Genomic DNA, 56,878 nt, shown 5'->3' with positions numbered 1-56,878 from the left:
GCCCCTGCGCCTGAAGGGCGGACGCCAGATTCGTCACCGCCTGATTAAACGCGCGGTAGGTAATGCGGCGATCGCCGTCAATTATCGCGACCGCATCGCTGTCCGCATGGTCCGTCAGGATGTGGGTCAGCGGCAGATCCTGCCAGTAGCCTTTTTCACGGTAGCGGCGGGCAAAATCCTCAGGCCAGCGGGTAAAAGGGATGGTCATGAGTATTCCTTAGTGCAAACCAAACACGTTGAGCATGGTGGAGAGCTTCACGCCCGTCTCGCGCCACTCGCCCACCGGGGAGGAAGCAGGCACAATGCCCGCGCCGGCAAACAGGCGAACGGTATTTTGATGCAGCCGCGCGCAGCGGATAGTTACCACCCACTCGCCGTTACCTTCGCTGTCGCACCAGCCAACGATGCCGCCGAACAGTTCGCGGTCGAAGGGCTCCAGCTCGGCAATGAGTTCTTTTGCCGCCTGATGCGGGAAACCGCTCAGGGCCGGGGTCGGGTGCAGCAGGCAGGCCAGCGTCAGGGCGTTCTCGTTTTCACGCGCGTCACCCTCAACCGGCGTGGCCAGATGCCACAGCGTTGGGGTGGTAATGAGCTGCGGGGAAGCCGGCATGCTCAGATGATGGCTGCGCGGTTCCAGAATGGTTTTCATCGCCTGGGTTACCAGGTCGTGCTCGTGACGGTCTTTTTCGGAGGCCAGCAGCTTAGTGCCCGCTTCGCGATCCAGCACATCGTCCGGCTGACGGCGCGCAGAGCCCGCCAGCGGCAGCGAACTAAAGTGCGCGCCCTCTTTACGCAGCAGCAGTTCCGGGCTGGCGCCCAGCAGCACGCCGCCGTCTTCCAGCGGTAGGTGGAAGTTAAAGCTCGCCGGGTTCTGGGCGATAAGACGCTCCATCAGCGCGCTGCTATCAATCTGTTTGTCGGTGGCAATATCAATCAGGCGCGACAGCACCACCTTATTCACCTGCGGCGTGGCGGTGAGCGACGCGGCGCGGGCCACCATCTCCTCGAAAATCGGCTGCGGCGGGATCTCGGTGCGTTGTTGCACGTTCAGCGTCTGCGCGCCGGAGGCGTAGCGTGCGGACTGCTGACGCGCCGGGCGGGAGAAGGTTTGCCAGCGTTGCGGAATAAACAGCGATGACGGTTTGCGGGTATCGAAGGGGATCGCCCCTACCATCACCGGATGGGCAATGCCGCTGTTTTTCGCATTCCGGAAAGCCTGAGCTAATTTCTGCTGAAAGGGACCCGCCGGATCGTCACCGCCGACGGCGGGTTCAGAAAAACGGGCAAAACAGCCGGACGTGGTAAAACTGCGGTAAGGCGACATAAAGAAAAAGCTATCTGCTTGCAGCGTAGTCGCGGTGTGCTGAACTTCCTCAGCCAGGGACGTGTCCATATCATCCTCCTTAAAATGATAAAAGAAGCAATAATGATTATCATTTATATTTTCGTCGGCTAACCTAATCCCACATCGCCCCGCTGTCAACCGTCGGGCAAATAACTTGTGCGACAAACGCTTGCATCCCTTCCCTACAGCCCTGAAAATGAGAAGCATTATCTTCAATAAAATCAGGATGCCGCTCTGTGAAAATCGCTGCCGTTTGCCGCAATGCCCTTCTTTTAACAGGACTTTTTGTTTTAGGACTAGCCTCAGCCGCCGCCGACGACTGGCCGCGCCAGGTCTCCGACAGCCGCGGCGTTCACACGCTTGAGAGCAAACCGACGCGCATTGTCTCCACCAGCGTGACCTTAACCGGCTCCCTGCTGGCCATTGACGCGCCGGTCATTGCCAGCGGAGCGACCACGCCGAACAACCGCGTGGCGGATGCGCAGGGCTTTTTACGTCAGTGGGGCGATATCGCGAAGCAGCGTAAGGTTGCCCGGCTGTACATCGGCGAGCCGAGCGCCGAAGCGGTCGCGGCCCAGATGCCGGACCTGATTTTGATCAGCGCCACCGGCGGGGATTCCGCGCTTGCGCTCTACGATCAGCTTTCCGCCATCGCGCCGACGCTTATCATCAATTACGACGACAAAAGCTGGCAGGAACTGCTGACCCAGCTGGGGACGATCACCGGGCAGGAGACACAGGCCGCAGAGCGCATCGCTGCCTTCGATAAACAGCTCGCCCAGGTGAAGCAGCAGATGAAGCTGCCGCCACAGCCGGTGAACGCCATCGTTTACACCGCCGCGGCACACACGGCGAACCTGTGGACGACAGACTCCGCGCAGGGCAAGCTGCTGCACCAGCTGGGCTTTACGCTGGCGGACCTGCCTGCCGGTTTGCAGACCTCAACAAGCCAGGGCAAGCGCCACGACATTATTCAGCTGGGTGGAGAAAATCTGGCGACGGGGCTGAACGGCGAAGGGCTGTTTGTGTTTGCCGGCGACCAGAAAGACGTGAATGCGATTTACGCCAATCCGCTGCTGGCGCATCTGCGGTCGGTCAAGAACAAGCGCGTCTGGGCGCTGGGAACGGAGACGTTCCGCCTGGATTATTACAGCGCGATGCTGGTGTTAGACAGATTGAATGCGTTGTTTAAGTAGGCATTTTCCCTCCCTCTCCCCGTGGGAGAGGGCCGGGGTGAGGGCATCAGGCCGCACCGTCTTTCAACGCGGCCTCCTGCCTGAACCGCCGCAATTCCACCAGCGTCACCAGTAAGATCGCGCCAACCATCGCTAACACAAACCCGCTGCTGCTCGCCGACGCCACCGGGGTCATTATCGCCCCCAGCCCGCCGAGGATCGCCGCGCCAATCGCATCGCCCGTCACGTTCTGCGCGGTCCACAGGCCGTTGATACGCCCCAGCATCCCTTCCGGCGTCTGGGTCTGGATCAGGGTGTACTGTAAAAGTGAGCTGACCGCGCTCAGCCAGCCGAAAATCACCAGACACATCACCCCCAGCGCCCACACCGGCATCAGGCTAAAGAAACCAATGGCGATAAACGAGGCCAGCGTCGCCACCAGCATGATCAACCCCGGTCTCGCGCTCTGCGCCAGGTTGCCGCTGGTCAGCGCCCCACACGCGGCGCCGAGCGGAATGGCGGCGTACAGCACGCCAATCTCTGAGGCGCTCATCTGCCACTCGCCCGCCAGCGCCGGGTACAGCACGCGCACGGCGCTCGCCATCGTCAGCAGGCCGCCGAGCAGCGCAATGCCGCCAATCAACGGGTTGCTGAACAGAAAACGAATCGCGGCCATCAGGGACTTCAGCGGATGCTCGCGCGGCTGCGGCGGCGGTGGCAGGAGCGGCAGACGCAGCAGCGTCAGGGTGGTGATAAAGGTTCCGGCTGCGGCAAGGCCGTAGTTCCACGCCACGTTGCCGGTCGCCAGCAGCAGGCCGCCGACCATCGGCGAAATCACCGAGCCGAGGCGCACGGTGAGCATGGTGATCGCCCCCGCCTGCATCAGGTTCTCGCGCCCGACCAGCGCGGGCGTGGCCGCCAGCAGTGCCGTCACGCCTAACGAAGCAAAAAAGCCGTCCCACAATCCCAGCACGTAAATGGCCACCAGCGACGGCTCCGGCAGCATGGCGTTCAGGCACAGCCCGACAAAGCCCACCCCGCAGGTGCCGCGCGCCAGCAGGATAAGCTTTTTACGCTCGTAGCGGTCCGCCAGCACGCCGCCCACCATCAGGCCGATAAACATCGCCCCGCCGGTTAAGGTGACGGATAGCCCTACCAGCCAGCTGGAGTGAGTCATGGTCTGGATTTGCACCGGCACGGCCACACCAAGCAAACCGAGGGACAAAATGGAGATAAAGCGAGCGATAAAAACGGCGCGATACGCCGGGTGTGTTTTGAGCAGGCTGAGGTTAAGCAGCCAGGATTTTTGATTCATGACAAAGCCTTGAGTCTATTTCTACCCATTCCATGGGCGCACATGCTAACATAGCCAAATAAGATAGATAACGATAATCACTATCATTATCAAATCATGGATGTTGCTATGTCGTTTTCCTCTTCTGCGGTGCGCGCCCTTGCCGTGCCCGTTTTATTGCTACTGCTAATCCTTGCGATTGCACTCAGCCTGCTGGTCGGCGCAAAACCGCTGCCCGCGTCCGTTATTGTCGATGCGCTATCCGGTACCTGTCAGAGCGCCGACTGCACCATCGTGCTCGACGCTCGCCTGCCCCGCACCCTTGCCGGCCTGCTGGCCGGTGGTGCGCTCGGGCTTGCCGGTGCCCTGATGCAAACCCTCACCCGCAACCCGCTGGCGGACCCTGGCATTCTCGGCGTGAACTCTGGTGCCAGTTTCGCCATTGTGCTCGGCGCGGCGCTGTTTGGTTTCACCTCTCCGTCTGAACAGCTGGTGATGGCCTTTTGCGGCGCGCTGACCGCCTCGCTGGTGGTGGCGTTTACCGGCAGCCAGGGCGGCGGCCAGCTCAGCCCGGTACGCTTAACGCTGGCGGGCGTAGCGCTCGCGGCGGTACTGGAAGGCTTGTCCAACGGCATCGCCCTGCTCAACCCGGACGTGTATGACCAGCTGCGCTTCTGGCAGGCGGGTTCGCTGGATATTCGTACCCTTGAAACCTTAAAAGTGGTGGTGATCCCGGCGAGCGTCGCTGCCGCCGTGGCGCTCTGTTTAAGCCGGGCGCTGAACAGCCTGAGCCTCGGCAGTGACACCGCGACCGCCCTCGGCAACCGCGTGGCGCGTACGCAGCTGACGGGCCTGCTTGCCATCACCGTGCTGTGCGGCAGCGCGACCGCCGTGGTCGGCCCGATTGCCTTTATCGGCCTGATGATGCCGCACATGGCGCGCTGGCTGGTGGGGGCGGATCACCGCTGGTCCCTCCCGGTAACGCTGCTGGCGACCCCTGCCCTGCTGCTGTTTGCCGACGTGCTGGGCCGCCTGCTGGTGCCGGGCGAACTGCGTGTCTCGGTGGTCAGCGCCTTTATCGGCGCGCCGGTGCTGATCTTCCTGGTACGACGCAGACGCGGGGGTGGCGCATGATGGCCCCGTCCCGTCGTTTACTCACCAGCGTCGCCCTGCTGGTCGTCGCCTGTCTGCTGCTGGCGGTCTGGAGCCTGCAAAGCGGTGCCGTAACGCTTGATTTCGCGCAGGTCTTTCACGCTCTCACCGGCAGCGCGCCGCGTAACATCACCATGGTGGTCACCGAATGGCGACTGCCGCGCGTGGCAATGGCGATCCTGGTTGGCGCAGCGCTTGGCGTCAGCGGCGCGATATTCCAGTCGCTGATGCGTAACCCCCTCGGCAGCCCGGACGTGATGGGCCTGAATACCGGCGCGTGGAGCGGCGTGCTGGTGGCGATGGTGCTGTTCGGGCAGCATCTCACGGCCATTACCTTTACGGCGATGGCGGGCGGCATTCTCACCTCCCTGCTTATCTGGGCCCTGGCCTGGCGCAACGGCATCGACACCTTCCGCCTGATCATCATCGGGATCGGCATCCGCGCGATGCTGATGGCGTTTAACACCTGGCTTCTGCTACAGGCGTCGCTGGAAACCGCACTCTCCGCCGGGCTGTGGTACGCCGGTTCCCTCAACGGTCTGACGTGGGTAAAAACCTGGCCCGCCGCGCCGCTGATTATCCTGATGTTTATCGGCGCGTTGCTGCTGGTCAGGCGCATGCGGCTGCTGGAGATGGGCGACGACAGCGCCTGCGCGCTGGGCGTGAGCGTAGAGCGCTCGCGCCTGATGCTGATGCTGGTGGCGGTCTTGCTGACCGCAGCGTCTACCGCCATCGCCGGGCCGATCTCGTTTATTGCCCTTGTCGCGCCGCATATCGCGCGGCGACTTAGCGGCACCGCGCGCTGGGGATTAACCCAGGCGGCGCTGTGCGGTGCAGTATTACTGCTGGCCGCCGATCTCTGCGCCCAGCGGCTGTTTACGCCTTATCAACTGCCGGTGGGCGTGGTGACCGTCAGCCTCGGCGGGATTTACCTCATCGTCTTGCTCGTTCAGGAGTCACGCAAGAAATGACAGATTTAACCACCCGCTTGCGCGGCGAAAACTTGACCCTCGGCTACGGCAATAAAATCATTGCCCGGGACTTATCCGTTGCCATTCCGGACGGCCACTTCACCGCCATTATCGGGCCAAACGGCTGCGGCAAATCAACATTGCTGCGCACGCTGAGCCGCCTGATGTCGCCGGTTGAGGGCTGCGTGTTCCTCGACGGGGAGCAGATCCAGCGCTTCGCCAGCAAAGAGGTGGCGCGCCGAATTGGTCTGCTGGCGCAAAACGCCACCACGCCGGGGGATATTACCGTGCAGGAGCTGGTCTCCCGCGGGCGCTATCCGCACCAGCCGCTGTTTACCCGCTGGCGCAAGGAGGACGACGAGGCCGTGAAGCGCGCGATGCAGGCGACGGGCATCACCGAGCTGGCCCAGCAAAGCGTCGATACCCTCTCCGGCGGACAGCGCCAGCGCGCGTGGATCGCAATGGTGCTGGTGCAGGAAACCTCGATCATGCTGCTGGACGAGCCGACGACCTGGCTGGATATCAGCCATCAGATTGACCTGCTGGAGCTGCTGAGCGAGCTGAACCGTACGCAGGGGTACACCCTGGCGGCGGTGTTGCACGACTTAAACCAGGCGTGCCGCTACGCGACGCATCTGATTGCGCTGCGCGACGGCGAGATTGTGGCGCAGGGCGCGCCGAAGGAGATTGTTACGCCAGAGCTGATCGCGCGGATCTACGGCATGCGCTGCATGATTATTGACGATCCGGTGGCGGGTACGCCGTTGGTGGTGCCGCTTGGAAAACGTGCGGTCTGATGCCCTCACCCCGGCCCTCTCCCACAGGGAGAGGGAGCAAACCATCCCCTCTCCCCGTGGGAGAGGGTTAGGGTGAGGGGCATTTGCACTATCCTAAAATTTCCTTCAGTACCGGCCCAATTTTCTCAAACGCCTGCGGTGAAATAATATCCACGTGAGCGCAGTCCTGGCTGTAGACCTCCAGCTCGCCCACCCACGGCGCCCACGCGGCCTGAGGATCCAGGGTTCGCGTTCGCTCGGCGACAAACAGCGTCGCTTTACCGTCAAAGCGCGCGCTGTGCGCGGTGGTGAGCAGCCGCACCGCGTCGGCGTAGTTGCCCTCAATGGCGTTAAACAGCTCGCTGGAGCCCTGCCCCTGCTGGGCGGCGATAAACGCCTGACGCTCGCGCTCGATCTCTGCCAGCACCGCCGGGTCGAGGCCGTTAGCCTCTTTCTCCGCCCAGTTCTGGGTTTCCGGCGGCCAGGTATCCAGCAGGCCGAGGAACGCCACTGCTTCACCCTGCTCGCGCAGGCGGGCCGCAATGCCTTGCGCCAGCGTGCCGCCGAGGGAATAGCCGAACAGGTAATACGGCCCCTGCGGCTGCTGCTTACGCAACGTATTCAGATGATGTTCGATCACCCCATCGAGATCCGCGCACTGCTGCATCGGGCCGTTTGGCCGCGGCGACTGAATGCCGACGATGGACCAGCGCGGGCTGAGGTAGCGCGCCAGGACGCTAAACTGCCAGGCAAAGCCGGACGCCGGATGGAAGCAGAACAGCGTCGGGCCGTTGCTTTCACGCAGCGGCAGAAGGGTTTCATACCCCAGACGCTGCGCCTGCTCGTCGCTCATCTGCGAGTCCAGCAGGGCGCTAAGCTTGCTTACCGTCGAGGCGACCATAATCTGCCCCGGCGTGACCTTACGGCTGAACGCACGGCTGAGCTGAGCCGCGAGGCGCATCGCCAGCAGCGAGTGGCCGCCGAGGGCAAAGAAATCGGCCTCGATATCGTTCACCGCGCAGCCCAGCAGGGAAGAAAACGCCTGCGCCACGGCCACTTCGGTTTGCGTCTCAGGTGCGCGACCGGAAGTTCTGCTGGTCAGCTCCGGCAGCGGCAGCGCCTTGCGATCCAGCTTGCCGTTGGCGCTCAGCGGCAGCGCGCTGATTTGCAGCAGCACCACCGGCACCATATGCGGTGGCAGCTGGGCTTTGAGTGATGCAAGCAGCGCGTCGCGATCCAGCGGTAAGCCGGATTCGGAAACCAAGTACCCCACCAGCTGTCGGGCATCGCCACCCGTGGCTGCCGCCTGGTTGAACACGCAGGCGTGCGCCACGGCCTGGGCCACATCCGGCAGCGCAAGCATGGCCCGGTCGATTTCACCCAGCTCGATGCGCTGGCCGCGAATTTTCAGCTGGTCGTCGCTGCGGCCCAGATATTCCACCGCGCCGTTATCCAGCCAGCGGGCAACGTCACCGGTGCGGTACATCCGCTCGCCCGGCGCGAACGGGTCGGCGATAAAGCGGCTGGCGGTAAGGTCGGGGCGTCCCAGATACCCCTGCGCCAGCTGGATGCCGGTGAGATACAGATCCCCCGCCACGCCGAACGGTACCGGGCGCATCATCGCATCCAGAATGCGCAGCCCCGTATTCCATACCGGGAAACCGATCGGCACGCTGTTGCCCTCCACCGCCGCCAGCCCGGGGCCGTACGCCGGATACCAGCTGACGTCCACCGCTGCTTCGGTCGGGCCATAGAGGTTGTGCAGCGGCGCATGGGTGAGCAGTTCCCACTCGCGACACAGCGCAGTCGGCAACGCCTCGCCGCTACAGAACACCTGCTTCAGCGTCCTGCAACAGTGGGCGTTTTCCGGCGTCAGCGAGGCGACGAACGCCGCCAGCATTGACGGCACGAAGTGGGTGGTGGTTACGCCATATTCTGCGAAGAAGCTCTGCATCGCCTGCGGATCGCGGTGCGCGTCCGGCTCGGCCATCACCAGCTTCGCCCCGGCGATAAACGGCCACCAGAACTCCCACACCGACACGTCAAAGCTGCACGGGGTTTTCTGCGCCACCACGTCATGCGCCGTCAGTGGATAATGATCCTGCATCCACTTCAGGCGGTTAACGATGGCGGTATGGCCGACCATCACCCCTTTTGGACGTCCCGTCGAACCGGAGGTAAAGATGATGTACGCGGTTTGCTCCGGCTTCGCCAGGCGCAGAGGTTCAGCATCGGTGGCCGGTAATAGTGTGTTGTAACTAAAGGTGGCGATCGGCAGATCGCTAAAGCGCGGAAGCTGCTCGTCGGTGGTAATGAGCAGGGACGGCTTCGCGTCCTCGAGCATCATCCGCAGGCGATCGTCCGGGTAGCCGGTGTCGAGCGGCAGCCACGCGGCGCCCGCCTCCACAATGCCGTGCAAGGCTAACGTCAGGAACACCGAGCGCGGCAGGGCCACCGCCACGCTGTCGCCCGGCTTCACGCCGCGCGCGCGCAGCAGGTTTGCCAGCGCGACCACCTGCTCGCGCATCTGGCGGTAGTTCAGTTCAGTATGGGCATCCGCCAGCGCGGGGGCGTCCGGCGTTTTGCTCGCCTGCTCCGCGACCAGATCCGCCAGCGTGGTGGACGGCAGCGCCAGCCCGGTATCGTTAATGCGCGCCAGCCGGGCATACTCCTGCTCTGATACGGTTTCCACGTCGCCACAGCGCAGGTCCGGGTTGGCGGCAAACTGCGTCAGCATTGCGTTCAGCCGCGCCGCGTGACCCTTTAGCGTCGCCTCGTCGTAACGCTGCCCGTTGGCGAGGATCTCAATGCTCAGTCCGCCCTGCTCGTCCGGGAACAGCGCAAGCTCCAGATCGTTCACCGGGCCGGTCGCCAGCGTGTGGGTAATGGCCTCCACGCCGTCGATATCCAGCTGATAATCGAACACCTTGACGTTCAGCACCGGACCAAACAGGGCTTCATCGCCTGCGGCACGTCCGCTGTCGCGCACGATCTGTTCGGCGTCGTAACGCTGATGGCGACGCATCTTTTTCAGCTGGTTCGCCAGGCGCAGCGCCAGTTCCGGCAGGCTCTCGTGCGGGCGAATATTCACCGCCAGCGGCAGGACGTTGAGCACCGGTCCGGTCGCGGTCAGCGCGGCGGAGCCCATGCGGCGCATAAAGATAAACCCGGCGGCGTAGTCCAGCCGTCCGGTCAGGCGGCCCAGCCACAGCACCACCAGCGCAAGCGCCAGATCGGTACGCTGCGCCTGGCCTGCCATCTGTGCAAGCTGGCTGAAAGCACGTCCGTCCATCGCCATTTTCAGGCGCAGGATGTCGGTGGTGGCGGCGTGTCCAGGCAGGGGCGCGGAAGAGAGCGAGACCGGAGAAGGAAGCTGTTGGCGCTGTTCGGCCCAGAAAGCACCGTCGCGCTGATACGCCTCACTGTCGCGATAGCGCTGATACTCCTCCACCACCTCGGCGAAAGGGGTAAACGGGGAGGCGGGCGCGGGTTTCCCTTTCTGCCACGCAGCGTAAATGGCGGCGATCTGACGCGTAATGGCCGGGAAACTGAAGCCATCTACCACCAGATGATGATACCGCTGATACCAGTACCAGTGGCTTTCTCCCACTTGAATCAGCTGGTGAAACGCCAGCGGCTGACCGCTGTCGACGCGCAGGTTCTGCTTGAGATCGGCCTCCATCAGCGCCACGGCGGCGTCGTGGGAGTCAACGCGCACGATGGACGGCTCCGGCAGGAGCATGGCCTCATCGATCCACTGCCACACCTCACCGTGATCTTCGGCAAAACGCATCCGCAGGGTGTCGGCCTGCATCATGCCTTCAGCGATGGCTTTTGCCAGCAATGGCGCATCGATAGCGCCTTTCAGCTCGGTATAGTGCGCGACGCTCCAGGCGTTTGGCAGGGAGGAAAGCTGCTCTGCCATCCAAATCCCCGGCTGGGCGGCGACAAGAGGGAGACGGTTCATGCGCGCTCCCCCGCAAAATAAAACGGCTCAAGCGTCTGCCACTGTTCCGCCAGCCACTGCTGGCACGCCTCCTGAGATTGCGGTTCGCAGACCACGCGCCAGCCCGCGGGCAACTCGCACTGCTGCGGCCACAGGCTGTACTGCCCCTGGTCATTTTGCAAAATGGCGAACTGTCCCTGCGGATTATCGAAAGGATTGCTGAATTCCATACAGACTCCGTTATTGAATAAGCGGCTGCCAGAGGGTCATCAGCCCCTGCGTCAGCCCACCGCGCCAGCAAAGCGCATCGTGTCCGCCGTCAACCTGACGCCAGAAAACCGGTTGCTGAGTGTGTAGTTCGGCGAGGATCGCCTGGTTTGCGCGCAAAATAAGCGGCTCGTTGCGCCCGGCCTCAAGGACGATGCGCAGCCCGCGAGCGGTTTTTTCACCCGCTTTGAGTTGTTCGATGAGCAGCCCGTCCTGCTGCGCGCCGCGGTGCGGCCACCAGTAGGATCCGGACTGGCTGAGGATGCAGCCAAAACGCTGCGGCCAGTTGAGGCCCGCATAGAGGGAAGAGAGTCCGCCGAAGCTCTGACCCGCCACCACGGTATGGTCGGCGCGGTCGCTGAACGGGGCCATGCTTTTCACTTGCGGGAGAAGTTCTTCCTGCACCGCCAGCCAGAAATCAGGGTTGCACGGCAGCTCGCGGCTGCGGTGTGCGGTGTCAATGACGTCAATTAAGACATAAACCGCAGGCGGCAGTTTGCCTTCATGGGTGAGCGACGCCAGAGCAGGCCAGACGGGCATGCTTTCGGCCCAGAACTGCCCGTCAAGCAGCACCGCCAGCGGGCGCTCGGGGCTTTCATCCCCGGTGGTAAAAATCCACACGCGACGACGGTTCTTCAGACGCGCGCTGTGCCAATCAATACAGACAGGCTTATTGTAAGGGGTATCGGGATGGTTCCAGCCGGGCTGTACGGGCGCCTCCGGCATCTCCAGCGCCGAGACGGCGTGCCCGCGCCCGCCGCGCCAGCTTTGCGGATTCAGCGGGTCGGACACCGCGTGCGGCAACAGTTTACGCCAGCCTTCGCGCAGCGCCATGCGGTCCGGCTGCTCGCCTTCAAACACTGCATCGGCAAAATCGTTTTCGTTATCGGAGGGGATAAAACAGTAGCTGCCGCGCCATTCGGGACTGAACTCGCCCTGCCACTGCCAGACGTCGGTATCCGGGATACGTTCAAGGGATTGCGGACGGGCATTTTGATGGTGATCGGTCACGCCGGTGACGTAGAGCCAGACGCGTTTCACCGTCGAGGTTTTCTGCGTTCCCGCCGGGTCCCGCCACCAGAATGTCACGCGATAGTTTTCCTGATGACGTTCCCGTTCCGGCCCGTTTTTCGCCTGCCACCACGCTTCACTTCCGGTTGTTAACACCGTCACCCTTATAACCCCATGTTTAACAGTCTTTTTTGTTTCAGAGCAAATTTTATTGATAATATTATTGATAACTATTTGCATTTGCAATAGCGTAATGCCCGCGCTGTGGGAAGCGCGCTCATTAAATAACCATAAAAGCGGGACGTACAATGAATAAGAAGATTCACTCTCTGGCCTTGCTGGTCAATTTAGGGATTTATGGTGTCGCGCTGCCCGCCATGGCAGACGACAATACCGCCTCCGCGCAGCACGAAGACACCATGGTGATCACCGCCGCCGAGCAGAATTTGCAGGCGCCGGGCGCGTCGACCATCACCGCCGATGAGATCCGCAAAAACCCGCCAGCGCGTGACGTGGCGGAAATCATCCGCACCATGCCGGGCGTTAACCTGACCGGCAACTCCACCAGCGGCCAGCGCGGGAACAACCGTCAGATTGACATTCGCGGCATGGGCCCGGAAAACACCCTGATCCTGATCGACGGCAAGCCGGTTACCAGCCGCAACTCCATCCGTCTGGGCTGGCGCGGCGAGCGTGATACCCGCGGCGATACCGGCTGGGTCCCGCCGGAGATGATCGAGCGCATCGAAGTGATCCGTGGCCCGGCTGCTGCCCGCTACGGTAATGGTGCGGCGGGCGGCGTGGTGAACATCATCACCAAAAAATTTGACGACCAGTGGCACGGCTCCTGGAACACCTACCTGAACGCGCCAGAGCATAAAGACGAAGGTTCCACCAAACGCACCAACTTCAGCCTGAGCGGCCCGCTGGGCGGGGATTTCAGCTTCCGCATGTACGGTAACCTGGATAAAACCCAGGCCGACGCGTGGGATATCAACCAGGGTCACCAGTCTGACCGCACGGGCGCTTACGCCAACACCCTGCCCGCAGGCCGTGAAGGTGTGGAAAATAAAGACATCAACGGCGTGGTGCGCTGGGACTTCGCGCCGATGCAGTCGCTGGAGTTTGAAGCGGGCTACAGCCGCCAGAACAACCTGTATGCGGGCGACACGCAGAACACCAACAACGACAACGCGCTGGTGAAGAAGAACTACGGTAAAGAGACTAACCGTATCTATCGTCAGAACTTCGCCGTGACCTGGAACGGCGGCTGGGATAACGGCATCACCACCAGCAACTGGGCGCAGTACGAGCACACCCGCAACTCTCGTCTGGGTGAAGGGCTGGCGGGCGGTCTGGAAGGCCTGTTCAACAGCAATAAATTCACCGATACCGATCTGGCCGACGTGATGCTGCACAGCGAAATCAACCTGCCGATTGATTTCATTGTGAACCAGAACCTGACGCTCGGCACCGAGTGGAACCAGCAGCGCATGAAGGACTCAACCTCATTTACACAAACCCAGCAGGGGGGCACCATCCCGGGCATGAGCGAAGATCGTAGCCCGTACACGTCAGCGGAGATCTTCTCCCTGTTTGCCGAAAACAACATGGAGCTGACCGACAGCACCATGCTGACCCCTGCCCTGCGCTTCGACCACCATACTATTGTGGGTAATAACTGGAGCCCGTCCCTGAACCTGTCGCAAGGTCTGGGGGATGACTTCACCCTGAAGATGGGCATCGCGCGCGCCTATAAAGCGCCAAGCCTGTATCAGACCAACCCGAACTACCTGCTGTACAGTAAAGGCCAGGGCTGCTACGCAAGCTCCGACGGCGTGGGCTGCTACATGATGGGTAACGACGATCTGAAAGCGGAAACCAGTATCAACAAAGAGATTGGCCTGGAGTGGAAACGCGACGGCTGGCTGGCGGGCGTGACCTGGTTCCGCAACGACTATCGCAACAAGATTGAAGCGGGCTACGCGCCGATTGGCCAGACGTCCACCGGCAAAGTCACCACCGATATCTACCAGTGGGAAAACGTACCGAAGGCGGTGGTGGAAGGTCTGGAAGGCTCCCTGAACGTGCCGGTCAGCGACACCATCAACTGGACCAACAACATCACCTACATGCTGCAAAGCAAGAACAAGGAGACCGGCGATCGTCTGTCGATCATCCCGGAGTATACGCTGAACTCTACCCTGAGCTGGCAGGTACGTCAGGATGTCTCATTGCAGTCGACCTTCACCTGGTACGGCAAGCAGCAGCCGAAGAAGTACAACTACAAAGGTCAGCCGGTGACCGGGTCTGAGAAAGACGAAGTCAGCCCCTACAGCATCGTTGGCCTGAGCGCGACCTGGGACGTGACCAAAAACGTCAGCCTGACCGGCGGCGTGGACAACGTCTTCGACAAGCGCCAGTGGCGCGCGGGTAACGCCCAGACCACGGGTAATACCACGACGGGTGCGTATATGTACGGCGCGGGTGCGTATACGTATAATGAACCGGGTCGCACCTGGTACATGAGCGTAAATACGAGGTTCTGATACAGGCAGTGACTTCCCCCTCTCCCTGTGGGAGAGGGCCGGGGTGAGGGCGAGGTAAAAGCAAAACGGCAACCCCGTTGCCGTTTTTAGTGTTTGCTCCCTCTCCCTTTGGGAGAGGGCCGGGGTGAGGGCATCAGGCCGCACAATACTGAAGGGAAAACCATGCACACCACCCACAGCACATTTTCTCTCGCTGGCCACACCCTCCACCGCATCACCTTCGACCCCACCACCTTTACGGACGCCGATCTCCTCTGGCTCCCCCACCACGCCCAGTTGGCTAACGCCGGACGCAAACGCAAGGCCGACCACCTCGCAGGCCGCATCGCCGCCGCGCACGCCTTACCTGACTACACCATGCCCGCCATCGGCCCCAGCGGGGAACCGCTCTGGCCGCAAGATATTTCCGGCAGCATCACCCACAGCGGCACGCAGGCGATAGCCGTCGTCACGCAATACCCGGTGCTTATCGGCATCGATTGTGAAACGATCCTCTCCGAAAACGAAGCCAGGGAAATCAAAGACGGCATCATTGATACACAGGAAGAACCTGTGCTTTCCCGCCTGGGATACCCGTTCGCCCTCGCCCTGACGCTGGTCTTCAGCGCCAAAGAGAGCCTGTTTAAGGCCCTCTTTCCGCAGGTACAGGCCTGGATGGGTTTTGACTGCGCCCGCGTTACCAAGCTCGACGACAAGACGCTCACGCTGGCGTTGACCCGTCAACTGGCAGGCTTTGAGGAAGGCACCGCCTTCCCCCTGCACTGGCAGCAGCACGGCGAACAGGTCATCACTCTGCTGTCACACGCTCCTGGCGACGAGCCTTCACGCTGGTCACCACAAACGTCACGATAAACACCATCGCGAACAGGACCACAATGGTCGGCGCAGGCGCGCTGTCGAGATAAAACGAGGCATAAACGCCGCTTACCGACACCAGCGCTGAAACGGCGACCGCCACCAGCAGCGCCATGTGAAAGCGTCGGGTAATCAGCACCGCCACCGCGCCGGGGGCAATCAGCAGGGAAATCGACAGAATGATCCCCACCGCTTTCAGCGTCGCGACGATGGTCAGCGAAACCATGCACAGTAAGCCGTAGTGCAGCCAGCGGGTGCGCAGGCCACTCGCCTGCGCCTGCTGATAGTCAAAGCAGAACAGCAGAAAATCGCGCCACTTCAGGCCAATCACCAGCGCAATCATCCCCGCGACGAGACCGCTTTGCAGAATGTCCATCCCGTTAATACCCAGCATATCGCCAAACAGAATGTGGTCGAGATGCACCTCAGGTTTGACAGCGATATAGAGGATCAGCCCGGCGCCGAACATGCCGGAAAAGACGATCCCCATGACCGTATCCTGTTTGATGCGGCTGTTATCCTTCAGGTATCCGGTGGCGACCGCGCAGAACAGACCGGCCACGAACGCGCCCAGCGCCAGCGGCAGGCCCATCATCCAGGCCAGCACGACGCCGGGAAACACCGCGTGGCTCATGGCGTCGCCCATCAACGCCCAGCCTTTCAGCACCAGAAAAACCGACAGCAGCGCGCAGGGCACGGCCACCAGGAGTGAAATCAGCAGCGCGTTGTTCATAAACGCAAACTGGAAGGGTTCGAGGAGCAGCGTCATCATGGGTGTGCCTCCCGCGCCCGACGACGGCTGGCAAGCAGTCCGTGCTTCGGCGCAAAGACGAACGCCAGCAGGAACAGCAGCGTCTGGGCGACCACGATAATGCCGCCGGTGGCGCCGTCCAGGTAATAGCTGGCCCACGCGCCGAGGAAGCTGGTGATGCTGCCAATGGCGACGGCAATCATCAGCAGGCGCGGGAAGCGGTCGGTCAGCAGCCACGCGGTCGCGCCGGGCGTGACTACCAGACAGATCACCAGAAACGCGCCGACGGTTTGCAGCGCCGCCACGGTAGAGACCGCCAGCAGCGTGAAGAAGAGAATTTTCAGGCGTTCAGGACGCAGGCCGATGGCGCGGGCATGATTCTCATCAAAAAAGGTCACCATCAGATCTTTCCATTTGAACAGCAGGATAACTATCGACACCACGCCGATAATCGCCAGCTGGACGATATCTTCCGGGGCGATAGCCAGAATATTGCCGAGGACGATGGTCTGAATGTTCACCGAGGTCGGGTTGAGCGAGACCATAAACAGCCCCAGCCCGAAAAACGAGGAGAAGATCAGCCCGATAATGGCGTCCTCCTTCAGGCGGCTGCGCTGGTTGAGAAACAGCATGCTGCCCGCCGCCAGCCCGCCCGATAAAAACGCCCCCAGCGAGAACGGCAGCCCGAGCATGTAAGCGCCCGCTACGCCCGGCACGATGGAGTGCGACAGCGCATCGCCGATCAGCGACCAGCCTTTAAGCATCAGATAGCAGGAGAGAAACGCGCACAGCCCGCCCACCATCGCCGAGACCCACATCGCGTTGAGCATGTACTCGTAGCCGAAGGGTTCGAGAAGCGCGTTCATTTGGCCTCCTGTCGGTGCGCCACGAAGGGGCGTTCGTCGTCGGTAATAATGCGATCTTCCGAGCCGCTGAGCACCACGTGGCGCAGCACGCCGCTGAAGGCGCGCTCAAGATTCTCGGCGGTAAAGGTGATATCCGTCGGGCCGCTCGCCAGCACGGTGCCTTTGACCATCACCGTGTAATCGCAGAATTCCGTGACCGAGCCCAGATTGTGGGTCGAGACCAGCATCGTTTTACCCTCGTCGCGCAGCTCCCGCAGCAGGCTGATGATCCTGGCTTCGGTTTTGACGTCCACGCCGGTAAACGGCTCGTCGAGCAGGATCACCTCGCCCTGCTGGGCAATCGCACGGGCCAGAAACACGCGCTTCTTATGCCCGCCGGACAGTTCGCCAATCTGCCGATGGCGCAGCTCGAGCATATCCACACGCCCCAGGGCGTCGGTGACGATCTGCTTATCGCATTCTTTGGGACGACGCAGAAACCCCATATGCCCGTAGCGGCCCATCATCACCACGTCCTCGACGAGCACCGGAAACGACCAGTCGACCTCTTCCGACTGCGGCACGTAGGCGACCAGGTTCTGACGCAGCGCCCGGTGAGGCGGCAGCCCCAGAATGGAGATAGTGCCGCTCGCCGCCCGCACAAACCCCATCACCGCCTTAAACAGCGTGGACTTGCCGGAACCGTTCACCCCCACCAGGGCAGCAATCGATCCGCCCGGCACGCTGAACGACGCGTCGCGCAGCGCCGTGTGGCCATTGCGGTAGGTCACGGTCACGTCGGTTACAACAATACCTTTCTGCATGATTACTCCTTCATCCCGTCGCGGATGCCCTGCACCAGCGTGCGGGTGGTGACGTTCAGCAGATCGATATAGGTTGGCACCGGGCCGTTTTCCGCGCTCAGAGAGTCGACGTACAGCACGCCGCCATAGTGGGCGCCGGTTTCACGCGCCACCTGACGGGCGGGCTTATCCGAGACCGTGCTTTCGCTGAACACCGACGGAATGTGATGTTTTTTCACCAGATCGATAACCTTGCGCACCTGCTGGGGCGTGCCCTGCTGATCGGCGTTGATCGGCCACAGGTAAAGCTCCTTCAGGCCCAAATCCCGCGCCAGATAGGAAAAAGCCCCTTCGCTGGTCACCATCCAGCGTTTGTCTTCCGGTATCTCCGCGACCTGCTTGCGCAGCGGTTCGAGAGTGGCGGTGATCTTCTGCTTGTAAGCATCAGCGTTGCGCTGATACGTCTGTGCGTTGGCCGGATCGTACTTCACCAGCGCGTCGCGGATGTTATCGACGTAAACCAGGGCGTTGTCCGGCGACATCCACGCGTGCGGATTGGGCTTGCCGTTATAGGGCCCTTCGCTGATGCCCATCGGGGTGATGCCTTTGGTGACAATCACCTCCGGCACACCGTTCAGATGCTGATAAAAGCGCTGGAACCACAGCTCCAGATTCATGCCGTTCGCCAGGATCAGCTGTGCCTTCTGCGCGCGTTTGATATCGCCCGGGGTGGGCTGGTATTCGTGAATTTCCGCGCCCGGTTTGGTGATGGAGGTGACCTCTGCGGCATCCCCCGCCACGTTTTTCGCCATATCAGCGATAACGGTAAAAGTGGTGATGACCTGGAACTTTTCAGCCGCCAGCGCGCCCGTGGTGGTCGCGGTCATGAGCAGCGCGCCGAGTAACAGACGCTTCAATCCTTGCCGTGGATGCATCGCAGAAGTCTCCTGAGGTGATTAAAATCAAAGCAAAATTAGCCTATGCTATAAGGTATAGCACAGGCTATATTTAAATGAAAATAATTATCATTAAAGTTGAGTCAACGGAGGGAGAGCCTGATGGCGCTTCGCTTATCAGGCCTACGGTAAAGCAGTTTTGGAGTTTTGTAGGCCGGGTAAGCGCAGCGCCACCCGGCATAAGGGCGACTCACTGCCCGGCAAGTGCCTTATAAAATGCAGGATTCTCCCGAATCACATTAAGTACCTTCGCCGCCAGCCCGGTTGGGTTGCGACGTTTAGACTCCCAGCTCTTTATCGTATCGACGCTCGTGCCAAGCGCCTTCGCCATTTCGCTTTGCGTGATATTGAGCTGCTCTCTGATGGCGCGCACATCAGCAACTTCATAGCGGGTTACCCGGGAAGCGGCTTTTCTTCCGTTATGGATCTCAACGGCCTCTTCAAGCGAAGATTTTAATTCATTGAAAATACTCATTATCAGCCTCCACCTGCCTGATTAGGGTACATAGTACACCTCAAATTTACGGCACTGGAAGCAGTATTTTTCAGAATGGAAGTCAGCTTTTTAAGTTCTGCTTTCTCTGTCTCTGTCAGGCTGTCCTTTATGCATTTTGGATAGGCCATAATGAAATAGATCACCTCCTCTGTGGCAAGAAAGTAAATCACTCTGATCCCCCCTCTCTTTCCCTTTGAGCCTGCCGCCATCCTTATTTTACGTAACCCCCCCGTCTGCTGGATCAGGTCACCTTTATCAGGCCAGGCAATAAGTTCCTTTTGCAGATCCTTTAATTCATCATCCGTAGCAATGCTTTTAATCTGTCGGGTAAAGAGTGATGTTTCGATAAACTCTATCGCATGACTCATCCATAGTTCCTTCCCTAAACGCAGCAAAAGCCCGAATGCTTCAGCATCAGGCTCTTGCTACATGGTTACTCTTCCTTGAGTAATGCTGCGCCAAATAACTGTATTTATATACAGTTTGAAGGTATTTTAAGAATCCGTTTAGACATCCGGGAACATCACGCTATTCCCCGGTGCTTCCCTGTGCAGATGGATAAAGTTCAGGTGCCGTTCATACTGGTCCAGAATGTCCGTAATCACCTGCTCCTTGCTGTAATCCATCAGATCATTCCCCTGGCTGCCTTCCAGCAGGAACGTCTCCAGGCGGTAGTAGGTCGACTTCCCGCTGCGCGCGCGGTAGGTGAACCCGGGCACCGAATACTGCTGCGGCCAGATCTGATAGACAAAGTTCTGCTCGTCGCCCATGTGCACCAGCAGATCCAGGTGCCCCAGATTTTCGCCCTCTTCCGGGGGCAGGTTTTTCAGCTCCACGTAGGCGCCACGCAGCTTCAGCTCCTGGGCCACCTCTTCCATCGCCGGGAAACAGACCGTCTCCATCATCTGTTTGGTGTAGCGCGTACCGGGGTAATTCATCAGGCGCGAGAGGCGTTTTTTCCAGCTCAGCCTGTCCTGCGCGCCCAGCGGACGCGGGGCGGTGTCGCGGCTGGCGCTGACGCGGCGGTAGTCTTCCACCTTAAGCGATTTATACAGCCCGGCCATCACGAAGAAGATCACGAAGCTGAACGGCAGGCCCATGATCACCGTCGTGTTCTGCAACGCAGAGATACCGTTGGTCATCAGCATGCCGAGCGTCAGCAGGCCGATGGCGACGGACCAGAAGATGCGCAGCCAGTTCGGCGCGTCGCTGTTAATGTCCTTGAGCTTCGAGGTGAAGTTCCCCAGCACCAGCGCGCCAGAGTCCGCCGAGGTGACATAGAACAGCAGGCCGGTGATGGTCGCTACGGACGCGCTAAAGGTGAACGCCGGGTACTGCGCCAGCAGGCTGTAGAAGCCGCGCTCCGGGTGCGCCATCGCTTCCTGGGCAAAAGTCGCATTGCCGTGGATGATCTCGTGCAGCGCGCTGTTGCCGAAAATCGACAGCCACAGCAGGGTAAAGGTGAACGGGATAATCAGCGTGCCCATCACGAACTGACGGATGGTCCGCCCACGCGAAATACGCGCCAGGAACAGGCCGACAAACGGCGACCACGCCACCCACCACGCCCAGAAGAACAGCGTCCAGTTGTTCATCCACTCTGTCGGACGGTCAAAGGCGAAGCTGTTCAGCGTCATGCCCATAAAGCGGTTCACGTAATCACCCACGTTCAGTACTAAGGCATTGAGCAGGAACGAGGTGTCGCCCATAAACAGCACGAACAGGATCAGCCCCAGCGCCAGCGCGACGTTCAGTTCGGAGAGCACGCGAATCCCTTTATCCACGCCGGAGGTCACCGAGATGGTGGCGATAATCACCGACAGCGCAATCAGCGCCGCCTTCGCCGCCATCGAATCCGGGATGTCAAACAGCACGCTCAGCCCGTAGTTGAGCTGCACCACGCCAATTCCGAGCGTGGTGGCGATGCCGAAGATGGTGCCGATCACCGCCGCAATGTCGACGCTGTGGCCAATCGGACCGTTGATCTTTTTGCCGAAAATCGGGTACAGCGCGGAGCGGATGGTAAGGGGCAAATTATAACGATAGCTAAAGTATCCGAGCGCCATGCCCATCAGGGCGTACATCGACCAGCCCGTCAGGCCGTAGTGGAACAGCGTCCAGACCATCGCCTGGCGCGCGGCCTCCATCGTCTGCCCTGCCCCTTCCGGCGGCTGCATATATTGCGTGACCGGTTCCGCCACGGAGAAGAACATCAGGTCGATGCCGATGCCTGCGGCAAACAGCATTGCGGCCCAGCTCAGCAGGCTGAACTCGGGCTTAGACTGCTCTGGCCCGAGCTTTACCGAACCGAAGCGCGAGCAGGCAATGCAGACCACGAACACGATGTAAAGCGTCGCGGCCAGCAGATAGTACCAGCCGAAGGTCTTTGACACCCAGTCCAGAGTGCGCCCAATCCACTCGGCAGAAAAATCACGAAAGAAGATGGTCGTCAGGGAAAACAACAAAATCAGCCCGGCGGACGTATAAAAAACGACCGGGTTGATTTTGTCTTTTTCTCTGTCTTGTGAAAGGTCTGTCATCCAGTATCCCCACTGTTTTTGTAACTATTGAAATCCAAAATCGCAACAATTAAGACACATTTTATATTGAACGTCCAATCAAAAACCGCTTTAATAGATTACCAACGCTGATGAATGGAGTGGCAAAAATGCCCAAAGTGGGGATGCAGCCGATCCGGCGCAGGCAGCTAATCGATGCCACGCTGGAAGCAATTAATGAAGTGGGAATGCATGACGCAACCATCGCGCAGATCGCCCGTCGGGCGGGCGTATCCACGGGGATCATCAGCCACTATTTCAAAGATAAAAACGGTCTGCTGGAAGCGACCATGCGCGACATCACCGGTCAGCTGCGCGACGCGGTATTAAGCCGTTTACGCGCCCTGCCGGACGGCAGTGCAGAGCAGCGCTTGCAGGCGATTGTCGGCGGCAATTTTGATGAAACTCAGGTTAGCGGCGCGGCGATGAAGGCCTGGCTGGCCTTCTGGGCCAGCAGCATGCATCAGCCGATGCTCTACCGTTTGCAGCAGGTCAGCAGCCGTCGGTTGCTCTCAAACCTGGTGTACGAGTTCCGCCGCGAGCTGCCGCGTGAACAGGCTGAAGAGGCGGGCTACGGGCTCGCCGCACTGATTGACGGGCTGTGGCTGCGCGCTGCGCTCAGCGGCAAACCGCTGGATAAAACCCTGGCCCAGTCGCTTACCAGCCACTTTATCAGCCAGCATTTACCGACCGACTAACCGAGGAGAATTTATGTCCCGAATGGCAGAACAGCAGCTTTATATCAATGGTGGTTATACATCCGCCACCAGCGGTCGCACCTTCGAGACCATCAACCCGGCGAACGGTGAAGTTCTGGCGACCGTGCAGGCCGCCGGGCGCGAAGACGTGGACCGCGCCGTCGAAAGCGCAAAGCGCGGGCAAAAAATCTGGGCGGCGATGACCGCCATGGAGCGCTCGCGCATCCTGCGTCGCGCCGTCGATATCCTGCGCGAGCGTAACGACGAGCTGGCAACGCTGGAAACCCTCGACACCGGTAAAGCGTATTCCGAAACCTCGACCGTCGACATCGTCACCGGCGCGGACGTGCTGGAGTACTACGCGGGGCTGATCCCGGCGCTGGAGGGCAGCCAGATCCCGCTGCGCGACACCTCGTTCGTCTACACCCGCCGCGAGCCGCTGGGCGTGGTGGCGGGCATCGGCGCGTGGAACTACCCGATCCAGATCGCCCTGTGGAAATCCGCGCCGGCGCTGGCGGCGGGCAACGCAATGATCTTCAAGCCGAGCGAAGTGACACCGCTTACCGCCCTGAAGCTTGCTGAAATCTACACCGAAGCGGGCCTGCCGGACGGCGTGTTTAACGTCCTGCCGGGCGTAGGCGCGGAGACCGGCCAGTACCTGACCGAGCATCCGGGCATCGCGAAAGTCTCCTTTACCGGCGGCGTCGCCAGCGGCAAAAAGGTGATGGCCAACTCGGCGGCCTCGTCCCTGAAAGAGGTGACGATGGAGCTGGGCGGTAAATCCCCGCTGATAGTGTTTGACGATGCGGATCTGGATCTCGCGGCAGATATCGCCATGATGGCCAACTTCTTCAGCTCCGGCCAGGTGTGCACCAATGGCACCCGCGTGTTCGTGCCCGCGAAGTTCAAAGCCGCGTTTGAGCAAAAAATCGTTGAGCGCGTGGGCCGCATCCGCGCGGGCGATCTGTTCGATGAAGCTACCAACTTTGGTCCGATGGTCAGCTTCCCGCACCGGGACAGCGTGATGCGCTACATCGCCAAAGGCAAAGAGGAAGGCGCGCGCGTGCTGTGCGGCGGCGACGTGCTGAAGGGCGAAGGCTTCGATAACGGCGCGTGGGTGGCCCCAACCGTGTTCACCGACTGCACCGACGAGATGACCATCGTGCGCGAAGAGATCTTCGGCCCGGTGATGTCCATCCTCACCTATGAGTCCATTGAGGAAGCGATTCGCCGCGCCAACGACACCGACTACGGGCTGGCGGCAGGCATCGTCACGACCGACCTGAACCGCGCCCACGGCGCCATTCATCAGCTCGAAGCGGGCATCTGCTGGATCAACACCTGGGGCGAATCCGCCGCAGAGATGCCGGTGGGCGGCTACAAACACTCCGGCATTGGCCGTGAGAACGGCGTCATGACGCTTCAGAGTTACACCCAGGTGAAGTCCATCCAGGTTGAGATGGGTAAATTCCAGTCCATATTTTAACCGGGAGGTTTATTTGCAATTTGACTACATCATTATCGGGGCCGGCTCTGCCGGCAACGTACTGGCAACACGACTGACTGAAGATCCAAACACCACCGTCCTGCTGCTTGAGGCGGGCGGGCCGGACTACCGCTTTGACTTCCGCACCCAGATGCCTGCCGCGCTGGCCTTCCCGTTGCAGGGCAAACGCTACAACTGGGCGTATGAAACCGAGCCAGAGCCTTACATGAACAACCGCCGCATGGAGTGCGGACGGGGTAAAGGGCTGGGCGGCTCGTCGCTGATCAACGGCATGTGCTACGTGCGCGGCAATGCAATGGATCTGGACAACTGGGCGAAAGAACCGGGTCTGGAGCACTGGAGCTATCTCAACTGCCTGCCCTACTACCGCAAGGCAGAGACCCGCGACGTGGGGCCGAACGACTACCACGGCGGCGACGGTCCGGTGAGCGTCACCACCTCTAAGCCGGGTGTGAACCCGCTGTTTGAAGCGATGGTGGAGGCAGGCGTGCAGGCGGGCTACCCGCGCACCGACGATCTCAACGGCTATCAGCAGGAAGGCTTTGGCCCGATGGATCGCACGGTCACGCCGCAGGGCCGACGCGCCAGCACCGCGCGCGGCTATCTGGATCAGGCCAAACCGCGCCCGAATCTGACCATCCGCACCCACGCCATGACCGATCACATTATCTTTGACGGCAAGCGCGCGGTGGGCGTCGAGTGGCTGGAAGGCGAAAGCACCATTCCGTCAAAAGCGACAGCGAAGAAAGAGGTACTGCTGTGCGCGGGCGCCATCGCGTCTCCGCAGATCCTCCAGCGCTCCGGCGTGGGCAACGCTGAACTGCTGAAGCAGTTTGATATCCCGCTGGTACATGATTTACCCGGAGTGGGTGAAAACTTGCAGGATCACCTGGAGATGTATCTTCAGTATGAATGTAAGGAGCCGGTCTCCCTCTACCCTGCCCTGCAATGGTGGAACCAGCCGAAGATTGGCGCGGAGTGGCTGTTTGGCGGCACGGGCGTGGGCGCGAGCAACCACTTCGAAGCAGGCGGGTTTATCCGCAGCCGCGAGGAGTTCGCGTGGCCGAACATTCAGTATCACTTCCTGCCGGTGGCGATTAACTACAACGGCTCGAACGCGGTGAAAGAGCATGGTTTTCAGTGCCACGTTGGCTCCATGCGCTCCCCGAGCCGCGGCCACGTGCGCATCAAGTCGCGCGATCCGCACCAGCATCCGGCGATCCTGTTCAACTACATGTCCCACGAGCAGGACTGGCAGGAGTTCCGCGACGCGATCCGCATCACCCGCGAGATCATGCATCAGCCGGCGCTGGACAAGTATCGCGGTCGTGAAATCAGCCCGGGCGTCGAATGCCAGACCGACGAACAGCTGGACGAGTTCGTGCGCAACCACGCCGAAACCGCCTTCCACCCGTGCGGTACCTGCAAGATGGGCTACGACGAAATGGCGGTGGTCGACGGCGAAGGCCGCGTTCACGGGCTGGAAGGGTTACGCGTAGTGGATGCGTCGATTATGCCGCAGATTATCACCGGCAACCTGAACGCCACCACCATCATGATTGGCGAAAAGATTGCCGACGCCATTCGCGGGCGCGAGCCGCTGGCGAAGAGCACGGCGGCTTATTATGTGGCGAACGGGGCGCCGGTTCGCCGCTGAGTGCGAACTTCTCCCCTCACCCTAACCCTCTCCCCAAAGGGGAGAGGGAACTTGAACACCCTCTCCCCTTTGGGGAGAGGGTTGGGGTGAGGGGTAAGGCTTTTACGTCCGAAATTCCTCTAACCGCCTGACCTGCCGCCCTTCCCCGTCAAAATTCTCCGCTGCCAGCCAGGCCCGCAGAGCCGCATCCTTTTCCGGCCATTCGCCGTCAATAATCGAAAGCATATCGCTGTCGCGGTTGCGTCCTTTGCGTACCAGCTTCTGGCGCAGCCGCCCTTCCCAGACAAACCCCAGACGCTCCGCCGCGTTGCGTGAGGCGATGTTCATCGAATCGCACTTCCACTCCAGCCGGCGATATTGATGCTCAAAGGCATTTTTCAGCAGCAGCCACACCGCTTCGGTACCCACGCGGGTGCCCTTCATTCTGCGCGACCAGGTGACGTGGCCGATCTCAACCGAGCCCTGGAAGCGTTCTATCGCCATATAGCTGACCAGCCCTACCGCCTTTTCGGTGCGCAGATCGATAACGGCAAAGGGCACCAGGTCGTCATCCAGCACCTTTCCCAGCACCCAGTGCGCAGTGGCCTCAACGCTCACAGGCTGGGTGCTGGCAAGCCACGTCCAGTCGCTGTCGTCACCCAGCGCATAGGCTTCAAACAAATCAGCCGAATGGCGGTCAGCATCCAGCGGCTCCAGGCGGCAATACTGGCCGGTGAGCAGAGTACGGGTTAACGCGCGGGCGCATTTCCAGTCTGGGACAATATCGTTAACGGTTTGACCATGTTGATTGATTTCGGGCACGGCGGTGACTCCCTGAAAGGTAAGGAGTTTGTTATAGCAGGTTAAAAAGCGAACGAAAAGAGAGGTGACTCATAACCAGACCGAATGCGTTATTCCCGGATGGCATAAGCAAAGCAGAATTTCGACTTTGAGGAAATCCTCAGCCAGCCTACCGTAACGGTGCATAAAACAATCACAATATATTTTCTTCAGGGATCGCTATGACTAAAAAACTGCTGCCGTTACTGGTGCTGGCTGCGCTCTCAAGCGCTGCTCACGCCGCTACCCCGCCCAACACGCTGGTTGTCGCCCAGGGTCTGGATGATATCGTGAGCCTTGACCCGGCCGAAGCCAACGAGCTTTCCAGCATCCAGACCGTGCCAAGCCTGTACCAGCGTCTGGTACAGCCGGACCGCGATAATCCGGAAAAAATCACGCCGGTTCTGGCAGAAAGCTGGGACGCGGACGCGGCAGCAAAAACCCTGACCATCAAGCTTAAACCCGATGCGAAATTCTCCTCCGGCAACCCGCTGCGCCCGGAAGACGTGATCTTCTCTTATACCCGCGCCGTGACGCTGAACAAATCCCCGGCGTTTATCCTCAACGTACTGGGCTGGGACGCCAGCAACATCGCCAGCCAGCTAAAGAAAGTGGACGACCATACCCTCACGCTTCACTGGACGGCCGACGTTAGCCCGTCGGTGGCGCTGAATATTCTCTCCACGCCGATTGCCTCCATCGTCGATGAAAAACAGGTTGCGGCGAACGTGAAGGATAACGACTTCGGCAACGCGTGGTTAAAAATGCACTCTGCGGGCAGCGGCGCGTTCAAAATGCGCGTTTACCAGCCGCATCAGGCCATCGTGCTGGAAGCCAACGAATCCGCGCCCGGCGGCGCGCCGAAGCTTAAAAGCATCATCATTAAAAACGTCCCCGATCCCGCTTCCCGCCGCCTGCTGATCCAGCAGGGTGATGCGGACGTGGCGCGCGATCTGGGTGCAGACCAGATAAGCGCCCTCAGCGGCAAGCCGGGCGTGAAGGTGCTTAGCATCCCTTCTGCTGAGCAAAACTATCTGGTGTTTAACACCGGCAACAGCGCTAACCCGCTGCTGAATAATCCAGCGTTCTGGGAAGCCTCGCGCTGGCTGGTGGATTATGAAGGCATCACCAAAGACCTGCTGAAAGGCCAGTATTTTGTTCATCAGAGCTTCCTGCCGGTCGGCCTGCCGGGCGCGCTGGAGGACAATCCGTTCACGTTTGACCCGGCAAAAGCAAAAGCGATCCTCGCCAAGGCGGGCATCAAAGACGCGCATTTCACGCTGGACGTGGAGAATAAACCACCGTTCATCACCATCGCGCAATCCATGCAGGCGAGCTTTGCTCAGGGTGGCGTGAAGGTGGATCTGCTGCCCGCTGCGGGTAGCCAGGTGTACGCCCGCGTGCGCGCTAAGCAGCATCAGGCGGCGATTCGTCTGTGGATCCCGGATTACTTCGATGCGCACTCCAACGCCAGCGCCTTCGCGTGGAACGACGGGAAGTCCAGCACCGTGGCCGGTCTGAACGGCTGGAAAATCCCGGAGCTGAACAAGGCCACGCTGGCGGCGGTTGCCGAGCCGGATCCGGCGAAACGTCTGGATCTGTATAAGAAGATGCAGGAACAGTTACAGCATAACTCGCCGTACGTGTTCGTTGACCAGGGCAAAACTCAGATCGTGGTGCGCGATAACGTGAAGGGGTATCAGCAGGGGCTGAACGCGGATATGGTCTGGTACGATCGCGTTATGAAGTAGCTTTTCCCCCCTCTCCCTCTCCCGTGGGAGAGGGGGTCGTTCGTGCATATTTTCAGGATAACGATTTTCCCATGCCACATCTTTCCACCCGCGTGCTTCAGGGTCTGCTGACTCTCCTGCTCACGCTGTTCGGGCTACTGCTGGTCACGTTTGCGCTCTCTGCCTTTTCCCCGGTCGATCGCGTATTGCAGATCGTCGGCGATCACGCCAGCCAGTCCACTTACGATCAGGTTCGCCAGCAGCTTGGGCTGGATCGGCCCCTGCCGGTGCAGTTCTGGCACTACCTGCAAAACCTCGCTCACGGGGATTTAGGCACCGCCAGCGCTACCGGTCAGCCGGTATTGCAGGACCTGCTGCACGCCTTTCCCGCCACGCTGGAACTGGCAACGCTGGCGCTAATTATCGGCACAGTACTCGGCGTAATTGCGGGTGTGCTGTGCGCCCGCTACGCCGGTTCGCCACTGGACTTAGCGATCAGAACGCTCACCCTGCTCGGCAATTCGGTGCCGATATTCTGGCTCGGCCTGCTGATGCTGGCTCTGTTCTACGCGAAACTACAGTGGAGCGCTGGCCCCGGCAGGCTGGACGACATCTGGCAATTCACCGTCGAGCCACGAACCGGATTTGCGCTGGTAGATACCTGGCTTTCCGGCGACCGCGAGGCGTTCCGCAACGCCATCAGCCACCTGGTGCTGCCGGTGCTGCTGCTGGCCTACTACTCGCTGGCAAGTATCACCCGCCTGACGCGCTCCGCCTGTCTGAGCGAGATGAACAAAGAGTACATATTGCTCGCCCGCGCCAAGGGCGCCGGAGAGATGACCATCCTGCTGCGTCACGTGCTGCCGAACATTCGCAGCACCCTGCTGACGGTGATTGCGCTGGCCTACACCAGCATGCTGGAGGGCGCGGTATTAACCGAAACCGTCTTCTCGTGGCCGGGCATCGGGCGCTACCTCACCACGGCCCTGTTCGCCGGTGACACCACCGCCGTGATGGGCGGCACGCTGCTGATTGGCGTCTGCTTTGTTCTGATCAATAACCTTACCGACCTGCTTGTGCGGGCGACCGATCCCAGGGTGCGCTAATGCCGTTTTATCTCTTCTTACGCCGCCTGCGCCGCTCCCCTGCCGCGTTTTTCGGGCTGATCGCCATCGCGCTGCTGGTGCTTATTGCTCTGTTCGCGCCGTGGCTTGCGCCGCAGGATCCCAACTGGCAGGACGCCGCCGCGCGTCTGCAACCGCCCAACGCGCAGCACTGGCTGGGTACTGACAGCTATGGGCGGGATCTGCTCTCCCGATTAATCTACGGCACCCGTCCGGCACTGGGGCTGGTGGCCTTAGTCACCGTTATTACCCTCCCCGCCGGTCTGCTGGTGGGGATTTTGTCAGGCTACTACGGCGGCTGGATGGAGCGCATCCTGATGCGCTTTTCCGACGTGGTGATGTCGATGCCGCGCCTGATCCTCGCCTTCGCGTTTGTGGCGATGCTCGGCCCGGGGCTGGTCAACGGCGCGCTGGCGCTGGCCTTAACGACCTGGCCTGCCTATGCGCGCCAGGCGCGCAGTGAAATCCAGCGTCTGCGCCACAGCGATTATCTGGCCGCCGCGGAGATGATGGGCATTCGCGGCCCGCGCCTGCTGGTCGGCCATATTCTGCCCCTGTGCCTGCCCTCCGCGATTGTGCGACTGGCGCTGGATCTGGCCGGGATTATTCTGGCCGCTGCCGGGCTGGGCTTCCTTGGTCTGGGCGCGCGTCCACCGATGGCGGAATGGGGCGCGATGATTGCCGACGGCATGCAGGTCATTTTTGACCAGTGGTGGATTGCCGCCATTCCAGGCGGGGCGATTCTGTTTGCCAGCCTGGCCTTTAACCTGCTGGGCGATGGCCTGCGCGACGTACTGGAGCCACAGCATGACTGAACACCGCGTCATCGTCGATGCGCTGAATATCGACTACCCCGCCGCGCGCGTGGTCAACAACCTGAGCTTTACGTTGGGCAAAGAGCGGCTGGCGCTGGTAGGAGAATCCGGCTCCGGCAAGTCCATGTCTGCCCGCGCCCTGATGGGGCTGGTGCGCAAGCCCGGCATCGTGAGCGCTAAGCGGCTTAACGTGCTTGGCAACGACCTGCTGACCCTGAACAGCCGCCGCTGGCAGGCGCTGCGCGGCAACGGCATAGCGATGGTTCTACAGGACCCGCGCTACGCGCTAAACCCGGTGAAAACCGTCTCCGCCCAGCTTGATGAGGCGCTGACCCTCCATCAGCGCCTGCCCCGCGCCGAACGACTGGCGCGCATTCACGATATCATCCGCGCCGTGGGGCTGAACGAGCACGTGCTCCAGCGCTATCCCGGCGAACTTTCCGGCGGCATGGGCCAGCGCGTGATGATCGCCATTGCGCTCGTCAACAACCCGCAGGTGCTGATCGCCGACGAACCGACTTCCGCGCTGGACGCACGCCTGCGCAACCAGATCCTGGAGCTGCTGGTACAGCAGTGCGAGGCGCGGCAGATGGCGATGCTGTTAATCAGCCACGACTTGCCGCTCGTCGCGGAACACTGCGACCGCGTGCTGGTGATGTATCAGGGTGAGAACGTTGATGAAATGGCGGCGAGCCAGTTGCCGCAGGCAACCCATCCCTACACGCGCACGCTCTGGACCTGCCGCCCGAACGCCGGGACGTTTGGCAAGATGCTGCCGACGCTCGACCGTTCGCAACCGTGGAAGGAGGACGACAATGGCACTCGTTGAGGTTAACCAGCTCCGGGTGAGTTTTGGTGAAAAAACGGCGGTTTCCGCCGCCAGTTTTGCCATCGAAAAAGGTGAAACCTTCAGCCTGATCGGTGAATCCGGCTGCGGCAAATCGACTCTTCTGCGCGTGCTGGCGGGGCTGCTGCCCGAGTGGAATGGCCACATTTCCGTCCTCGGGGAAAATTTACGGCCAGGACGACGTTTTGAAGGCGCGCTTCGCCGCAACGTGCAGATGGTGTTCCAGGATCCGTGGGCGTCTTTGCACCCGAACCACACCATTGCCCGCACCCTGTCGGAGCCGTTAAACATCCACGGCGAAAGCCAGGTTGCCGAAAAAGTGACGGATGCGCTGCAACAGGTGGGGCTGGCTGCCGACGCGGGCAGGCGTTACCCGCATCAGCTTTCCGGCGGACAGCGTCAGCGCGTGGCCATTGCCCGCGCGCTGCTGCTGCGCCCGCAGCTTCTGCTGCTGGATGAACCGACCTCGGCGCTGGATATGTCGGTACAGGCGGAGATTCTGAACCTGCTCAACCGCCTGAAGGCGCAGCACGGCATGACCTACCTGCTGGTGAGCCACGATGCGGACGTGATTGCGCATATGTCCGACCGGGCGGCATTTATGGCGCACGGGGAGATCCAGCGGGTATTTGACCGTGAAGCAATGTTGCGGGGCGAGCACAGGATGGGGTAAACCGTGCGGCGGCGAGTGCCGCACGCATTTTGTAGGCCGGGTAAGGCGTAACCGCCACCCGGCAAAACGTTACTTCAGCAGCTTCACCGTGGCATCGATGTCGATCTCATCTTCAGTGAAGATCAGCGTCGTGTTCTGGAAGGTAGTGATCGCCAGCTTCTTCACCGTGCGCATTTCGCCCGGCTTTTTCTCGGTTTTTGGTTTGATGCTGTTCATCAGCAGCCCCACCGACAGCACCGCGTTCTCTTTGTCGATTTTAGTATCAACGGGCTCTTCTTCGCTGAACACCACGAAGGATTTAATTGAGGTAAGCTTCACGCGCTCGCCTGCAATATAGAGGTGCTTACTTTCGGGGATCACCTTCACCGCAAACGCGGAAAGGCCTTTGCTGTTGGTGGTTGGCTCGAAGGTCACCGCCGCATCTTTCTTAATCAGATCAGGGTTGGCGACCTTAATCACATGAAAGTAGCGGTTGTCGCCGTTTTCATCTTTGATAAATCCAAAGCCTTTATCTTTAAACCACGTTGTGATTGTACCGTTCATCGCTGTTACCGCCTGTCAGATCTCAAGACTAAAGTTTTGCAGCGCGCAGTGTAATGCACAATGGCTGACGAGACAAAAAAAAGCCCCTGCACGGGAGCAGGGGAAAGTTCATGTCAGAGCTTTTTAGTATTGTGTATTTAGTTGAACACCATCCCACCATCAATCAGCAGCGACTGACCAGTCATGTAGTCGGAATCCGGCCCGGCGAGGTAAGAGACGCAGGCGGCCACGTCTTCCGGCTCGGACAAACGGCCAAGCGTGATGCGTTTGGCAAAGGTTTCCGTCCCGTAGCCAAGCGGTTTACCCGCCGCCTCGGAGACCTGACGGTCGATTTCCGCCCACATCGGCGTTTTGACGATGCCCGGGCAATAGGCGTTAACGGTGATCCCCAGCGGCGCGAGATCCCGCGCGGCGGTCTGGGTTAAGCCACGCACCGCGAACTTGCTGGAGCTATAGACCGCCAGTTCCGGGTTGCCGGTATGGCCCGCCTGGGAGCAGGCGTTGATGATTTTGCCGCCGTGCCCCTCTTTGCGGAAGGCGTCAATTGCGGCCTGAATGCCCCAGATCACCCCTTTCACGTTGATGTTGTAGACCTTGTCGACAATCTCCGGCGTGATGGATTCGATGGGCGTGGACGGCGCCACCCCAGCGTTATTGACGATGACGTTAAAACCGCCCAGCGCGGTGCGGGCTTTTTCCACCGCCGCGAACACCTGCTCGCGGTCAGAGACGTCCACCTTCACGGCGACGGCCTTCCCGCCGTTGCGGGTGATCTCATCCTCGACCGCTTTCGCCGTCTCTTCGTTATAATCCGCAATAGCAACGGCAAAACCATCCTTCACCAGGCGAAGCGCGATCGCTTTGCCAATCCCCTGGCCGGAGCCGGTTACGAGAGCCACTTTTTGCATTTCTCTGTCCTTATATTGATTCACAAAATCTGGCTGAGATGGAGCTGGCCCATCAGCAGCGGGTTATCGCTGTAGTCGACGGGAATGGCCACCACGGCCGGGCCATCGACATCCATTGCGGCACGCAGCGTCGGTTCGAGCGCGTCGGCACTCTCGACGGCAAAACCTTTTGCGCCGAACGCGTCGGCATAGGCTTTGAAATCGACCGGGCCGAACTCCACGCCGGAGAGACGCTGATATTTTTTCTCCTCCTGGATGGCCACCATGTTGTAGGCGTTATCCACCCAGATGATGTGCAGAATATTGGCGTTGAGGCGTACGGCGGTTTCCAGCTCCATGCTCGACTGCAAAAAGCCGCCGTCCCCGGAGACCGACACCACCTTGCGCCCCGGGTTGACCAGCCACGCGCCAATCGCCCACGGCAGCGCCACGCCCATGGTCTGCTGACCGTTGGAGATCATCACCTGACGCGCGCGGAAGCTGTAGAGGTAGCGGGCGATCCAGATGTGGAAGCTGCCCATGTCGACGGTGAGCGTCACGTCGTTGTTCACGATGTCCTGCATGGCGCGCACGATGCGCAGCGGATGCAGGGCAAACTGGTTAAGCGATGCGCCGCGACGGTCGAGGAGGTCCCGCTGATGCTGGCGATCGACAAGAATTTCCGAGGCGCGCTGGCTGAGTTCAAGCTTGTGCTCGATTCGGCTGGCAAGCAGATTCAGCGTGGCGGCAATATCCCCAACCAGTTCCAGATCGGGAACATACTTGCGCTCCTCATAGGCGGGCAGCACGTCAATGTGCACCAGGGTGGCGTCACCGCTGTTCCACATGGACGGCTCGTATTCCACCGGGCTGTAACCGATACAGATGATCAGATCCGCCAGATGCAGGAGCCGATCGCCCGCCTGGTTGTTAAACAGACCGACGCGTCCGGCGAAGCGGGTGAAGTGTTCCTGATTCACCGCCCCGGCGGCCTGATAGGTGCTGGTGACCGGAATACGGCTTCTCTCCAGCAGCTTATGCAGCGCGGCGCTGTTGGCGGGCTGGCTGGCCATCAGGCCGAGTAAGATGACCGGGTTTTTGGCCTTCGCGATAAGCTTCGCCACCTCGTTGATGGCTGACTCCGGCGCCGGGCCCATCAGCGCCGCGGTGCTGGCGGGTAAAATCGCCCCCGTGGTGGGCTGGTCGACAATATCCTGCGGCAGGCTGACAAACGCCCCGCCCGGCCTGCCCTGCTCGGCAGCGCGAAACGCGTTCGACACCACCTCGGCAATCGCGTCAGGCGAATTGACCTCCACGGCGTATTTGGTCACCGGGCTGAACATGGCGACGGTATCCATGCTCTGGTGCACCAGCTTCGCTTTATCTGCCCGCTTCACCGCCCCGCCCAGCGCGACCACCGGGTCACCTTCGCTGTTGGCGGTGGCGATGCCGGTGATCAGGTTGGAGCAGCCCGGCCCGGAGGTGACCAGCGCGACCCCGGCCTTGCCGGTTAGCCGCCCTACCGCTGCCGCCATAAACGCCGCGTTCGCCTCGTGACGCACCGGGATAATCTCGATGGAGGAGTCCAGCAGGGAGTCAAAGACCTTGTCGATTTTTGCGCCCGGTATGCCGAACACCTGCTTCACACCCTGCGCTTCCAGCTGGCCGACAACCATATCGGCACCGTGCGCCCACTGACGTGACTGTTTCTCACTGTTCACGGTAGTTCTCCTGTTAGTTTTCGACGGCGCGGATAGCCGCATCAAGGTTGCTGGGGTGCAGATTGGCCTGTAAAAACGCGCTGTCGGCGGGCAGGTCAATCATCAGCTTGTGGATTTCGCCGAAGGTGAGCACGCCGTTCTCCAGCTGATAGTCGAGCAGGTGGCCCCCGCCCTGACGGTCGTCGGTGATAAAGTGTTCGTGATAGCCCGCCACGTTAATGCCCTGCATATGCTGCGGGGTGCGGAACCCGACCAGCACGCCCTCGCGCTGGTTAAAGCGGAACACCGGCTGGTCATCCAGCACGTCGGTCATCGCCCGGTACGGTGGCGTCTGGCGCGGTACGGTGCGGGTGTGCGCGTGGCGGAAATTGCCGTCGATGCGCAGCGCGCAGAACAGGTTATCGGAGGGGATTTGCTGGTCGATCACGTCGTGGATCTGCTGACGGCTGACCGGCCCGTCGAAGGTTTTGCGGTACTGCGGCTGGAACCAGGTCATCACCGCGAACGGCGTTTTTTGCTCCGGCTTCGCGGCGCGGGCGCTGCCGTCGGCGCGCAGCTGGTACACCTGGCTGCTGAAGGCAATCATTTCACCGTCCAGCTCGTTAAAGGTACCGAGCCCAAAATCGCCGTGCGCCAGCAGGTCGGCGATGGTGGTCTCCCCTTCGTAGACGCCGCTTAGCAGGGCGCTCATTAGCGATGTCTGATAGATCACGCTGTCAGGATGCTGAGCCGAGAACCCGCGCAGGGTCTCGCATAAACTCGCCTCACAGTCGCATGCAGATGAATGCATCATCATGCCCGTCCTCTTCAACTTTATTTATAAAGGTTAAATAAATGTTGACCCGATTCAGCAGAGAGTTCCAATATAGAATCCATGCTGGTTTGAGACGTTTTTGATATGGAACTTCGTTATCTGCGCTATTTTGTCGCGGTAGCACGCGAGCGACACTTCACCAGGGCGGCCAAAGCGCTGGGTATTTCACAGCCTCCTCTGAGTCAGCAGATCAAACGGCTCGAAGAGGAAGTGGGCACGCCGCTGTTCAGGCGCCTGACGCGGGGCGTGGAGCTGACCGAGGCGGGAGAAGCCTTCTATGAGGACGCCTGTAAGATCCTGGCGCTGAGCGACGCCGCGCTGGAGAAAGCCCGGGGCATCGCGCGCGGGCTGAACGGCAGCCTGTCGATTGGCATCACCAGTTCAGATGCTTTTCATCCCAAAATCTTCGCCCTGATACGCCAGTTTCAGGTACAGAACATGGCGGTGCAGGTTCACCAGGTGGAAGCCAATATGTCGTCGCTGACGACGATGCTGGCGGAGGGTGAGCTGGATATCGCCTTTGTGCGCCTGCCGTGCGAGAGCAGTAAGGTGTTCGAGCTAAAAATCCTCGACCGGGAGCCGATGGTGGTGGCGCTGCATCGCGATCATCCCCTGGCAGCGTGTGGCGATCTGGCGCTGGAGGAGCTGCGGGATACGCCGGTGGTGCTGTTTCCCCAGGAGGTCGCGCCGGGGCTGTATGACCGCGTTTACGGCAGCTGCGAGCGGGCCGGGATCGATATGCAACACACGCTGCAATCTTCACAACTTTCCTCTTCCCTGAGCATGGTCTCCGCGGGCGGCGGGTTCGCGCTGGTGCCGAAATCCATGGCCGCTATTTCGCCGCCGAATGTCACCTACCATGCGCTGCGCTCGCCAGAGCTTTATACCGATATCGCACTCTGCTGGCGGCGATTTGAGCGTTCGCGGACGGTGAAGCGGTTTCTGGCGATGATGAGCGAGGGGTAGCTACGGTGTGGCTGTGCCCGGCGGCGCTGCGCTTGCGCGGGCCTACGGTTCGTGTCGCGGGTTGGTTGGCTTGTTGGCGGTTTTGTAGGCCGGGTAAGGCGCAGCCGCCACCCGGCAATGCCCTTTGGAAGCCGCCTCGCAAACTTTTAAGCAACCTTATGTAATTCAGGGGCATCCCTTTTCATCCCTTCTCCGCGGTCGTAAAGTGCCTGCGTTGCGGCACATCCGTAACCGGGCGTAGGAACCCGTTAGCATGACATGACATTTTTTTTGGACAACGAGGATGCTAAATGGCGACTACCCCTGGATTTTCATACGTACACGCTGAAGAAAGCGCTGTTCATCACCTTCTTCACCTGCAACTTCCCGATTCTGCGGATCTCTTTGAACTGGCTGGCACCTGTGCGGCGTACGTGAGCGTACTGGTGGAAATGGACGATGCGGTGACATTTTCTACGCTCTGTAAGCAACTGCTGGGTTGTTAGCGGAGTTTGTGAAGGAGCCTTATATAACGGCTCACTGAGTCGGCCTTACACAAAGGACAACGTTGTTTGATGAATGACGGTTAAGAGCGTTCAGCAGGCTTCGATGCCAGATCGACTTTCAGCCATCTCATGACTAAAAATTACTGTTCGTGCCGGGTGGGGCATGCAATTGTTAGAGGAATGCACAGGAAGGCGGTCACGCCACAGAGGGCGTGACATAAAATCAGGCCTGGTCGTCTTCTTTACCGTAGTAAAGCTTACCGATCTGAATGAGAGGACGGCCCTGGGATTTGCGGTGCAGGTTGCTGTCACGCAGTGAATAAACGCAGCCGCAGTATTCCTGCTGGTAGAACTGCTCGCGCTTGCTGATTTCAATCATGCGCGACGAACCGCCCAGTTTCCGCCAGTTATAGTCCCAATAGACCATACCCGGATAGTGGGCGGCGGCTCGCTGACCGCAGTCGTTGATTTGCTGCATATTTTTCCAGCGAGAGATGCCCAATGAGCTGCTAATCACGTTGAAGCCATTTTCAGCGGCGTAAAGCGCAGTCCGCTCAAAGCGCATGTCAAAACACATGGTGCAGCGAATGCCGCGCTCGGGTTCCCATTCCATGCCTTTGGCGCGCTCAAACCAGTTATCTGTATCGTAATCCGCATCGATAAACGGTACGCCGTGCTGTTCGGCAAAGCGAATATTCTCATCCTTACGAATCAGATACTCTTTCTGCGGATGAATGTTCGGATTGTAGAAGAAGATGGTGTAGTCGATCCCTGAGGCCTGGATCGCCTCCATTACCTCACCAGAACACGGAGCGCAACAGGAGTGCAGCAGCAGTTTATCAGCCCCGTTTGGGAGTTCTAGTTTAGGGCGTTTGAAATCAGCGGTAGTCATAATTTATTTGATGAGGTAATGAGGACTGAAAACAGTGTAGCATCAGAGCTGTGCTATCGGGAATGGCGGCCAGTCTCATACATATCCCGCAATGCCTGTTATTGACACATAGCGGACGCATCTTTCACACGTTTCTCTATAACCTGGTTAGCAAAACTATCTCCGCTGCACTTCTTCTCAGCAAGCAATTCCTGAATACGCTACGCAACTTAAACAAATATTTCAGACCAAGATAGATCAGGCACGTTAACGCTGGATCATATGCGCGCTGGCGAAGCGTTTTGGTTTGCCGGTGAGTGCGTTTGTAGGGAACTGATGCGAGGTTTTCACCCAGACCAATTCCCCAGACGTTAATACCACTATCTCTCTCACCCCGGCCCCTCGCTCCCCGCCGCCAGCAGCGGCACCACCACATCGCTGACGGGCACCGCAATCCCGTGCCTGCGGCCATAGCGCTGGATCACGCCGTTGCGTATGTCCCACTCCATCAGGCGATCCGCCTGACGGTCGGACAGGATCGACAGCATTAAAGATCTGCACTGGGACATTCGCCCCAGCCCGCACATTAGCACCATGCAGGTGCGGTCGACGGATAAGCCGCTGACGCTCAACAACGCGATTAATATCGCCTGGCTGATCCAGGCCACGTCACACTGGCTGCTGACCACGCGGCCTTATAAGCATCAGGAACGGGATTTTCTGCGGTACCTCTTTACCGTTTTCAGGTGTGTCGCTACGGATAGGTGGATATTCAGACGAGCCGTTATGCGTTTTGAAACAATTAATAAAGAGTCAAATAGACAGAATACCCAATAAACATTCAAGTATTTATTACATCTTCAATTAATATTCACTTAATTATTATTTAAGCAAAACCACCGTATTAATCATTAACAATTTATCCAGATCCAAACCATAAGCCCCCATACTTTCTTAATTTGCATCAACGAAACCGCAGATCGTTTTATATCCACCCTGTACAAAATTGACGGCCAATTTTGTACGCGCTAGCGTTGCACTAGTTACGTAACTAGCTAAACCATAAGGTCTTTTCAGGATTTCCTTAAATGGAGTTTTAAACAAATGGCTATTCCCGCTTATTTATGGCTTAAAGATGACGGCGGCGCTGATATAAAAGGCTCTGTCGATATATATGGACGTGAAGGTAGCATCGAGATTATCGCCTTAAATCACGGCATAATGCAGCCCACGGACAAGCATAACGGCAAGGCGACAAGTCTTCGCATCCATTCCCCCTATTCTTTCGATAAAGAGATCGACGCTTCCAGCCCCTATTTGTACAAGGCTGTTAGCACGGGCCAGAAGCTAAAATCCGCAGAGATAAAGTTTTACCGTAGCAACGATGCTGGTCAGGAAGTGGAATATTTTTCCACCCTTCTGGAAGGCGTGAAGATCGCCAGCGTCTGTCCAATGATGCTTGATATCAAAGATCCTGACTATGAGAAGCATAACCATCTTGAGCTGGTAGAGCTGCTCTATGAAAAAATTACCTGGCGCTACGTGGACGGTAACATCATGCATTCAGATAGCTGGAATGACCGTAAGACGGCATAAGGAGAACGTTATGGGATGGAAGTATGAGCAATCAACTGGCAAGATGTATAAAGACGGCAAATTAATTGAGACAGGATATTCCGGTGCCCTTACCAATAAAAATAATCCGGACCGTCAGCATGTGAAGGGTCTGGGTCCATTGCCGCGCGGAACATATAAAATTGCGGGACATTCGAATTCTAAAGGACCCATTACCATTATCCTTGAGCAAACTTCGGGAGAGAGTTTTGGTCGTTCAGAGTTCCGCATTCATGGTGACCATAAGTACGGTCCAGCCGGATTTGCTTCGGAGGGGTGCATTATTCTCTCACTGTCAACGCGACGTAAAATCCTTCGTGACGGCGGTGAGCTTGAGGTAGTGCGATGAAATATCCAATCGTCCTGGTGCTTTGTGCGCTCACTGTCCCAGCCATTGCAGCCAGCACTGACTGGCCATCAGCACTTCATGGAATCGCCTCAGGTGACACACACTGGATTGAGCAAGCCCCAACGCTGGCTGCCACGGCTGACGCCAGGCAGGCGCAACTGCTGGAGGATGCTTTGGCCGCAGCGCTCACAACAAACACCAGCGCCACACTGAAAGCGCTCCAGACCATTGACGCGGGAAAGTGGCCTCACATGGTTGGCAGCGATATCGTCTGCACGCCGCCTCTAGAGAAATCCCCCGCCGAAGTCGACGCGTTCTATCAGCGCACCCGCCGGGCGCTGCTGGATACGGTTGAGGGTGCTCAGTGCCTCTGGATCCTGGAAGCAACAATGGAAGAGCTAAACGCTGAGAAAGCCCGTCAGGGTAAGTAAGAGAGTTACCCGGCGCACAACGGCCGGGTCTTCCTTCTCGCCAGACCCTGGCTCACCCCGGCCCCTCACTCCCCGCCGCCAGCAGCGGCACCACCACGTCGCTGACGGGCACCGCAATCCCGTGCCTGCGGCCATAGCGCTGGATCACGCCGTTGCGGATGTCCCACTCCATCGGGCGATCCGCCTGGCGGTCAGCGAGAATCGACGTACCTAAATCCACGGGCGCGCGTTGGAAGTTCGCCAGGATCTCCTCCGCCACCGCATCGTCCAGCTTCGCCCCTTCGGCGCGGGAGACGGTAAGCCCCTCGCGCAGGTAGGCCAGCGCCAGCTCGCTGATATCCTCGCGCCTGAACATCCCGGCGCGGCGATTGGCCAGCACCATCAGCCCGGCGACCGCGTTTTGCAGCAGCTTGCGCCAGGCGACGGTGGGGAAATCTTCCGAGAGCTCAACCGCGCAGCGCGTATCACGAAGCGCTTCGACCACCCGCTGCGCCTGCGGCACGTCCGGCAGCGTCAGGCGCGGTTTGGCGCGCAGCCAGACGGAGGCATCCGGCTCGCGCTGGGCAGGGAACCAGACCACCGAGGGCAGTACCGTTGCGCCATTAACCAAAGGCGCAAGCTGGGCTTTCTGCTCCACGCCGTTTTGCAGCGCGCAGACCACGGTGTTTTCATCGCACAGGGCACGCAGCCACCCGGCGCTGTCGGCATTTTGTGTCGTTTTGACCGCCAAAAAAACGAGGTCAACGGGGCGCGTAATGACGCTGGGATCGGTGAGTACCGGACCGGGCACCACAGTTTCACCCTCATCATGACGCAGGCGCAGTTCCGGATGCGCGGTGCGACCACACAGCAGCGGCGTGCGGCCCGCTTCATGCAGCACCGCGGCGATGGTGGTCCCAATCGCACCGGGTCCTGTCAGCGCAATGGTTGGATAGTCAGACATGGGTCACTCCCCTTTTGCTAAGCCTGCTATCAGTTATACCACCCTGAAAAGAGCGCGCCACGCCCATTGTCTATACTCAACTCATAACAGACAACGGAGTGCGCCATGCCCTTACCCGACTTCAAATCCTCTGAACCTTATACCCTCGGCATTGAGCTCGAACTCCAGGTGGTTAACCCGCCGGGTTACGATCTGAGCCAGGACTCCTCTGCCCTCATCGCCGCCGTCAAAGACGACATCAAAGGGGGCGAAGTCAAACACGATATCACCGAAAGCATGCTCGAAATCGCCACCGGCGTGTGCCAGACCATCGACCAGGCAGCGGCGCAGTTCTCGGTGATGCAGCAGAGCATCCTGCGCGCGGCGGCGGAGCATCACATCCAGATCTGCGGCGGCGGAACGCACCCGTTCCAGAAGTGGCAGCGTCAGGAGGTGTGTGACGACGAGCGCTATAACGTCACGCTGGAGCGCTTTGGCTATCTGATTTTGCAGGCGACGGTGTTCGGCCAGCACGTACACGTCGGCTGTCGGACCGGGGACGACGCAATTTATCTACTGCACGGCCTGTCGCGCTTTGTGCCGCACTTTATCGCCCTGGCCGCCGCATCACCGTATATGCAGGGCACGGACACGAAGTTCGCCTCATCGCGTCTCAACATCTTCTCGGGCTTCCCGGATAACGGACAGATGCCGTGGGTCAACAGCTGGCAGGAGTTCGAGGGGCTGTTCCGCCGCCTGAGCTCCACCAGCATGATCGACAGCATTAAGGATCTGCACTGGGACATCCGCCCCAGCCCGCATTTTGGCACCGTTGAGGTACGGGTGATGGATACCCCGCTGACGCTCGGCCACGCGATTAACATCGCCGGGCTTATTCAGGCGACGTCGCACTGGCTGCTGACCGCGCGGCCGTATAAGCATCAGGAACGGGATTTTCTGCTGTATCGCTTTAACCGTTTTCAGGCCTGTCGCTACGGGCTGGAAGGCATTCTGACAGACGTGCATACCGGCGAGCACAAAACCGTGGCGGAAGATATCGCCTGGCTGCTCGAGCAGGTTGCGCCGTCCGCCGAGAAGCTCGGCGCGACAAGCGCCATCAAGGAAATTGCCCTGCTGTTAAAGCAGGGCAAGAGCGAGGCGCAGCGCATGCGGGACTTTATCGCCGATGGCGGCTCGCTGATTTCTCTGGTGCAGAAGCACTGTGAGCTGTGGGCGACGAGTCCGTAATGCCGTGGCCCCACTCGCGCAGGCGGTGGAACAGCACGAACAGCGCCGGGATGAACACTATCCCCACCACGGTCGCCACCAGCATGCCGCTGAAGACCGTAGTGCCGATGATGCGGCGGCTCTGGGCACCCGCCCCGGTCGCCAGCATCATCGGCAGGACGCCGATAATGAACGACACGGCGGTCATCATTACCGCGCGGAAGCGGCGCGATGCTCCCTCCCGTGCGGCATCGACAATCGCCATTCCGTCCATGCGCCGGGCGCGGGCAAACTCCACGATAAGAATTGCGTTCTTGGCGGCGAGGGCTATCAGTAGCACCAGACCAATCTGCACGTACACGTCGTTGGCATAGCCCGCCAGCCACAGCCAGACCAGCGCCCCGCCGATGGCGAACAGCACCGAGAGCATCACGCTCGCCGGCAGCGTCCAGCTCTCATACTGGGCGACGAGGAACAGCCACGCCATCACCACCGCCGCCAGCACAATCCATATCGCCTGATTGCCGGTCTGCTGCTCCTGATACGACATGCCGCTCCAGGCGTAGTCGTACCCGGCTGGCAGGTTTTCCGCCAGAATCTCGCCCATCGCCGCCATTGCGGTGCTGCTGCTCACCCCTTCCGCTGCCGAGCCGCTCACCGATACCGACGGGAACTGGTTGTACTGCTGAATAAATGGCGCGCCGACGGTCGGCGTGATGGTGACGAGGTTGCTCAGACGCACCCGCTCGCCGCTGTTGCTGCGCACGAACAGCTCGCTGATTTGCTCCGCGCGCTCGCGCCACTGCATTTCGTTCTGCATCACTACGTGGTAGACGCGGTTGTTGACGCTGAAATCCCCGGCGCGCGTGCCGCCAAAGGCGGTTTGCAGGCTGCTGAAGATGCGTGACACCGGCACGTCGAGGCGGGCCGCGCGCTCGCGGTCAACGGTGAGCGTCATCTGCGGCACGTTGCTGCTCCAGGTGGTGAACACGCGGCTCAGCTGCGGGTGCTGGTTGGCTTTCGCCAGCACCTCACGCGTCACGCGCTCCAGCTCCGCCGGGCTTTGCCCCGCCTGCGCCTGAATGCGCAGGTCGAAGCCGGAGGCGTTGCCCAGCCCCGGCAGCGTCGGCGGCGCAAAGGTCATGATGGTGGCTTCCGGCAGGGCCAGCAGCTGTCGCTGAAGGGTGCCCATCACCTCAACCAGCGGCGGACGCTCGCTCCAGTCTTTGAGCATGATGGAGATAAACCCGCCGTTCGATGCGCTGGTGCCGTTGAGGATGTTAAACCCGGAGACCTGAATCACGTCTTCTACCGCCGGGTTTTTAGCGATCAGCTCGCGCGCGGTGGTCATCACCGCTTCGGTGCGCTCCAGCGAGGCTGCCTCCGGCAGTTGGACGCTGGCGAAGAAGTAGCCCTGATCCTCCTGGGGCAGGAAGCCCTTTGGCATCGACATAAAGCTGAATACCACCACCGCCGCCGCGCCTGCGGTGGCCAGCAGCGCCAGCCACGGACGGAGGTTGAACACGCTCACGATCCGGGTGTAAAGCGTGCGCGTGGCGTCCAGCCCGCGGTTGAACCCACGGAAAACGGCGGCGGGCTGTGCCGGTCGCGGGCGCAGCAGCAGCGCGCAGAGCGCGGGCGTCAGGGTCAGCGCCACCAGGCTTGAGAGCGTGACGGCGGTCGAGAGCGTCACCGCGAACTGGCGGTACAGCTCGCCCACGATCCCTGGCAGGAGCGCCACCGGTACAAACACCGCCAGCAGCACCAGCGTGGTGGCAATCACTGGCCCGGCAATCTGGCGCAGCGCCAGCGCGGTCGCCGCCGTGCGGCTCTGCCCTTCCGCCATCAGCGTTTCGACGCTCTCCACCACCACGATGGCGTCATCCACCACCATGGTCAGCGCCAGAATGATGGCGAACAGGCTCAGCGTATTGGCGGAGTAGCCGAGCGTATAGAGCACCGCGAAGGTGCCCACCAGCGACACCGGAATGGCAAGGGCGACAATCAGCGTCGCGCGCCAGCTTTGCAGGAACAGGGACACCACGACCACCACCGCCAGCATCGTCAGCGCCAGCGAGACGCCAATCTCTTTGATGGTGGCGGCCACAAACGAGGTGGTGTCGAATTTGACTTCATAGACCAGATCGTCCGGGAAGCGCGTGGATAACCGTTCCAGCTCCGCGCGCACCGCATCGGCCACGCGCAGGGCGTTAGCGGACGGCGTCGGGTAGATGCCGAGGTAGGCGGAGTCGTGCCCGTTCAGCTGCGCGCCAGAGCTGTAGCTGCGCGAGCCAAGCTCGATGGTGGCGACGTCCTTCAGGCGCACCAGCTGCCCCATCTCCCCGGCGCGGATAATGATATTGGCAAAGTCGTCGGCCTGGTTTAAGCGCCCCAGCCCGTTAATGGTCAGCGTCTGCTGCTGACCGTTAAACACCGGCGGCGTGCCGACCTGGCCCGCCGCCCCCTGCACGTTCTGCTCGCGCAGCGCCTGCGCCACGTCATCGCTGGTCACGTTCAGGGCGTTCATGCGGTCCGGCCTCAGCCAGATGCGCATGCTGTAGTCCCGTGCGCCAAACATCTGTACCTGCCCGACGCCCGGCAGACGCGACAGCGCCTCGCGCACCTGGGTGCTGGCGTAGTTGCTGACGAACAGCGGCGTGTGGGTGTTGTTCGGTGAGTAAAGGCTTACCCCCATCATCAGGTTGGTGGCCCGCTTGCGCACCTGCACGCCGTTTTGCTGCGCCTCGGTCGGCAGCTGCGCCACGGCCTGCGCCACGCGGTTCTGCACGTCGATGGCGGCGAGATCCGGATCGGTGCCCGCCGCAAAGGTGATGTTCAGGCTGTAAGAGCCCTCATCCGAACTGGTGGACTCCATATAGAGCATATGATCCACCCCGTTCAGCTGCGTCTCCAGCGGCGTGGCGATGGCCTCCGCCACGTCAGCCGAGCTGGCGCCCGGCCATGACGCTGACACATTCACGACCGGCGGGGTGATCTGCGGGTACTGCTCCACCGGAATAATCCTCAGCGCGATGACCCCCAGCAGGGTGATGACAAGCGCAATCACCATCGCAAAGCGCGGGCGTTTGATGAAAAACGTCAGCATGATGGCTCCTTAATTCAATATCTGGACGGTTGCGCCTGGCTGCAAGCGCTGCGCACCGTCAGTAATCGCTCGCTCACCGGGCTTCACGCCGGAGGCAATCTGGAACTGCTGGCCGATCTGCCCGGCGACCTTCAGCGGACGCATTTCGGCTTTATCCTCGGCGTTAATCACCCAGGCGAAGAACCCGTCGCCATTCTGCTGTACGGCAGCGGCGGGCAGAGTCAGCACCGGTAGCTCGCTTGCCGGACGCAGGTAAACGTTCACATTGCCGCCGGGCAGCAGCTGATGGCGCGGGTTGGTGAACTCGGCACGCAGCATCACGCTGGCGGTACGCGGGTCGATGCGGTTGTCCACGGAGGTGAGTTCCCCGCTGATGCGCTGGCCGTTGCTGTCAATCAGCGCCTGCCAGGCCTGCTTCATGGCGCTGATATCCGCATGCTGTCCGGCTTTGGTGGCAAACGCGCCCTCTTCCAGCGCAAAGGCGATGCGGATCGGATCGAGCTGCACCACCTCCACCAGCACACCGCTGGCAGGATTCACCAGGCTGCCGACGTGAAAGTTGCTGTGCCCCACGCGCCCGTCAATCGGCGAGGTGATGCGGGTGTAGTTCAGGGTGACGCTGCGGGTGTCGAGCCGGGCTTTGGCCTGCTCCAGCGCGGCGCTCGCCACGTCGCGCTGCATGCGGGCATTGTCCACGTCGTGACGGCTGATGGCGTTGCTGTTGCCCAGGCTTTCGAAGCGGGAAAGCTGCTGCTGCGCCTGACGCAGCGTGGCTTCAGCGCTTCTCACTTCGGCCTGGGCCAGACGCAGTGCGGCGCGCGGCTCGGCGTCGTCCAGTTCGAACAACACGTCGCCTTTTTTCACATACTGGCCATCGCGGAAGTGGATTCTGGTGATGACGCCTTCCGCACGTGCACGCAGTTCAACGGTGTGGATAGCTTCAATGCGGCCCGGAATTTGGCGCTCGGCGGCGTGGGCGGTTTGCTCCACGGTGGCAACACGCACGGGAATGACTGCGGCGAACGCGGGTTGCAGGGTGCAGGCGAGGAGCGCGAACAGGAGTGGGAGTTTCATTAAGAAGTACCTCGGCGTTGTTTTCCCTCACCCCGGCCCTCTCCCACAGGGAGAGGGAGGTCAGGGTTCCCTCTCCCTGTGGGAGAGGGTTAGGGTGAGGGCAAAAAGTTATGCAGCCTTACGGAACCTGCGGGTCAGTCGCTTCTCGATTTCGACGACGAAGAACATCACCCCCGCCACCGCCAGCGTCACGAACCAGTAGCGCAGCGGAAGCGCTTCGGTGCCGAACAGCATCTGCATAAACGGCAGGTAGATGATCGCCGCCTGTAGCAGGAACAGCACGCCCGTTACCAGCCAGATCCCTTTGTTCGCCAGCAGGCCGCGGTTCAGGGAGAACCCTTCGGTATTGCGGCAGTTAATCATGTACACCCACTGGGCGCAGACCAGCATCTGGAGCAGCACGGTGCGGATGAACTCCGCGCTGTGCCCGCGCGGGGCCAGCCAGGCTTCCAGCGCAAAGGCGGCGATGGCAATCATGGTGCCGACGAAGGCCACGCGCCAGACGGCGTAGGCGTCCATTACGTGCTGCCCGGTCTGGCGCGGCGGGCGGCGCATGATGTTGCGCTCGGCGGCCTCGAAGGCCAGGCCGAAGGAGAGCCTGGCGGAGGTCGCCATGTTCATCCACAGAATCAGCACCGGCGTCAGCGGAATGATGTTCCCCGCCAGCAGCGCAATCACAATTAAAAGCCCCTGCGCCAGGTTGGTCGGCATGATGAACAGGATGGTCTTCTTCAGGTTGTCGTAAACGCGACGCCCCTCTTTCACCGCGCTGGCGATGGTGGCGAAGTTATCGTCCGTCAGGACCATGTCCGCCGCCTCTTTGGTGACTTCCGTGCCTTTGATGCCCATCGCGATACCCACGTCCGCCTGGCGCAGCGCCGGCGCATCGTTCACGCCGTCACCGGTCATGCCGACGATTTCGCCTTTTTCCTGTAACGCTTTCACCAGGCGCAGCTTATGCTCCGGGCTGGTACGGGCGAAGATGTCATATTTTACCGCCGCTTCCGCCAGCTCGGCGTCGTCCATTTTCTCCAGCTGATAGCCGGTAACCGCCTGCTCGCTGTTGGTGATCCCAAGCATCTGGCCGATGCTCATCGCCGTCTGCGGGTGATCGCCGGTGATCATCTTCACGCGGATCCCCGCCTGCTGGCAGGCGTTAATCGCCTCAATCGCTTCCGGACGCGGCGGATCCATCATCCCGGCGATGCCGAGGAAGATCAGGCCGTGGCTCAGATCGTCGTGAGTCAATGCCTGCTCACCGTTCGCTGGCTTGAACGCCGCGGCGACCATGCGCAGCCCCTGACGCGCATAGCGCTCCATCTCCGTTTCCCAGTACGCGCGGTCAAAGGCTTGCGCACCGTTGCGGGTCTGCTGCTGCTCACACAGGGCGAAAATCACGTCCGGCGCGCCGGTGATCAAAATCTGCTCCTCACCGCCAATCTGGTAGTGGGTGCTCATGTACTTGTACTGAGAGTCGAACGGGATCTTGTTAACCAGCGTGGTCACGACCGGCTCGAGGTGGGCCTTGGCCGCCAGCACCTTCAGCGCGCCCTCGGTCGGGCCGCCGGTGATGCCCCACAGGCCGCGCTCGTCCTGAATCAGCTGGCTGTCGTTACACAGGTCGATGGTGCGCAGGTACTGCTCCAGCACGGTGCCCGGCTGGATCTGCACCGGCTCATCGCTGCCTTCGAGATAGATGTTGCCCACCGGCTCGTAGCTGTTGCCGTCCACGCGGTAGCAGGTGTCGGCGGTAATGATGGCTTTCACCGTCATCTCGTTCATGGTCAGGGTGCCGGTTTTATCCGAGCAGACCACGGTCATCGCGCCCAGGGTTTCAACCGTCGGCAGCTTGCGGATAATCGCCCGCTTGCGCGCCATCGCCTGTACGCCCAGAGAGAGGATGATGGAGATAATTGCCGGCAGACCTTCCGGTACGGAGGCGACCGCCAGGCTAATCAGGGAGAGCAGCAGCTCGCCCATCGGGATCTCGCGGAACACCAGGCTGAAGACAAACAGCGCGGCCATCATCGCCAGAATGATGGCGAAGATCGCTTTGCCCAGCTTGTCCATCTGCACCAGCAGCGGGGTGCGGTGTTTTTCAATGCCCGCCATCATCTGGTTGATGTGGCCGAGTTCGGTCTCCTGGCCCGTGGCAATGACCACGCCCACGCCGCCGCCCGCGCTGACCGTCGTACCGGAAAAGACCAGGTTCGTGCGGTCGCCCAGCGGTAATTCGCCGCTCAACGGGTTCGTGTGTTTATCCACCACGGTGGATTCACCGGTCAGAATAGCCTCTTCCACGCGTAAATTATGCGCTTCGATTAAGCGCATATCCGCCGGAATACGATCTCCTGCGCGCAACACAATTATATCGCCCGGGACGATTTCCGTCGTCGGGATAGTTTCATGGTTGCCGTTACGAATAACGCGCGCCTCGCTGGAGAGCATATTGCGAATACTCTTCAGGGATTTTTCTGCATTACTTTCCTGAATGTGGCCAATTAAGGCATTGATTACCGCCACGCCCAGAATAACCAGCGTATCAACCCAGTGTCCCATTACTGCCGTTAATACGGCGGCTGCCAGCAGGACGTAAATCAGGACATCGTTAAAATGCGCGAGAAAACGCAGCCAGCCCGGCTTGCCTTTTTTCTCCGGCAGCGCGTTCGGGCCATGTTTCTGCAAACGTGCCTGCGCCTCGGCGCGGTCCAGGCCATTAGCCTGGCTCTGCGCCTGAGCAAGCACCTGCTCTACGGTCTGCTGGTACGCCTGCCCGCCTGCGGGTGGCATATTCTGCGAGAATTTTTTTTTGGTCATGGTATTTTTCCTTCAATATCCGGTGGACGGAAGCCGGAATTCCTTTCTGGCTTTAAATAATTCATTTTTTAGTCTTGCGGGTTAAATTGATCTACCGCAATATATTGACTACCCGGTTATTCAAAACTGATTAAAATTATTTCGACGCGTTGATTTTTACAAAATATTTCTAAACCAACACTAAACGAGGAGGAAGCATGTTTGGTATTTATCGCGGACGGCGTCTGGCGTTATACATTGTCGCAGCCATTGTTATTGCGACGTTAATTGGATATAGCACCTATAGCTTTGTAAAATTATTTTCGTGAGAAAGACGTTTATTTACATAACGCGATATTAATTTAATCGCCCCGAAAATATTATCTGTTTTCTGTTATTAATTCGCAGAATAACGGTGGCCTTTCACCCAATTTTGCCTGCGGGGATGATATTGCTTTACGTTTCAGGATGCCGGACAATGACATTTTTAACTGACGATTAACATTACGATGAAACACCCGTTAGAATCGCTGCTCACCGCAGGGGGCATTTTGCTGATGGCCCTGCTCTCCTGCCTGCTGTTACCTGCGCCGTCGCTGGGTCTGGTGCTGGCGCAGAAGCTGGTTCAGACCTTTCATATGGTCGATCTGAATCAGCTGTACACCATTCTGTTCTGTCTGTGGTTTTTGGTGCTCGGCGCCATCGAATTCTTTATCCTGCGTTTCATCTGGCGCCGCTGGTTTTCACTGGCGTCGTAAGCCAGTGAGATCGCGCATCCCGTGGATCAGCGCTTCACACCAGGCCGCGTAGTCGTGGCCGCTGGATGAGGGGTGGAAGCTGACGCGGTAGCCTTTTTTCCTCAGCACCTGTTCAAAATCCTGCGTGGTGCGATAGATGCCGCCGCCCGGCCCCGCGGTTTCAAACTTCCCGGCCTGTAACCAGAAGCGCACCGGATACGGTGGAGACTGTTGGTACTGACGCGTCAGCCAGCCCGGGGCGTCACCTTCCGGCGCCCACCAGTAAGAACCGGAAAGGCTCAGCACGTTGCCAAACAGGCGCGGATAGCGCAGCGCCACCCATGAAGAGGCAATTCCCCCGTAGCTGGATCCTGCCAGTACGGTTTTCTGCCGCTGCATGCCGATGCCCTTCCCCCGCAGCCACGGCAGCAGCTCGTGCGCCATAAAGTCAGCAAAATCCGGGTTCGGCGGCAGCTCGTTGCCGCGACGGGCGTGATCGAGGCTGTCGATAAACACCACGTTAATCGGTGGCAGGTGATGCCGGGCAATCAGACCGTCCAGCACGTTGGCAAAATGGTATTCGTCCTGATAAACCTGTCCGTCGAAAAGGATGAGCGTCCAGCGTGCAGGCTGTGCGCCGCGCGGTTGGTAGATCATCACGTCGCGGGCATTGCCGAGGATGTTGCTGCTCAGCCTCTGGCGGCTCAACGTCCCGTGTACCAGCGGCTGTGCCGTAGCCCGAACGGAGCAGTAGCGCGCCGGGCTGAGATCGAGCAGCGAATAGCGATTCCAGCGATCGGTCTTCTGCTCCCCGAAGGTATTCGGGTTAAGCGGATCGGCCTGCGCGCTTACCAGGATGGCGCGGCGTTGATCGCGTGTGGAACCCTCGACGATCGGCACATCGGGCGCGAGCTTGTACTGCATTACCGTATCAGCGGGGACTACATAGCTGCGGAACCAGACGTCGCTGTTGCCCAGGCGGAACAGCGGATCGTGATCCCCCGCCGGAGAGCCGAGAATGAAGACGTTATCCCGCGCGCCGCGCCACAGAAAGGTCACGCGCTTATGGCTCGCATCTACCGGCTCCACCATCGGCGTTCCCTGTCGACGCTGCGCCTGCCAGAACGCCTCGGTACTTCCACCGGCAGAAATGACGCTTGCCAGCGCCTTCAGCGTCGGGCTTTCAGGCGCCAGCATCTGCACGCGTGGTAACGGAGAGGTCTCTTTCATCCGCCACTGAAAACGCCACGGCTTACCGGCTTCTCCGTGTAGCACCAGCGAGGTGTTCTGTTTCACCGGCAGGGCAAACAGCAGCGTGTGTTCCCCGTCCGCAGGACCATTTTCGATCAGCGTGCGGATGCGGCGGTTTTGCCCATCAAGCAGGCGCGCATCCGTCACGCCATTCAGCGTGGCGGAAACGTAGTTTTCACCCAGTTCAGGCAGGGAGAAGCAGACTTCGCCGCTGGCATCAAACTTTCCCTGAATATCGACCTGCCGGGACGTCTGCTCGCACGTTGCCGCCACGGCGGGCAGCGCGCCGATCCCCAACAGCAACCCACTCCATACCCTCTTCATTACCGCTTGTTCCCCAACGAAATTTGTTAACAACGCTAATGCAAATGGTAATAATTTGCAATATCATCAACGGCGATTTACCGGTGATTTTATGGCGATAGCAACCAAGGACGTTCAATAAAAATTTTTAAAAATAATAAGATAATGCGGCTCTGGCTACTGAGTCTGGCGACGACCAGCGTCGCGGCTCAGGCAGAAACGAAAGAAGAAACGATTACGGTGACGCAGGGCGTGAGTGAAGAGCCCACTGCGCCCGTAAAAGGCATTGTGGCGACGAAAACGCTCTCCGCCACCAAGACCAGCGCGGAGATCGTGAAGACGCCGCAGTCGGTATCGGTGATCACCCGCGATCAGATGAACATGCAGGACGTCACCTCCGTTTCGCAGGCGCTGCGCTACTCGGCGGGCGTGTTTACCGAGTACCGGGGCTCGTCTAACCGTAACGACGAGGTGTTTGTGCGCGGCTTTAGCTACGTGCCGAAATTCCTCGACGGCTTAAGCTTTGGCGCAACGGCCTCATCACAGACGGGCACAGTTGACCCGTGGCTGCTGGAGCGCGTGGAACTGGTGCGCGGCCCGGCCTCGGTCCTGTTTGGACAGGTCAATCCTGGCGGGTTAATCAGCATGACCAGCAAGCGCCCGACGGCGGAGGCCATTCACAACGTGCAGTTCCGCACCGGCAATAACGATCTCGCCGAAGGTGCGTTTGATTTCGGCGGCAGGCTGAGCGACGACGGGCGCGTACTGTATTGCGTGAACGGTATCGCCCGTACGCAGCATAATCAGGTGGACGATTATAAAGAGACGCGGATGGCGATCGCCCCGGCAATCACCTGGTACCCGAACGATCAGACCCGCTTTACGCTGCTGACCAGCTACCAGAAAGATCCGGATGCCGGATACCGCAACTTCCTGCCCGCGTATGGCACGGTGAAAAGTGCCGACGGGAAGTACATCCCGCGCGATTTTAACGTCAGCGATCCGAATTACAATCAATCCTGGCGCGAGCAGACGATGATTGGCTACGAGCTGGAACACCAGTTCGCCGACAACCTCACCTTCCGCCAGAACGCCCGTTACGCCACCATCAAGCAGAAATATCGTTATCTGGTTTACGCCAACAGCGCGGCCAACAGCACGGTGTTGACCCGTCGCGCCCAGCGTGAAGCGCGCACGACCAACGAATTTGGCCTTGATAACCAGCTGGAATATCAGCTGGAGACCGGAAGCGTCAGCCACACCCTGCTCGGCGGGTTTGATTACAAGACCAGCAAGGATAAACAGCTGCTGGCGCGCGGGAGCGGCTCACAGTATGACCTTGACTGGACAAACCCGGTTTACGGCGTGAACGTGGATGAAAGTACCTTCAAAACGGCGTCCGACGAGCAGCAAAATCTCGACCAGATGGGCCTGTATCTTCAGGATCAGATGAGCTGGAATAACTGGGAGTGGCTGGTTTCCGGGCGCTACGACTGGAGCGAAGTGCGTACCAGCGACTTCACCGATAACAGCGTTACGCAGCAGAACGACAGCAAATTTACCTGGCGCACTGGCCTGCTGTACGCGTTTGATTCTGGCCTGTCGCCGTACATCAGCTACAGCACCTCGTTTGAACCGAACCTGCAAACCAACCGTGCGCCGGGCGTTGCGCCCTTCAGGCCTACTACCGGGGAGCAGACCGAGATTGGCGTGAAATATCAGCCGGTCGACACCACGCTGATGACCCTGGCGCTGTACGATTTAACTCAGAACAACGTCGCGACCTATAACAGCGCTGAAGGCTGGTTCGAAAATGCGGGCAAGGTGCGTTCGAAAGGCGCTGAAGCGGAAATCCACGCCACGCTGATGGATAACATCAACCTGATTGGCTCCTACACTTACACCGATGCAAAAACCGAAAGCACCACGGTGGCGGGAACTGAAGGCAAAACGCCTGCGCGCATTCCGGCACATATGGCATCGGCGTTCGCCAGCTATACCGTTCCGGGCGGCGCGCTGAAGAGCCTGACCGCTGGCGTGGGGATGCGCTACATCGGCACCAGCTACGGCGATGCGAAGAATACCTTCAAGGTGCCATCGGTGGATCTGTATGACGCGATGCTGCGCTACGACCTGGGCGAGATGAACCGCAGCCTGAAAGGGGCAAGCGTGCAGTTCAACGTCAATAACGTGGCAGACACAAAGTATGTGGCGTCGTGCGCAAGCGATACGGCGTGCTTCTACGGGATTGGCCGGACGGTGACGGCGACGGTGAATTACAGCTGGTAAGCATGGTGCGGTCTGATCCCCTCCCCCTAACCCTCTCCCCAAAGGGGAGAGGGGACGATTACGCCCTCGCCCCTTTGGGGAGAGGGCCGGGGTGAGGGGATGTTTTTCAGTGCGCCCGACCGTGGTTTTCTTTGCGGTACGCCCCGGGCGGCTGGTTGAAGGTGCGGGTAAAGATGCGGGTAAACGTCTGCTGCGAGTCAAACCCGTAGCGCAGGCAGATATCGTACACGCGCTCGTCTGACTCACGCAGATCGCGCGCCGCCATCAGCAGCTTGCGTTCGCGGATGTAGCGCCCCAGACTTTCGCCTTTGTACTGCATAAACAGCCGCTGTAAATGCCATTTTGAGTAACCCGCATGGCGGGCAATCTCTTCGATGCGTAACGGCTGGTGTAGGTTGTCATCGATCCATTCGACAATCGTATCAATGACCTGAGCGGAAATCGTCATACTGCTCTCCCCCTCTGCTTCTCGCTTAAACATTATTCCCACCACTCGCGAAATTGTTGCGTGGTATCACTCACCCGCACGGGCTCGCCCAGCTCCGGCGTCAGCAGCCGGTAGTTTTTATCCTTGCTGGCTTTCGCCAGCTGGATCAGTGGATCGTTCCAGGTATGTTTCGCCAGCACAAAACGCCCGTTATGTCCCGGTACGACCGCTTTGGCATTGAGATCTGCCGAGGCCTGCGCCGTTTCCGCCGGATGCATATGGATGTACTTCCAGTCCTGGTCGTACTGCCCGTTTTCCATAATGGCTAAGTCCACTCCGCCAAACTGCTCGCCAATAGCCTTGAAGTGCGGGCCGTAACCGGAGTCTCCGCTGTAGTAAACCTTTCGCTCTGGGGTAACAAACATAAAGCTCCCCCACAGGGTCTGGTTACGCTTAATGCCGCGCCCGGAAAAATGGCGCGCGGGCAGAACATGTACCGTCAGCGCATCGCTGATATGCACCGACTGGTTCCAGTCCCGCTCGTCGATTATCTCCGGGGTCATCCCCCAGTAGCGCAGATGCGAACCCACGCCCAGCGGCGTGACCACGCGCTTAACCTTCGGCAGCAGCGCCTTGATGGTGGCGTAATCCAGATGGTCATAGTGATCGTGGGAGATAATCAGCAGGTCGATCTCCGGCATGCTCTCCGCACGCCACGGGTACTCCCCCGCAAATGCTTTATTGAGAAACGAGAACGGTGCGGCGTAGCTACTCAGAACCGGATCGATCAGGATGCGTTTCCCTGCCAGCTGCATATACCAGGAGGAGTGGCCGAGCCACACCAGCGTGTCCTGTTCAGGCGACAGGCTAGCCAGATCGGTTTTCACCAGCGGCAGCGGCTGCGCAGGACGGGCGTTTTCGGTTTTACGGGTAAGGAACTGCCACCACGCCACCAGCATATTTTGTTGCCCGGTAAAGCCCGGCGTAGGGAGCGTGTTATGGAATTGCCCGTCGCGATAGTGCGGAGAGGCTTCCACTTCAGAGAGCTGCGCACCCTGCGGTGGCTGGCCAAATCCGGCATTCAGTACAAACGGTAAACTGGCAGCTGAAGCAATAATCATGACTAACACCACGCAGATGAATAGAGGCTTTTTCATTTCCTGACCCGCCTACGCGCCCCATCCGATGGTTTGCGCGTGTGATACTTGATTATGAGTGAGCAAGCACTCATTATAGATAGGGTGATTACGCCGTCAAGAAGGTTTTCGATCTTTGACATTCCGCGTTGCAGCGTATCAAGGCTCGTGTTTCAATCAGGGCTTTTACAATTGACGGGAGGAAAAATTTAGTGGCACGTCCGAAGAGTGAAGATAAAAAACAGGCCTTACTGGAAGCAGCAACGGCTGCGTTTGCGCAGTCAGGTATTGCCGCCTCAACGGCGTTAATTGCCCGTAATGCGGGCGTCGCTGAAGGGACACTGTTTCGCTACTTTGCTACCAAAGACGATCTGCTGAATGCCCTCTACCTGCATCTGAAGCAGGATCTCTGCCAGACCATGCTGGCGAATCTCGATCGCACCATCACCGAGCCAAAAGAGCATACCCGCAATATCTGGAACAGCTATGTGGACTGGGGCATTCGTAACCCCCTGGCGCATGCGGCTATCCGTCAGATTGGCGTCAGTGAAAAGCTGAACGCCGAAACCGAGCAGGCGGTGAAAGACATGTTCCCGGAACTGCATGAACTGTGTCGTCGTTCGATCCGCCCGGTGTTTATGTCTGACGAGTTTAAGACCTTCGGTGATGCAATGTTCTTATCGCTGGCTGAAACCACCATGGAGTTTGCCGCCCGCGATCCGTCCCGTGCCGTCGATTTTAAAGCGCTGGGCTTTGAAGCCATGTGGCGCGGGCTTGCTGAGGAAGATAACCATGGACAGTAAATCCTTGCAGGAACATGCCAGACGCGTCGCGCTGGAGATGCCTTTTACCGAACATTGCTGGCCGTTTGGCCCGGAGTATGACGTGTTTAAGGTGGGCGGGAAAATTTTTATGCTGATGGCGACCGCACACGGTCGGGCCCACGTCAGCCTGAAATCCGATCCGGAAAAATCGCTGCTCAATCAGCAGATCTACCGTGGCGTGGAGCCCGGTTACCATCTGAATAAAAAACACTGGATCTCCCTTTATGGCACGGACGACATCACGCCTGAACTGGTCACCGACCTGATTACGGATTCGTGGAATCTGGTCGTTGATAAACTGCCGAAAAAAGATCAGAAGTGGATTCGGCCAGCCTGATTGTTCGTCTGAGACGAACAGAATAAGCGCTCGAATCGCACTTATCTTTTCCCGCTTCGCGCGGTAATCTGCTTTCCTTTCACGCCCGCCCGCGGGCGAATTTCATCACCAGGAGTTGTTATGGATATTATTTCTGTCGCCCTGAAAC

51 protein-coding genes and 2 pseudogenes (2 of these 53 only partly in view) are annotated in these 56,878 nt (G+C 59.8%); 26 read left to right on the top strand and 27 right to left on the bottom strand.

Annotation, left to right across the window (positions count from 1 at the left end; translation table 11 throughout):
- A protein-coding gene (gene entE, locus ACOTX1_RS18010; RefSeq protein WP_023315595.1) for a (2,3-dihydroxybenzoyl)adenylate synthase EntE crosses the window boundary here: on the bottom strand, nt 1–208 show its 5' end (the start). Its footprint begins 1,403 nt before the window's first position; 208 of the gene's 1,611 nt are visible here — the first part of the coding sequence; its start codon is at nt 206–208; its stop codon lies off the left edge, out of view.
- 9 nt (nt 209–217) lie between these two features.
- Nucleotides 218–1,393: an isochorismate synthase EntC gene (entC, locus tag ACOTX1_RS18005; RefSeq protein WP_023315594.1), complete on the bottom strand. Its 1,176-nt coding sequence runs from the start codon at nt 1,391–1,393 to the stop codon at nt 218–220.
- A 188-nt stretch (nt 1,394–1,581) separates the two neighbouring features.
- Between entC and fepB the strand changes: the two genes are divergently transcribed.
- Nucleotides 1,582–2,541: a Fe2+-enterobactin ABC transporter substrate-binding protein gene (gene fepB, locus ACOTX1_RS18000; protein WP_263521487.1), complete on the top strand. Its 960-nt coding sequence runs from the start codon at nt 1,582–1,584 to the stop codon at nt 2,539–2,541.
- 46 nt (nt 2,542–2,587) lie between these two features.
- Here fepB and entS read toward each other — a convergent pair whose 3' ends face one another.
- Nucleotides 2,588–3,835: an enterobactin transporter EntS gene (gene entS / locus ACOTX1_RS17995; RefSeq protein WP_023315592.1), complete on the bottom strand. Its 1,248-nt coding sequence runs from the start codon at nt 3,833–3,835 to the stop codon at nt 2,588–2,590.
- Nucleotides 3,836–3,943: 108 nt separating this feature from the next.
- Between entS and fepD the strand changes: the two genes are divergently transcribed.
- From fepD to fepC, 3 genes are read left to right on the top strand one after another with little or no spacing between them, the layout of a single operon-like run.
- Nucleotides 3,944–4,948 (top strand): Fe(3+)-siderophore ABC transporter permease, encoded by a 1,005-nt coding sequence (gene fepD / locus ACOTX1_RS17990; protein WP_023315591.1) that lies wholly within the window; start codon nt 3,944–3,946, stop codon nt 4,946–4,948.
- Entirely contained in the window at nt 4,948–5,937 is a 990-nt protein-coding gene (gene fepG, locus ACOTX1_RS17985; protein ID WP_072139725.1) for an iron-enterobactin ABC transporter permease, read from the top strand. The genes fepD and fepG overlap by 1 nt, the downstream gene beginning before the upstream one ends.
- Nucleotides 5,934–6,734, top strand: coding sequence for an iron-enterobactin ABC transporter ATP-binding protein (fepC, locus tag ACOTX1_RS17980; protein ID WP_023315590.1), 801 nt, complete (start codon nt 5,934–5,936; stop codon nt 6,732–6,734). The genes fepG and fepC overlap by 4 nt, the downstream gene beginning before the upstream one ends.
- Before the next feature lie 88 nt (nt 6,735–6,822).
- Here the strand turns inward: fepC and entF are convergent, their stop codons facing one another.
- From entF to fes, 3 genes are read right to left on the bottom strand one after another with little or no spacing between them, the layout of a single operon-like run.
- Nucleotides 6,823–10,680, bottom strand: a complete 3,858-nt coding sequence (gene entF / locus ACOTX1_RS17975) for an enterobactin non-ribosomal peptide synthetase EntF (protein ID WP_023315589.1) — start codon at nt 10,678–10,680, stop codon at nt 6,823–6,825.
- Entirely contained in the window at nt 10,677–10,889 is a 213-nt protein-coding gene (locus ACOTX1_RS17970) for an MbtH family protein (RefSeq protein ID WP_003858806.1), read from the bottom strand. The genes entF and ACOTX1_RS17970 overlap by 4 nt, the downstream gene beginning before the upstream one ends.
- Before the next feature lie 10 nt (nt 10,890–10,899).
- Nucleotides 10,900–12,099, bottom strand: coding sequence for an enterochelin esterase (fes, locus tag ACOTX1_RS17965; RefSeq protein WP_032634439.1), 1,200 nt, complete (start codon nt 12,097–12,099; stop codon nt 10,900–10,902).
- 146 nt (nt 12,100–12,245) lie between these two features.
- On the opposite strand from fes, the gene ACOTX1_RS17960 reads away from it, so the two are divergent.
- Nucleotides 12,246–14,486, top strand: coding sequence for a TonB-dependent siderophore receptor (locus ACOTX1_RS17960; RefSeq protein WP_023315587.1), 2,241 nt, complete (start codon nt 12,246–12,248; stop codon nt 14,484–14,486).
- Between the two features lie 162 nt (nt 14,487–14,648).
- Nucleotides 14,649–15,338, top strand: coding sequence for an enterobactin synthase subunit EntD (entD, locus tag ACOTX1_RS17955; RefSeq protein ID WP_023315586.1), 690 nt, complete (start codon nt 14,649–14,651; stop codon nt 15,336–15,338).
- Here entD and ACOTX1_RS17950 read toward each other — a convergent pair.
- The 7 genes from ACOTX1_RS17950 to betT all read right to left on the bottom strand — a co-directional run bounded on the left by ACOTX1_RS17950 (nt 15,274) and on the right by betT (nt 21,732).
- The gene (locus ACOTX1_RS17950; protein ID WP_003858815.1) at nt 15,274–16,113 is read right to left on the bottom strand and encodes a metal ABC transporter permease; all 840 of its coding nucleotides are present in this window, start codon (nt 16,111–16,113) and stop codon (nt 15,274–15,276) included. The genes entD and ACOTX1_RS17950 overlap by 65 nt on opposite strands.
- Nucleotides 16,110–16,958: an iron/manganese ABC transporter permease subunit SitC gene (gene sitC, locus ACOTX1_RS17945; protein WP_022647369.1), complete on the bottom strand. Its 849-nt coding sequence runs from the start codon at nt 16,956–16,958 to the stop codon at nt 16,110–16,112. Before sitC ends, ACOTX1_RS17950 begins: the two co-directional genes overlap by 4 nt.
- Complete coding sequence (sitB, locus tag ACOTX1_RS17940; protein WP_421766835.1) at nt 16,955–17,761, bottom strand: iron/manganese ABC transporter ATP-binding protein SitB; 807 nt, start codon at nt 17,759–17,761, stop codon at nt 16,955–16,957. Before sitB ends, sitC begins: the two co-directional genes overlap by 4 nt.
- 2 nt (nt 17,762–17,763) lie before the next feature.
- Entirely contained in the window at nt 17,764–18,675 is a 912-nt protein-coding gene (sitA, locus tag ACOTX1_RS17935) for an iron/manganese ABC transporter substrate-binding protein SitA (RefSeq protein ID WP_023315584.1), read from the bottom strand.
- A gap of 211 nt (nt 18,676–18,886) precedes the next feature.
- Nucleotides 18,887–19,171: a NadS family protein gene (gene nadS, locus ACOTX1_RS17930; protein WP_003858821.1), complete on the bottom strand. Its 285-nt coding sequence runs from the start codon at nt 19,169–19,171 to the stop codon at nt 18,887–18,889.
- Between the two features lie 2 nt (nt 19,172–19,173).
- Entirely contained in the window at nt 19,174–19,560 is a 387-nt protein-coding gene (locus ACOTX1_RS17925; protein WP_032610190.1) for a type II toxin-antitoxin system RelE/ParE family toxin, read from the bottom strand.
- Between the two features lie 138 nt (nt 19,561–19,698).
- Nucleotides 19,699–21,732 carry a choline BCCT transporter BetT gene (betT, locus tag ACOTX1_RS17920; protein WP_003858825.1) on the bottom strand — a complete coding sequence of 678 codons (2,034 nt, stop codon included), beginning with the start codon at nt 21,730–21,732 and terminating at the stop codon, nt 19,699–19,701.
- 128 nt (nt 21,733–21,860) lie between these two features.
- Here betT and betI point away from each other — a divergent pair, with 128 nt between their 5' ends.
- Genes betI through betA form a run of 3 tightly spaced genes read left to right on the top strand, consistent with a single transcriptional unit; the run spans nt 21,861 to nt 25,612 of the window.
- The gene (betI, locus tag ACOTX1_RS17915; RefSeq protein ID WP_003858827.1) at nt 21,861–22,448 is read left to right on the top strand and encodes a transcriptional regulator BetI; all 588 of its coding nucleotides are present in this window, start codon (nt 21,861–21,863) and stop codon (nt 22,446–22,448) included.
- 13 nt (nt 22,449–22,461) lie between these two features.
- The gene (gene betB, locus ACOTX1_RS17910) at nt 22,462–23,934 is read left to right on the top strand and encodes a betaine-aldehyde dehydrogenase (RefSeq protein ID WP_022650555.1); all 1,473 of its coding nucleotides are present in this window, start codon (nt 22,462–22,464) and stop codon (nt 23,932–23,934) included.
- Nucleotides 23,935–23,947: 13 nt separating this feature from the next.
- Nucleotides 23,948–25,612 carry a choline dehydrogenase gene (gene betA, locus ACOTX1_RS17905; protein WP_023315583.1) on the top strand — a complete coding sequence of 555 codons (1,665 nt, stop codon included), beginning with the start codon at nt 23,948–23,950 and terminating at the stop codon, nt 25,610–25,612.
- Nucleotides 25,613–25,714: 102 nt separating this feature from the next.
- Here the strand turns inward: betA and ACOTX1_RS17900 are convergent, their stop codons facing one another.
- Nucleotides 25,715–26,413 carry a GNAT family N-acetyltransferase gene (locus tag ACOTX1_RS17900; protein ID WP_003858833.1) on the bottom strand — a complete coding sequence of 233 codons (699 nt, stop codon included), beginning with the start codon at nt 26,411–26,413 and terminating at the stop codon, nt 25,715–25,717.
- A gap of 200 nt (nt 26,414–26,613) precedes the next feature.
- On the opposite strand from ACOTX1_RS17900, the gene ACOTX1_RS17895 reads away from it, so the two are divergent.
- From ACOTX1_RS17895 to ACOTX1_RS17875, 5 genes are all read left to right on the top strand, one after another.
- Nucleotides 26,614–28,182 carry an ABC transporter substrate-binding protein gene (locus ACOTX1_RS17895; RefSeq protein WP_023315582.1) on the top strand — a complete coding sequence of 523 codons (1,569 nt, stop codon included), beginning with the start codon at nt 26,614–26,616 and terminating at the stop codon, nt 28,180–28,182.
- 71 nt (nt 28,183–28,253) lie between these two features.
- The gene (locus ACOTX1_RS17890; protein ID WP_022650553.1) at nt 28,254–29,267 is read left to right on the top strand and encodes an ABC transporter permease; all 1,014 of its coding nucleotides are present in this window, start codon (nt 28,254–28,256) and stop codon (nt 29,265–29,267) included.
- On the top strand, nt 29,267–30,100 hold the full coding sequence (locus tag ACOTX1_RS17885; protein ID WP_023315581.1) for an ABC transporter permease: 834 nt from the start codon (nt 29,267–29,269) through the stop codon (nt 30,098–30,100). The genes ACOTX1_RS17890 and ACOTX1_RS17885 overlap by 1 nt, the downstream gene beginning before the upstream one ends.
- Nucleotides 30,093–30,929, top strand: a complete 837-nt coding sequence (locus ACOTX1_RS17880) for an ABC transporter ATP-binding protein (RefSeq protein WP_023315580.1) — start codon at nt 30,093–30,095, stop codon at nt 30,927–30,929. The genes ACOTX1_RS17885 and ACOTX1_RS17880 overlap by 8 nt, the downstream gene beginning before the upstream one ends.
- Complete coding sequence (locus tag ACOTX1_RS17875; protein WP_023315579.1) at nt 30,916–31,620, top strand: ABC transporter ATP-binding protein; 705 nt, start codon at nt 30,916–30,918, stop codon at nt 31,618–31,620. Before ACOTX1_RS17880 ends, ACOTX1_RS17875 begins: the two co-directional genes overlap by 14 nt.
- A gap of 69 nt (nt 31,621–31,689) precedes the next feature.
- On the opposite strand, the gene ACOTX1_RS17870 is transcribed toward ACOTX1_RS17875, so the two are convergent.
- The 4 genes from ACOTX1_RS17870 to budA all read right to left on the bottom strand — a co-directional run bounded on the left by ACOTX1_RS17870 (nt 31,690) and on the right by budA (nt 35,564).
- Complete coding sequence (locus ACOTX1_RS17870; protein ID WP_023315578.1) at nt 31,690–32,163, bottom strand: cold-shock protein; 474 nt, start codon at nt 32,161–32,163, stop codon at nt 31,690–31,692.
- Between the two features lie 137 nt (nt 32,164–32,300).
- Nucleotides 32,301–33,071 carry a (S)-acetoin forming diacetyl reductase gene (locus ACOTX1_RS17865; protein WP_023315577.1) on the bottom strand — a complete coding sequence of 257 codons (771 nt, stop codon included), beginning with the start codon at nt 33,069–33,071 and terminating at the stop codon, nt 32,301–32,303.
- Nucleotides 33,072–33,091: 20 nt separating this feature from the next.
- Nucleotides 33,092–34,813 (bottom strand): acetolactate synthase AlsS, encoded by a 1,722-nt coding sequence (gene alsS, locus ACOTX1_RS17860; RefSeq protein WP_153647754.1) that lies wholly within the window; start codon nt 34,811–34,813, stop codon nt 33,092–33,094.
- Entirely contained in the window at nt 34,785–35,564 is a 780-nt protein-coding gene (gene budA, locus ACOTX1_RS17855) for an acetolactate decarboxylase (RefSeq protein WP_003858848.1), read from the bottom strand. Before budA ends, alsS begins: the two co-directional genes overlap by 29 nt.
- A gap of 105 nt (nt 35,565–35,669) precedes the next feature.
- Here budA and ACOTX1_RS17850 point away from each other — a divergent pair, with 105 nt between their 5' ends.
- Together ACOTX1_RS17850 and ACOTX1_RS17845 are read left to right on the top strand one after the other, a co-directional pair.
- Nucleotides 35,670–36,551 carry a LysR family transcriptional regulator gene (locus ACOTX1_RS17850; RefSeq protein ID WP_022650550.1) on the top strand — a complete coding sequence of 294 codons (882 nt, stop codon included), beginning with the start codon at nt 35,670–35,672 and terminating at the stop codon, nt 36,549–36,551.
- Nucleotides 36,552–36,841: 290 nt separating this feature from the next.
- A complete protein-coding gene (locus ACOTX1_RS17845; protein ID WP_023315576.1) occupies nt 36,842–37,036 on the top strand; it encodes a hypothetical protein in 195 nt (64 codons plus the stop codon).
- A 223-nt stretch (nt 37,037–37,259) separates the two neighbouring features.
- On the opposite strand, the gene ACOTX1_RS17840 is transcribed toward ACOTX1_RS17845, so the two are convergent.
- Both ACOTX1_RS17840 and ACOTX1_RS17835 read right to left on the bottom strand, forming a co-directional pair.
- Nucleotides 37,260–37,928 (bottom strand): epoxyqueuosine reductase QueH, encoded by a 669-nt coding sequence (locus tag ACOTX1_RS17840; protein ID WP_023315575.1) that lies wholly within the window; start codon nt 37,926–37,928, stop codon nt 37,260–37,262.
- Nucleotides 37,929–38,296: 368 nt separating this feature from the next.
- Nucleotides 38,297–38,449: pseudogene (locus ACOTX1_RS17835) on the bottom strand (ketopantoate reductase C-terminal domain-containing protein); the annotation flags it as partial.
- Between ACOTX1_RS17835 and ACOTX1_RS17830 the strand changes: the two are divergent.
- The 4 genes and pseudogenes from ACOTX1_RS17830 to ACOTX1_RS17815 form a co-directional block, all read left to right on the top strand.
- A pseudogene (locus tag ACOTX1_RS17830) lies at nt 38,445–38,668 on the top strand (glutamate-cysteine ligase family protein); the annotation flags it as partial. The pseudogenes ACOTX1_RS17835 and ACOTX1_RS17830 sit on opposite strands and share 5 nt — an antisense overlap.
- Before the next feature lie 343 nt (nt 38,669–39,011).
- Entirely contained in the window at nt 39,012–39,503 is a 492-nt protein-coding gene (locus ACOTX1_RS17825; protein WP_023315574.1) for an Hcp family type VI secretion system effector, read from the top strand.
- A 10-nt stretch (nt 39,504–39,513) separates the two neighbouring features.
- Nucleotides 39,514–39,870, top strand: coding sequence for a tlde1 domain-containing protein (locus ACOTX1_RS17820; protein ID WP_006809708.1), 357 nt, complete (start codon nt 39,514–39,516; stop codon nt 39,868–39,870).
- Nucleotides 39,867–40,301, top strand: coding sequence for a hypothetical protein (locus ACOTX1_RS17815; RefSeq protein WP_023315573.1), 435 nt, complete (start codon nt 39,867–39,869; stop codon nt 40,299–40,301). Before ACOTX1_RS17820 ends, ACOTX1_RS17815 begins: the two co-directional genes overlap by 4 nt.
- A gap of 52 nt (nt 40,302–40,353) precedes the next feature.
- On the opposite strand, the gene ACOTX1_RS17810 is transcribed toward ACOTX1_RS17815, so the two are convergent.
- Nucleotides 40,354–41,244, bottom strand: coding sequence for an oxidoreductase (locus ACOTX1_RS17810; protein ID WP_023315572.1), 891 nt, complete (start codon nt 41,242–41,244; stop codon nt 40,354–40,356).
- 105 nt (nt 41,245–41,349) lie between these two features.
- Between ACOTX1_RS17810 and ACOTX1_RS17805 the strand changes: the two genes are divergently transcribed.
- Complete coding sequence (locus ACOTX1_RS17805) at nt 41,350–42,471, top strand: YbdK family carboxylate-amine ligase (RefSeq protein WP_003858868.1); 1,122 nt, start codon at nt 41,350–41,352, stop codon at nt 42,469–42,471.
- On the opposite strand, the gene ACOTX1_RS17800 is transcribed toward ACOTX1_RS17805, so the two are convergent.
- The 3 genes from ACOTX1_RS17800 to ACOTX1_RS17790 form a co-directional block, all read right to left on the bottom strand.
- Nucleotides 42,401–45,556: an efflux RND transporter permease subunit gene (locus ACOTX1_RS17800; RefSeq protein ID WP_023315571.1), complete on the bottom strand. Its 3,156-nt coding sequence runs from the start codon at nt 45,554–45,556 to the stop codon at nt 42,401–42,403. The two genes, ACOTX1_RS17805 and ACOTX1_RS17800, sit on opposite strands and share 71 nt — an antisense overlap.
- A 9-nt stretch (nt 45,557–45,565) precedes the next feature.
- Nucleotides 45,566–46,630, bottom strand: coding sequence for an efflux RND transporter periplasmic adaptor subunit (locus tag ACOTX1_RS17795; protein ID WP_023315570.1), 1,065 nt, complete (start codon nt 46,628–46,630; stop codon nt 45,566–45,568).
- Between the two features lie 108 nt (nt 46,631–46,738).
- Complete coding sequence (locus ACOTX1_RS17790) at nt 46,739–49,447, bottom strand: cation-transporting P-type ATPase (protein WP_263521486.1); 2,709 nt, start codon at nt 49,445–49,447, stop codon at nt 46,739–46,741.
- A gap of 488 nt (nt 49,448–49,935) precedes the next feature.
- On the opposite strand from ACOTX1_RS17790, the gene ACOTX1_RS17785 reads away from it, so the two are divergent.
- Entirely contained in the window at nt 49,936–50,184 is a 249-nt protein-coding gene (locus ACOTX1_RS17785; RefSeq protein WP_003858875.1) for a DUF1158 domain-containing protein, read from the top strand.
- Here the strand turns inward: ACOTX1_RS17785 and ACOTX1_RS17780 are convergent.
- Nucleotides 50,170–51,738 carry an alpha/beta hydrolase-fold protein gene (locus ACOTX1_RS17780; protein WP_126497645.1) on the bottom strand — a complete coding sequence of 523 codons (1,569 nt, stop codon included), beginning with the start codon at nt 51,736–51,738 and terminating at the stop codon, nt 50,170–50,172. The genes ACOTX1_RS17785 and ACOTX1_RS17780 overlap by 15 nt on opposite strands.
- 123 nt (nt 51,739–51,861) lie before the next feature.
- On the opposite strand from ACOTX1_RS17780, the gene ACOTX1_RS17775 reads away from it, so the two are divergent.
- Entirely contained in the window at nt 51,862–54,006 is a 2,145-nt protein-coding gene (locus tag ACOTX1_RS17775; RefSeq protein WP_032634434.1) for a TonB-dependent siderophore receptor, read from the top strand.
- A 106-nt stretch (nt 54,007–54,112) separates the two neighbouring features.
- On the opposite strand, the gene ACOTX1_RS17770 is transcribed toward ACOTX1_RS17775, so the two are convergent.
- Both ACOTX1_RS17770 and ACOTX1_RS17765 read right to left on the bottom strand, forming a co-directional pair.
- Nucleotides 54,113–54,454, bottom strand: coding sequence for a RamA family antibiotic efflux transcriptional regulator (locus ACOTX1_RS17770; RefSeq protein ID WP_003858880.1), 342 nt, complete (start codon nt 54,452–54,454; stop codon nt 54,113–54,115).
- A 32-nt stretch (nt 54,455–54,486) separates the two neighbouring features.
- Nucleotides 54,487–55,590, bottom strand: a complete 1,104-nt coding sequence (locus tag ACOTX1_RS17765; RefSeq protein ID WP_023315566.1) for a RomA family MBL fold metallo-hydrolase — start codon at nt 55,588–55,590, stop codon at nt 54,487–54,489.
- A gap of 191 nt (nt 55,591–55,781) precedes the next feature.
- Here ACOTX1_RS17765 and ACOTX1_RS17760 point away from each other — a divergent pair, with 191 nt between their 5' ends.
- The 3 genes from ACOTX1_RS17760 to nfsB all read left to right on the top strand — a co-directional run.
- The gene (locus tag ACOTX1_RS17760) at nt 55,782–56,372 is read left to right on the top strand and encodes a TetR/AcrR family transcriptional regulator (RefSeq protein WP_003858882.1); all 591 of its coding nucleotides are present in this window, start codon (nt 55,782–55,784) and stop codon (nt 56,370–56,372) included.
- A complete protein-coding gene (locus tag ACOTX1_RS17755) occupies nt 56,362–56,730 on the top strand; it encodes an MmcQ/YjbR family DNA-binding protein (RefSeq protein ID WP_003858883.1) in 369 nt (122 codons plus the stop codon). The genes ACOTX1_RS17760 and ACOTX1_RS17755 overlap by 11 nt, the downstream gene beginning before the upstream one ends.
- Nucleotides 56,731–56,850: 120 nt before the next feature.
- Nucleotides 56,851–56,878, top strand: partial view of an oxygen-insensitive NAD(P)H nitroreductase gene (nfsB, locus tag ACOTX1_RS17750; protein WP_003858884.1) — the beginning only. Its footprint extends 626 nt past the window's final position; only the first 28 of its 654 coding nucleotides appear in the window; the start codon lies at nt 56,851–56,853; the stop codon falls past the right edge of the window.

The sequence above is a fragment of the Enterobacter cloacae complex sp. IR5401 genome, assembly GCF_049238425.1.
In the GTDB taxonomy this organism is placed as follows: domain Bacteria; phylum Pseudomonadota; class Gammaproteobacteria; order Enterobacterales; family Enterobacteriaceae; genus Enterobacter; species Enterobacter hormaechei_C.
This window is presented reverse-complemented; position numbering and strand designations above follow the sequence as displayed.

Excerpts from the sequence above, each read along its gene's own strand:
- entC (WP_023315594.1), bottom strand. The coding sequence starts at position 1,393 with ATGGACACGTCCCTGGCTGAGGAAGTTCAGCACACCGCGACTACGCTG.
- entS (WP_023315592.1), bottom strand. The coding sequence starts at position 3,835 with ATGAATCAAAAATCCTGGCTGCTTAACCTCAGCCTGCTCAAAACACAC.
- fepD (WP_023315591.1), top strand. The coding sequence starts at position 3,944 with ATGTCGTTTTCCTCTTCTGCGGTGCGCGCCCTTGCCGTGCCCGTTTTA.
- fepG (WP_072139725.1), top strand. The coding sequence starts at position 4,948 with ATGGCCCCGTCCCGTCGTTTACTCACCAGCGTCGCCCTGCTGGTCGTC.
- fepC (WP_023315590.1), top strand. The coding sequence starts at position 5,934 with ATGACAGATTTAACCACCCGCTTGCGCGGCGAAAACTTGACCCTCGGC.
- entF (WP_023315589.1), bottom strand. The coding sequence starts at position 10,680 with ATGAACCGTCTCCCTCTTGTCGCCGCCCAGCCGGGGATTTGGATGGCA.
- ACOTX1_RS17970 (WP_003858806.1), bottom strand. The coding sequence starts at position 10,889 with ATGGAATTCAGCAATCCTTTCGATAATCCGCAGGGACAGTTCGCCATT.
- ACOTX1_RS17960 (WP_023315587.1), top strand. The coding sequence starts at position 12,246 with ATGAATAAGAAGATTCACTCTCTGGCCTTGCTGGTCAATTTAGGGATT.
- entD (WP_023315586.1), top strand. The coding sequence starts at position 14,649 with ATGCACACCACCCACAGCACATTTTCTCTCGCTGGCCACACCCTCCAC.
- ACOTX1_RS17950 (WP_003858815.1), bottom strand. The coding sequence starts at position 16,113 with ATGATGACGCTGCTCCTCGAACCCTTCCAGTTTGCGTTTATGAACAAC.
- sitC (WP_022647369.1), bottom strand. The coding sequence starts at position 16,958 with ATGAACGCGCTTCTCGAACCCTTCGGCTACGAGTACATGCTCAACGCG.
- sitB (WP_421766835.1), bottom strand. The coding sequence starts at position 17,761 with ATGCAGAAAGGTATTGTTGTAACCGACGTGACCGTGACCTACCGCAAT.
- sitA (WP_023315584.1), bottom strand. The coding sequence starts at position 18,675 with ATGCATCCACGGCAAGGATTGAAGCGTCTGTTACTCGGCGCGCTGCTC.
- nadS (WP_003858821.1), bottom strand. The coding sequence starts at position 19,171 with ATGAGTATTTTCAATGAATTAAAATCTTCGCTTGAAGAGGCCGTTGAG.
- ACOTX1_RS17925 (WP_032610190.1), bottom strand. The coding sequence starts at position 19,560 with ATGAGTCATGCGATAGAGTTTATCGAAACATCACTCTTTACCCGACAG.
- betT (WP_003858825.1), bottom strand. The coding sequence starts at position 21,732 with ATGACAGACCTTTCACAAGACAGAGAAAAAGACAAAATCAACCCGGTC.
- betI (WP_003858827.1), top strand. The coding sequence starts at position 21,861 with ATGCCCAAAGTGGGGATGCAGCCGATCCGGCGCAGGCAGCTAATCGAT.
- betB (WP_022650555.1), top strand. The coding sequence starts at position 22,462 with ATGTCCCGAATGGCAGAACAGCAGCTTTATATCAATGGTGGTTATACA.
- ACOTX1_RS17895 (WP_023315582.1), top strand. The coding sequence starts at position 26,614 with ATGACTAAAAAACTGCTGCCGTTACTGGTGCTGGCTGCGCTCTCAAGC.
- ACOTX1_RS17890 (WP_022650553.1), top strand. The coding sequence starts at position 28,254 with ATGCCACATCTTTCCACCCGCGTGCTTCAGGGTCTGCTGACTCTCCTG.
- ACOTX1_RS17885 (WP_023315581.1), top strand. The coding sequence starts at position 29,267 with ATGCCGTTTTATCTCTTCTTACGCCGCCTGCGCCGCTCCCCTGCCGCG.
- ACOTX1_RS17880 (WP_023315580.1), top strand. The coding sequence starts at position 30,093 with ATGACTGAACACCGCGTCATCGTCGATGCGCTGAATATCGACTACCCC.
- ACOTX1_RS17875 (WP_023315579.1), top strand. The coding sequence starts at position 30,916 with ATGGCACTCGTTGAGGTTAACCAGCTCCGGGTGAGTTTTGGTGAAAAA.
- ACOTX1_RS17870 (WP_023315578.1), bottom strand. The coding sequence starts at position 32,163 with ATGAACGGTACAATCACAACGTGGTTTAAAGATAAAGGCTTTGGATTT.
- ACOTX1_RS17865 (WP_023315577.1), bottom strand. The coding sequence starts at position 33,071 with ATGCAAAAAGTGGCTCTCGTAACCGGCTCCGGCCAGGGGATTGGCAAA.
- alsS (WP_153647754.1), bottom strand. The coding sequence starts at position 34,813 with ATGCGGCTATCCGCGCCGTCGAAAACTAACAGGAGAACTACCGTGAAC.
- budA (WP_003858848.1), bottom strand. The coding sequence starts at position 35,564 with ATGATGCATTCATCTGCATGCGACTGTGAGGCGAGTTTATGCGAGACC.
- ACOTX1_RS17850 (WP_022650550.1), top strand. The coding sequence starts at position 35,670 with ATGGAACTTCGTTATCTGCGCTATTTTGTCGCGGTAGCACGCGAGCGA.
- ACOTX1_RS17845 (WP_023315576.1), top strand. The coding sequence starts at position 36,842 with ATGGCGACTACCCCTGGATTTTCATACGTACACGCTGAAGAAAGCGCT.
- ACOTX1_RS17840 (WP_023315575.1), bottom strand. The coding sequence starts at position 37,928 with ATGACTACCGCTGATTTCAAACGCCCTAAACTAGAACTCCCAAACGGG.
- ACOTX1_RS17825 (WP_023315574.1), top strand. The coding sequence starts at position 39,012 with ATGGCTATTCCCGCTTATTTATGGCTTAAAGATGACGGCGGCGCTGAT.
- ACOTX1_RS17820 (WP_006809708.1), top strand. The coding sequence starts at position 39,514 with ATGGGATGGAAGTATGAGCAATCAACTGGCAAGATGTATAAAGACGGC.
- ACOTX1_RS17815 (WP_023315573.1), top strand. The coding sequence starts at position 39,867 with ATGAAATATCCAATCGTCCTGGTGCTTTGTGCGCTCACTGTCCCAGCC.
- ACOTX1_RS17810 (WP_023315572.1), bottom strand. The coding sequence starts at position 41,244 with ATGTCTGACTATCCAACCATTGCGCTGACAGGACCCGGTGCGATTGGG.
- ACOTX1_RS17805 (WP_003858868.1), top strand. The coding sequence starts at position 41,350 with ATGCCCTTACCCGACTTCAAATCCTCTGAACCTTATACCCTCGGCATT.
- ACOTX1_RS17800 (WP_023315571.1), bottom strand. The coding sequence starts at position 45,556 with ATGCTGACGTTTTTCATCAAACGCCCGCGCTTTGCGATGGTGATTGCG.
- ACOTX1_RS17795 (WP_023315570.1), bottom strand. The coding sequence starts at position 46,630 with ATGAAACTCCCACTCCTGTTCGCGCTCCTCGCCTGCACCCTGCAACCC.
- ACOTX1_RS17790 (WP_263521486.1), bottom strand. The coding sequence starts at position 49,447 with ATGACCAAAAAAAAATTCTCGCAGAATATGCCACCCGCAGGCGGGCAG.
- ACOTX1_RS17785 (WP_003858875.1), top strand. The coding sequence starts at position 49,936 with ATGAAACACCCGTTAGAATCGCTGCTCACCGCAGGGGGCATTTTGCTG.
- ACOTX1_RS17780 (WP_126497645.1), bottom strand. The coding sequence starts at position 51,738 with ATGAAGAGGGTATGGAGTGGGTTGCTGTTGGGGATCGGCGCGCTGCCC.
- ACOTX1_RS17770 (WP_003858880.1), bottom strand. The coding sequence starts at position 54,454 with ATGACGATTTCCGCTCAGGTCATTGATACGATTGTCGAATGGATCGAT.
- ACOTX1_RS17765 (WP_023315566.1), bottom strand. The coding sequence starts at position 55,590 with ATGAAAAAGCCTCTATTCATCTGCGTGGTGTTAGTCATGATTATTGCT.
- ACOTX1_RS17755 (WP_003858883.1), top strand. The coding sequence starts at position 56,362 with ATGGACAGTAAATCCTTGCAGGAACATGCCAGACGCGTCGCGCTGGAG.